This window comes from Klebsiella sp. JN_Kp126 (genome assembly GCF_033843325.1).
Lineage (GTDB): Bacteria > Pseudomonadota > Gammaproteobacteria > Enterobacterales > Enterobacteriaceae > Klebsiella > Klebsiella michiganensis.
On the sequence record NZ_JAWXQV010000083.1, the window covers coordinates 1 to 57671 of the forward strand.

The 57671-nt window shown below is 60.4% G+C and carries 49 protein-coding genes (1 of these 49 running past the window's edge); 23 read left to right on the forward strand and 26 right to left on the reverse strand.

The window, feature by feature from the left end; genetic code table 11:
• Positions 1–61: 61 nt before the first annotated feature.
• The gene (locus tag SIK97_RS20220; RefSeq protein ID WP_032748618.1) at positions 62–826 is read right to left on the reverse strand and encodes an SDR family NAD(P)-dependent oxidoreductase; all 765 of its coding nucleotides are present in this window, start codon (positions 824–826) and stop codon (positions 62–64) included.
• Between the two features lie 182 nt (positions 827–1008).
• Here SIK97_RS20220 and SIK97_RS20225 point away from each other — a divergent pair, with 182 nt between their 5' ends.
• Positions 1009–2346 (forward strand): aspartate aminotransferase family protein, encoded by a 1338-nt coding sequence (locus SIK97_RS20225; protein ID WP_038424195.1) that lies wholly within the window; start codon positions 1009–1011, stop codon positions 2344–2346.
• A 206-nt stretch (positions 2347–2552) separates the two neighbouring features.
• Complete coding sequence (locus SIK97_RS20230) at positions 2553–3248, forward strand: GNAT family N-acetyltransferase (RefSeq protein ID WP_014228336.1); 696 nt, start codon at positions 2553–2555, stop codon at positions 3246–3248.
• 52 nt (positions 3249–3300) lie between these two features.
• Here the strand turns inward: SIK97_RS20230 and betA are convergent, their stop codons facing one another.
• The 3 genes from betA to betI are packed head-to-tail and all read right to left on the reverse strand — an operon-like array spanning position 3301 to position 7056.
• On the reverse strand, positions 3301–4965 hold the full coding sequence (gene betA, locus SIK97_RS20235; RefSeq protein WP_032748624.1) for a choline dehydrogenase: 1665 nt from the start codon (positions 4963–4965) through the stop codon (positions 3301–3303).
• A 14-nt stretch (positions 4966–4979) separates the two neighbouring features.
• Positions 4980–6452: a betaine-aldehyde dehydrogenase gene (gene betB / locus SIK97_RS20240; RefSeq protein ID WP_032748625.1), complete on the reverse strand. Its 1473-nt coding sequence runs from the start codon at positions 6450–6452 to the stop codon at positions 4980–4982.
• Between the two features lie 10 nt (positions 6453–6462).
• The gene (gene betI, locus SIK97_RS20245; RefSeq protein WP_047724266.1) at positions 6463–7056 is read right to left on the reverse strand and encodes a transcriptional regulator BetI; all 594 of its coding nucleotides are present in this window, start codon (positions 7054–7056) and stop codon (positions 6463–6465) included.
• A gap of 128 nt (positions 7057–7184) precedes the next feature.
• Between betI and betT the strand changes: the two genes are divergently transcribed.
• Positions 7185–9218: a choline BCCT transporter BetT gene (betT, locus tag SIK97_RS20250; RefSeq protein ID WP_025107047.1), complete on the forward strand. Its 2034-nt coding sequence runs from the start codon at positions 7185–7187 to the stop codon at positions 9216–9218.
• Between the two features lie 222 nt (positions 9219–9440).
• Complete coding sequence (locus tag SIK97_RS20255) at positions 9441–9593, forward strand: Hok/Gef family protein (protein ID WP_004130292.1); 153 nt, start codon at positions 9441–9443, stop codon at positions 9591–9593.
• A 194-nt stretch (positions 9594–9787) separates the two neighbouring features.
• On the opposite strand, the gene SIK97_RS20260 is transcribed toward SIK97_RS20255, so the two are convergent.
• The 8 genes from SIK97_RS20260 to SIK97_RS20295 form a co-directional block, all read right to left on the reverse strand.
• A complete protein-coding gene (locus SIK97_RS20260) occupies positions 9788–10573 on the reverse strand; it encodes an SDR family oxidoreductase (protein WP_032748627.1) in 786 nt (261 codons plus the stop codon).
• Between the two features lie 187 nt (positions 10574–10760).
• Positions 10761–11558, reverse strand: coding sequence for an SDR family oxidoreductase (locus SIK97_RS20265; protein ID WP_014228342.1), 798 nt, complete (start codon positions 11556–11558; stop codon positions 10761–10763).
• A 60-nt stretch (positions 11559–11618) separates the two neighbouring features.
• Positions 11619–12674 (reverse strand): ABC transporter permease, encoded by a 1056-nt coding sequence (locus SIK97_RS20270; protein ID WP_004848640.1) that lies wholly within the window; start codon positions 12672–12674, stop codon positions 11619–11621.
• A gap of 17 nt (positions 12675–12691) precedes the next feature.
• Positions 12692–14236, reverse strand: a complete 1545-nt coding sequence (locus tag SIK97_RS20275) for a sugar ABC transporter ATP-binding protein (protein ID WP_014228343.1) — start codon at positions 14234–14236, stop codon at positions 12692–12694.
• A gap of 1 nt (position 14237) precedes the next feature.
• Positions 14238–14858 carry a DUF2291 family protein gene (locus SIK97_RS20280; protein ID WP_057173646.1) on the reverse strand — a complete coding sequence of 207 codons (621 nt, stop codon included), beginning with the start codon at positions 14856–14858 and terminating at the stop codon, positions 14238–14240.
• Positions 14859–14901: 43 nt separating this feature from the next.
• Positions 14902–15837 (reverse strand): D-ribose ABC transporter substrate-binding protein, encoded by a 936-nt coding sequence (locus SIK97_RS20285; RefSeq protein WP_004130307.1) that lies wholly within the window; start codon positions 15835–15837, stop codon positions 14902–14904.
• Between the two features lie 280 nt (positions 15838–16117).
• Positions 16118–17638 carry an FGGY family carbohydrate kinase gene (locus SIK97_RS20290; RefSeq protein WP_057173647.1) on the reverse strand — a complete coding sequence of 507 codons (1521 nt, stop codon included), beginning with the start codon at positions 17636–17638 and terminating at the stop codon, positions 16118–16120.
• A gap of 362 nt (positions 17639–18000) precedes the next feature.
• Entirely contained in the window at positions 18001–18951 is a 951-nt protein-coding gene (locus SIK97_RS20295; protein WP_004848649.1) for a sugar-binding transcriptional regulator, read from the reverse strand.
• Positions 18952–19315: 364 nt separating this feature from the next.
• On the opposite strand from SIK97_RS20295, the gene SIK97_RS20300 reads away from it, so the two are divergent.
• Positions 19316–20146 (forward strand): transketolase, encoded by an 831-nt coding sequence (locus SIK97_RS20300; protein ID WP_004848651.1) that lies wholly within the window; start codon positions 19316–19318, stop codon positions 20144–20146.
• On the forward strand, positions 20139–21074 hold the full coding sequence (locus tag SIK97_RS20305) for a transketolase family protein (RefSeq protein WP_025107043.1): 936 nt from the start codon (positions 20139–20141) through the stop codon (positions 21072–21074). The genes SIK97_RS20300 and SIK97_RS20305 overlap by 8 nt, the downstream gene beginning before the upstream one ends.
• A 54-nt stretch (positions 21075–21128) precedes the next feature.
• Here the strand turns inward: SIK97_RS20305 and entD are convergent, their stop codons facing one another.
• Entirely contained in the window at positions 21129–21752 is a 624-nt protein-coding gene (gene entD, locus SIK97_RS20310; RefSeq protein WP_057173650.1) for an enterobactin synthase subunit EntD, read from the reverse strand.
• A 68-nt stretch (positions 21753–21820) separates the two neighbouring features.
• Entirely contained in the window at positions 21821–24070 is a 2250-nt protein-coding gene (locus SIK97_RS20315) for a TonB-dependent siderophore receptor (RefSeq protein WP_057173652.1), read from the reverse strand.
• Positions 24071–24342: 272 nt separating this feature from the next.
• On the opposite strand from SIK97_RS20315, the gene fes reads away from it, so the two are divergent.
• From fes to entF, 3 genes are read left to right on the forward strand one after another with little or no spacing between them, the layout of a single operon-like run.
• Positions 24343–25542, forward strand: coding sequence for an enterochelin esterase (gene fes / locus SIK97_RS20320; protein WP_048263524.1), 1200 nt, complete (start codon positions 24343–24345; stop codon positions 25540–25542).
• 27 nt (positions 25543–25569) lie between these two features.
• Complete coding sequence (locus SIK97_RS20325) at positions 25570–25773, forward strand: MbtH family protein (protein WP_049079991.1); 204 nt, start codon at positions 25570–25572, stop codon at positions 25771–25773.
• A gap of 10 nt (positions 25774–25783) precedes the next feature.
• Complete coding sequence (entF, locus tag SIK97_RS20330; RefSeq protein WP_057173654.1) at positions 25784–29665, forward strand: enterobactin non-ribosomal peptide synthetase EntF; 3882 nt, start codon at positions 25784–25786, stop codon at positions 29663–29665.
• 223 nt (positions 29666–29888) lie between these two features.
• On the opposite strand, the gene fepC is transcribed toward entF, so the two are convergent.
• Genes fepC through fepD form a run of 3 tightly spaced genes read right to left on the reverse strand, consistent with a single transcriptional unit; the run spans position 29889 to position 32676 of the window.
• A complete protein-coding gene (gene fepC / locus SIK97_RS20335) occupies positions 29889–30683 on the reverse strand; it encodes an iron-enterobactin ABC transporter ATP-binding protein (protein WP_014837773.1) in 795 nt (264 codons plus the stop codon).
• Positions 30680–31672 (reverse strand): iron-enterobactin ABC transporter permease, encoded by a 993-nt coding sequence (gene fepG / locus SIK97_RS20340; RefSeq protein ID WP_009653197.1) that lies wholly within the window; start codon positions 31670–31672, stop codon positions 30680–30682. The genes fepC and fepG overlap by 4 nt, the downstream gene beginning before the upstream one ends.
• Positions 31669–32676 carry a Fe(3+)-siderophore ABC transporter permease gene (gene fepD, locus SIK97_RS20345; protein WP_057173656.1) on the reverse strand — a complete coding sequence of 336 codons (1008 nt, stop codon included), beginning with the start codon at positions 32674–32676 and terminating at the stop codon, positions 31669–31671. The genes fepG and fepD overlap by 4 nt, the downstream gene beginning before the upstream one ends.
• 112 nt (positions 32677–32788) lie before the next feature.
• Here fepD and entS point away from each other — a divergent pair, with 112 nt between their 5' ends.
• A complete protein-coding gene (entS, locus tag SIK97_RS20350; RefSeq protein WP_014228354.1) occupies positions 32789–34030 on the forward strand; it encodes an enterobactin transporter EntS in 1242 nt (413 codons plus the stop codon).
• A 122-nt stretch (positions 34031–34152) separates the two neighbouring features.
• Here the strand turns inward: entS and SIK97_RS20355 are convergent, their stop codons facing one another.
• The 3 genes from SIK97_RS20355 to fepB all read right to left on the reverse strand — a co-directional run bounded on the left by SIK97_RS20355 (position 34153) and on the right by fepB (position 37961).
• Positions 34153–34527 carry a hypothetical protein gene (locus SIK97_RS20355; protein WP_158010509.1) on the reverse strand — a complete coding sequence of 125 codons (375 nt, stop codon included), beginning with the start codon at positions 34525–34527 and terminating at the stop codon, positions 34153–34155.
• 127 nt (positions 34528–34654) lie between these two features.
• A complete protein-coding gene (locus SIK97_RS20360) occupies positions 34655–36772 on the reverse strand; it encodes a glycosyl hydrolase family 18 protein (RefSeq protein ID WP_319610959.1) in 2118 nt (705 codons plus the stop codon).
• 229 nt (positions 36773–37001) lie between these two features.
• Complete coding sequence (gene fepB, locus SIK97_RS20365) at positions 37002–37961, reverse strand: Fe2+-enterobactin ABC transporter substrate-binding protein (RefSeq protein ID WP_032748644.1); 960 nt, start codon at positions 37959–37961, stop codon at positions 37002–37004.
• A 187-nt stretch (positions 37962–38148) separates the two neighbouring features.
• Here fepB and entC point away from each other — a divergent pair, with 187 nt between their 5' ends.
• From entC to SIK97_RS20405, 8 genes are all read left to right on the forward strand, one after another.
• Positions 38149–39324, forward strand: a complete 1176-nt coding sequence (entC, locus tag SIK97_RS20370) for an isochorismate synthase EntC (protein ID WP_057174175.1) — start codon at positions 38149–38151, stop codon at positions 39322–39324.
• 9 nt (positions 39325–39333) lie between these two features.
• Positions 39334–40941 carry a (2,3-dihydroxybenzoyl)adenylate synthase EntE gene (gene entE / locus SIK97_RS20375; protein ID WP_057174174.1) on the forward strand — a complete coding sequence of 536 codons (1608 nt, stop codon included), beginning with the start codon at positions 39334–39336 and terminating at the stop codon, positions 40939–40941.
• A gap of 13 nt (positions 40942–40954) precedes the next feature.
• Positions 40955–41806 carry an enterobactin biosynthesis bifunctional isochorismatase/aryl carrier protein EntB gene (entB, locus tag SIK97_RS20380; protein ID WP_025108237.1) on the forward strand — a complete coding sequence of 284 codons (852 nt, stop codon included), beginning with the start codon at positions 40955–40957 and terminating at the stop codon, positions 41804–41806.
• The gene (entA, locus tag SIK97_RS20385; protein ID WP_057174173.1) at positions 41806–42561 is read left to right on the forward strand and encodes a 2,3-dihydro-2,3-dihydroxybenzoate dehydrogenase EntA; all 756 of its coding nucleotides are present in this window, start codon (positions 41806–41808) and stop codon (positions 42559–42561) included. Before entB ends, entA begins: the two co-directional genes overlap by 1 nt.
• A complete protein-coding gene (gene entH / locus SIK97_RS20390; protein WP_004848685.1) occupies positions 42562–42975 on the forward strand; it encodes a proofreading thioesterase EntH in 414 nt (137 codons plus the stop codon).
• Positions 42976–43295: 320 nt separating this feature from the next.
• Positions 43296–43547, forward strand: a complete 252-nt coding sequence (locus tag SIK97_RS20395) for a hypothetical protein (RefSeq protein WP_158010505.1) — start codon at positions 43296–43298, stop codon at positions 43545–43547.
• A 307-nt stretch (positions 43548–43854) separates the two neighbouring features.
• Positions 43855–45960: a pyruvate/proton symporter CstA gene (gene cstA, locus SIK97_RS20400; RefSeq protein WP_057173660.1), complete on the forward strand. Its 2106-nt coding sequence runs from the start codon at positions 43855–43857 to the stop codon at positions 45958–45960.
• 55 nt (positions 45961–46015) lie between these two features.
• Entirely contained in the window at positions 46016–46213 is a 198-nt protein-coding gene (locus SIK97_RS20405; RefSeq protein ID WP_004130340.1) for a YbdD/YjiX family protein, read from the forward strand.
• Here SIK97_RS20405 and SIK97_RS20410 read toward each other — a convergent pair.
• From SIK97_RS20410 to SIK97_RS20420, 3 genes are all read right to left on the reverse strand, one after another.
• Complete coding sequence (locus tag SIK97_RS20410; protein ID WP_004100084.1) at positions 46210–46614, reverse strand: helix-turn-helix domain-containing protein; 405 nt, start codon at positions 46612–46614, stop codon at positions 46210–46212. The genes SIK97_RS20405 and SIK97_RS20410 overlap by 4 nt on opposite strands.
• Complete coding sequence (locus tag SIK97_RS20415) at positions 46595–46888, reverse strand: type II toxin-antitoxin system RelE family toxin (RefSeq protein ID WP_071957385.1); 294 nt, start codon at positions 46886–46888, stop codon at positions 46595–46597. The genes SIK97_RS20410 and SIK97_RS20415 overlap by 20 nt, the downstream gene beginning before the upstream one ends.
• Positions 46889–47074: 186 nt before the next feature.
• A complete protein-coding gene (locus tag SIK97_RS20420; RefSeq protein WP_014228365.1) occupies positions 47075–48163 on the reverse strand; it encodes an oxidoreductase in 1089 nt (362 codons plus the stop codon).
• Between the two features lie 160 nt (positions 48164–48323).
• Here SIK97_RS20420 and SIK97_RS20425 point away from each other — a divergent pair, with 160 nt between their 5' ends.
• The 4 genes from SIK97_RS20425 (at position 48324) to SIK97_RS20440 (ending at position 53268) form a co-directional block, all read left to right on the forward strand.
• The gene (locus tag SIK97_RS20425) at positions 48324–49826 is read left to right on the forward strand and encodes a sugar ABC transporter ATP-binding protein (protein WP_057173662.1); all 1503 of its coding nucleotides are present in this window, start codon (positions 48324–48326) and stop codon (positions 49824–49826) included.
• Positions 49823–50821, forward strand: a complete 999-nt coding sequence (locus SIK97_RS20430; protein WP_057173664.1) for an ABC transporter permease — start codon at positions 49823–49825, stop codon at positions 50819–50821. The genes SIK97_RS20425 and SIK97_RS20430 overlap by 4 nt, the downstream gene beginning before the upstream one ends.
• A gap of 144 nt (positions 50822–50965) precedes the next feature.
• Positions 50966–52030 carry a sugar ABC transporter substrate-binding protein gene (locus tag SIK97_RS20435; RefSeq protein ID WP_014228368.1) on the forward strand — a complete coding sequence of 355 codons (1065 nt, stop codon included), beginning with the start codon at positions 50966–50968 and terminating at the stop codon, positions 52028–52030.
• Positions 52027–53268: an LVIVD repeat-containing protein gene (locus SIK97_RS20440; RefSeq protein WP_057173666.1), complete on the forward strand. Its 1242-nt coding sequence runs from the start codon at positions 52027–52029 to the stop codon at positions 53266–53268. The genes SIK97_RS20435 and SIK97_RS20440 overlap by 4 nt, the downstream gene beginning before the upstream one ends.
• Positions 53269–53384: 116 nt before the next feature.
• Here SIK97_RS20440 and mtnK read toward each other — a convergent pair whose 3' ends face one another.
• Positions 53385–54584 (reverse strand): S-methyl-5-thioribose kinase, encoded by a 1200-nt coding sequence (mtnK, locus tag SIK97_RS20445; RefSeq protein WP_057173668.1) that lies wholly within the window; start codon positions 54582–54584, stop codon positions 53385–53387.
• Between the two features lie 102 nt (positions 54585–54686).
• Here mtnK and mtnA point away from each other — a divergent pair, with 102 nt between their 5' ends.
• A complete protein-coding gene (gene mtnA, locus SIK97_RS20450; protein WP_014837785.1) occupies positions 54687–55715 on the forward strand; it encodes an S-methyl-5-thioribose-1-phosphate isomerase in 1029 nt (342 codons plus the stop codon).
• Between the two features lie 46 nt (positions 55716–55761).
• Here the strand turns inward: mtnA and SIK97_RS20455 are convergent, their stop codons facing one another.
• Both SIK97_RS20455 and SIK97_RS20460 read right to left on the reverse strand, forming a co-directional pair.
• Positions 55762–57030 (reverse strand): histidine-type phosphatase, encoded by a 1269-nt coding sequence (locus SIK97_RS20455; RefSeq protein WP_057173670.1) that lies wholly within the window; start codon positions 57028–57030, stop codon positions 55762–55764.
• Between the two features lie 25 nt (positions 57031–57055).
• On the reverse strand, positions 57056–57671 hold the 3' end of the coding sequence (locus SIK97_RS20460) for an MFS transporter (RefSeq protein WP_004848711.1). It continues 746 nt past the right edge of the window; the window shows 616 of its 1362 coding nt (coding positions 747–1362); its start codon lies off the right edge, out of view; it ends in the stop codon at positions 57056–57058.

The following is a 57671-nucleotide window of genomic DNA, read 5'->3' on the forward strand; positions in this document are numbered from 1 at the left end:
CGCCTGTCCGGGCTACCATTCCCGGAGGCGGCGCTTACGCGCCTCTCCGCTCTACCAAACCTTAATCCCGATCGATGGCGAACGGCTGCCAGGCCTGACGCACCGGCATCACCTCGACCCGGTTGATATTCATATGGTCCGGCAGCGTGGCGATGTAGAACATCTGTTCGGCAATATCCCGCGCGCTCAGCGGCGTGGTACCGCGATACAGGTTGTCCGACGCCGCCTGGTCGCCTTTGGTGCGCACCAGGGTAAATTCCGTTTCGGCAATGCCCGGTGCGAGATCGGTCACGCGCACCCCGGTCCCGAGCAGATCGCAGCGCAGGTTATAGCTGAACTGCTTCACGAAAGCCTTGCTGGCGCCGTAGACGTGGCTGCCGGGGTAGGGCCACTGCCCGGCGATAGAGCCGATATTGATGATGCTCGCGCCCGCGCCGTGGTTAATCAGCGTCGGCAGCAGCGCGTGGGTCACGTTGACCAGCCCGGTGACGTTGGTGTCGATCATCGTTTTCCAGTCGTCCAGATCCACTTTCTGCGCGGGCTGCGGCGACAGCGCCAGCCCGGCGTTGTTAATCAGCGTCGTGATATCGGCGAAGCCCGCGGGCAGCGCCGCCACGGCCGCGGCCACCGCATCGCTATCGCGTACGTCGAGTTCGATAATGTGCACCGGCACCTGCGAGGCGAGCTTATCCTGTAGCGTCTTCAGCCGCTCAAAGCGGCGTCCGCTCAGCACCAGCGACCAGCCCGCATCGGCGAAGACCTGCGCCGCTGCTTCCCCAAATCCCGAGGTCGCCCCGGTAATAAACACCACTTTGCTCGTTGCCATTTCATTCTCCTGTGCAGGTTGTCGCTCCCACTATAAAAACCGCGCGCGTGCGGGCACAGGGCCAGTCGGCGCGCGGCGATGTGACACGGTGTCACATCATTTTCGCCTGACTGGCTCTATCCGTTTCTCCCCCGCACGGCCAATGATGAGGCCAACAACAACGACATGAGAGAGGGCAGGGTATGAAGCTGGCACTACAGAACGAGGTAGCGATAAGCAATGATGAAGTTCGGCAGCTGGATCGCGCTTATGTGTTTCATTCATGGTCGATGCAGGGCAATTTACATCCGCTGGTGATCGCCGGGGCAAAAGGCTGCGAGCTGTGGGATTACGAAGGCAATACTTACCTGGATTTCAGCAGCCAGCTGGTCAACGTCAACATTGGCTATCAGCATCCTCGCGTGCTGGCGGCGATGAAAGCCCAGCTGGAAGAGCTGGTGACCATCGCGCCCGCCACCGCCAACCTCGCCCGCGGCGAAGCGGCGAAGCGGATTGTCGAGCTGGCGCCGGAAGGCTTTAGCAAAGTGTTCTTCACCAACGCCGGCGCCGACGCCAACGAGAACGCCATCCGTATGGCGCGGCTCTATACCGGGCGCGATAAAGTGCTCTCCGCCTATCGCTCCTATCACGGCAATACCGGCAGCGCGATTGCCGCCACCGGCGACTGGCGCCGCGTGCCGAATGAGTATTCACGCGGTCACGTGCACTTCTTTAATCCCTATCTCTACCGCAGCGAATTTAACGCCACGACGGAAGAGGAGGAGTGCCAGCGCGCGCTGGCCCATCTGCGGCGGATGATTGAGTGCGAAGGCCCGAACGCGATAGCCGCGATTCTGCTGGAGTCGATTCCGGGTACCGCCGGGATTCTTGTCCCGCCGGAGGGCTATATGCAGGGCGTGCGGGCGCTGGCCGACGAGTTTGGCATTGTGCTGATCCTCGATGAAGTGATGGCCGGTTTTGGTCGTACCGGGAGCTGGTTCGCCTTCGAGCAGGATGGCGTGGTGCCGGATCTGGTGACTTTCGCCAAAGGGGTTAACGCCGGCTACGTCCCGGCCGGCGGCGTGCTGATTAGCGAGCCAATCGCCCGCTACTTTGATGACCATTTCTTTGCCGGGGGGCTGACCTATTCCGGCCATCCGCTGGCGATGGCGGCGATTGTCGCCACCATTGACGCGATGAAGGAAGAGAAGGTGGTGGAGAACGCGGCGACCATCGGCAACGAAGTGCTGCGTCCGGGGCTGGAAGCGCTGGCGGAGAAGCACGCGATTATCGGCAACGTGCGCGGCCGCGGTCTGTTCCAGGCGCTGGAGCTGGTCAGCAGCCGCGAGCGGAAAACTCCGCTGACCGCTGCCGATATGGCGGCCATTAAAGGCGCGTTAACCGAAGCCGGCCTGCTGGCGTTTGTGGTGGAGAACCGCATTCACGTGGTGCCGCCGTGCACCATCAGCGCCGAACAGGTGGCAAAAGGGCTGGCGATTTTTGATGCGGTATTCGCCCGCTTCGCGAGCCTGGCGAAATAAGGGGATGATTTCCCGGGTCGCGGCGTAAATGCCTTACCCGGGCGACCTTCTCGCAGATGGCGGCGAACCCGTAGCCCCGCTAAGCGTAGCGCGAGCGGAGGCGGGTTTTCATGCCATCTTAGACAGCTGATTTATTCTGCAAGGCATCTTCCGGCCATTCGCCTTTCTTGATATAACAATTTGATAACACTACGGGAGAGATAAGCGTGCCGGAAATTAATGAATTTGGTCAGCAGGTCAACGATCGCGTGCCAGGGTGGCAGGGCGCGGGACTTCTGCGCCGCACGGCGTTAAATGGCCGCTTTTGCCGGCTGGAGCCGCTGGATACCGAGCGGCACGCGGCGGATCTGTTTGCCGCCTATGCCCTCGGCGACGACAGCGACTGGACCTGGCTTGCCAGCACCTGCCCACAGAGCGTGGAGTCAACGGCGAACTGGATCACCGGTAAGGTTATGGACGACGGGCTGGTGCCGTATGCGGTTATCGATTTGCGCGCCGAGCGGGCCGTCGGGCTGGTCAGCTATATGGCGATTGAGCGGGCGATGGGCACGGTGGAGATAGGGCACGTCACCTGGTCGCGGGCGATGAAAAATACGCCGCTCGGCACCGAGGCGGTGTGGCTGCTGCTGCAAAATGGTTTTGCTCACGGCTATCGCCGGCTGGAGTGGAAGTGCGATTCGATGAATCTCGCCTCCCGCCGCGCCGCCGACCGGCTGGGGTTTACCTGGGAGGGGCGTCTTCGTCAGAGGATGGTGCGCAAAGGACGAACCCGCGATAGCGATATGCTGTCGATTATCGATAGCGAATGGCCCGCGCGCGACGCGGCGCTGCGGGCGTGGCTGGCGCCGGAGAACTTTGATGCTGATGGACGGCAGCTAAAGCGGCTGGAAGATTTCCGCTAGTTTTTCCTCACCCTAACCCTCTCCCGGAAGGAGAGGGTTAGGGTGCTTACTCTTACCGGCGAACCGGCGCGCCGTTCGCCACGTAATACGCCGCGCTGCTCTTCGGCAGCGGCTGACGGCCGCGAATGGCGTCAGCCATTTTTTCGCCAATCATGATGGTGGTCGCGTTAAGGTTGCCGGTAATAATCTGCGGCATAATTGAGGCGTCGACCACGCGCAGGCCTTCCAGCCCGTGCACCCGACCTTCGCCATCCACCACCGCCATCTCGTCGTAGCCCATTTTACAGGTGCCGCACGGATGGAAGGCGGTTTCCGCATGATTGCGCACAAACTCATCCAGCTCGGCATCGCTCTGGCACTCCGCCCCCGGACTGATCTCCCGGCCGCGATAGTTATCCAGCGCCGGCTGATGCATGATTTCGCGGGTAATGCGAATCGCGTCGCGGAACTCCTGCCAGTCCTGTTCGCTGGACATATAGTTAAACAGAATCGCCGGATGTTCGTGCGGGTCGCGCGACTTCAGACGCACGTGGCCGCGGCTTGGGGAGCGCATGGAGCCGACGTGGCACTGGAATCCGTGCTCTTTCACCGCGTTTGAGCCGTTGTAGTTAATCGCGACCGGCAGGAAGTGGTACTGAATATTCGGCCACGCAAAGGCTTCCCGGCTGCGAATAAATCCGCCCGCTTCAAACTGGTTGCTGGCGCCGATGCCGGTCCCGCCGAACAGCCATTCGGCGCCGATTTTCGGCTGGTTCCACCACTGCAGCGCCGGGTAGAGCGACACCGGCTCTTTACATTCGTACTGCAGATACATCTCCAGGTGATCCTGCAGGTTCTCGCCGACGCCGGGCAGGGCGTGAACCAGCGGAATATCGAACTGGCGCAACAGTTCCGGGCTGCCGACGCCAGAGCGCTGCAGGATTTGCGGCGAAGCGATGGCGCCCGAGCAGAGCAGCACTTCTTTACTGGCGGTGGCGTTTGACGGCGCCGTGCTGTCGCCCTCCAGCCACTCGACGCCGACGGCGCGTTTGCCGGCAAAAATAATGCGATCGGTCAGCGCATGGGTGCGAATGGTCAGATTGGGACGCGCGCGCGCCTGGTCGAGATAGCCGCGCGCGGTGCTGGCGCGGCGTCCCTGCGGCGTAACGGTACGATCCATGGGGCCAAACCCTTCCTGCTGATAGCCGTTAAGATCGTCGGTGCGCGGGTAGCCGGCCTGTACGCCGGCTTCAATCATCGCGTGGAACAGCGGATTGTTGCCCTGCTTTGGCGTGGTGACGCTGACCGGGCCGTCGCCGCCGTGGTAGTCGTTGGGGCCAATATCGCGGGTTTCCGCTTTGCGGTAGTAGGGCAGGCAGTCGAGGTAGCTCCAGTGCTCAAGCCCCGGCGCCGAGGCCCAGTTATCGAGATCCATAGCGTTGCCGCGGATATAGCACATGCCGTTGATTAACGAGGATCCGCCGAGGCCTTTCCCGCGTCCGCACTCCATGCGGCGATTGTTCATATGCGGTTCAGGCTCGGTCTCGTAGGCCCAGTTATAGCGCCGGCCCTGTAGAGGAAAGGCCAGCGCGGCGGGCATCTGGGTGCGGAAGTCGAAACGGTAATCCGGGCCGCCCGCTTCCAGCAGCAGGACGGTGGTCTGGGGATCTTCCGTCAGTCGTGTAGCCAGTACGTTGCCGGCGGAACCGGCACCAATAATAATGTAGTCAAACTGCAAAAATGACCTCCTGGTTAAAATATGGATTGAAACGGACCCATCTCAACCTGGATGGATTTGACCTGGGTGTAGCTATGCAGCGTCTGCACGCCGTTTTCGCGGCCAATACCGGAGTGCTTGTAGCCGCCAACCGGCATCTCCGCCGGGGATTCGCCCCAGGTGTTGATCCAGCAGATCCCGGCCTCCAGCCGATGAATCAGGCGATGGGCGCGGTTTAAATCCGGCGTGACGACGCCGGCGGCGAGGCCATATTCGGTGGCGTTGGCGCGGCGAACCGCTTCTTCCTCATCGTCGTAGCTCAGAATCGACATCACCGGGCCGAAGATCTCTTCGCGGACGATGGTCATCTGGTCATCGCAGTCGGTAAACACCGTCGGGGCGACCCACGCGCCGCGGTCGAAGCCTTCGCCTTTCAGCACCTCGCCGCCGCAGAGCAGGCGCGCGCCTTCTTGCTTGCCGATCGCGATGTAGCGCAGCACGTTATCGCGGTGCGGGAAGCTCACCAGCGGCCCGAAGTTGGTGCTTTCAGCAAACGGATCGCCGGGACGGATACGCGCCACGCGAGCGAGGATTTTCTCTTCAAACGCTGCCTTCAGGTGCGCCGGAACGAATACCCGGGTGCCGTTGGTGCAGACCTGTCCTGAGCTGTAGAAGTTAGCCATCATCGCGATGTCGGCGGCGAGGTCGAGGTTGGCGTCTTCGCAGACGATCAGCGGCGATTTACCGCCCAGCTCCATGGTGACTTCCTTCAGCGAGGAGGCGGCGGAGTTGGCCATCACTTTTTTGCCGCTGGCGACGCCGCCGGTAAAGGAGATTTTGGCGATGTCCGGGTGCTCGGTGAGATACTGGCCGGTTTCGGCGCCGATGCCCGGCAGCACGTTAAATACTCCCGCCGGCAGTCCCGCCTCGCGGTAAATTTCCGCCAGCTTCAGGGCGGTGAGCGGGGTGACTTCACTCGGCTTAAAGATCATCGCGTTACCGGCCGCCAGCGCCGGGGCTGATTTCCACAAGGCGATCTGGATCGGGTAGTTCCAGGCGCCGATCCCGGCGACGACGCCCAGCGGTTCCCGGCGGGTGTAGACGAATGAACTGTCGCGCAGCGGGATCTGGCTCCCTTCCAGCGCCGGGATCAGGCCCGCGTAGTACTCCAGCACATCGGCGCCGGTGACGATATCGACGGCGGCGGTTTCGCTCAGCGGTTTGCCGGTATCGAGAGTCTCCAGACGCGCCAGTTCATCGTTGCGATCGCGCAGAATATCGACCGCTTTACGCAGAATGCGCGAACGTTCCATGGCGCTCATCGCCGCCCAGATTTTTTGCCCTTTTTGGGCGCTCTTTACCGCCCGGTCGACGTCTTCGCGGCCGGCGGCCTGGACGGTCGCCAGCACTTCCCCGCTGGCGGGGTTAATCGTCTCGAAGGTTTTACCGCTGGTGGCGGAAACATAACCACCGTCGATGTAAAGCTGCTGTTCGGCCATTCGGGACATGGGTCCTCCATTAGTGAGAAGTCGGTGGCAGATATTGGCTGATGAAGTGCTCGGCGAGCGTTTCGGCGCGGGCTTTATCCAGCGGTTTACCGCTCAGCGCCGCGCGTAGCCACAGCCCGTCGATCAGCGCGGCGAGACCGTATCCGGCCTCCTGCGCCTCTTCGCGCGGCAGGGCGCGCTGAAACTCATAGACGATATTCGACAGCAGTCGTCGGCTGCTGACCTGCTGCAGGCGATAGAGCATCGGCTGATGCATGCTGCTGGCCCAAAAGGCGAGCCAGGCCTTCATTGCCGCGCTGCTTATCTGGCTGTCGTCGAAGTTTCCCGCCACGATGGCGCGCAGGCGTTCCTGGGGGCCGGCGCCGGGCAGGGCGTGCAGGCGGCTCAACACCGCCTGGCGCAGCTGGCCGGTGATATCGCGCATCGTCGCTTCCAGCAGGCCGTTCTTATCTTTGAAATAGTGGCTGATGATGCCGGTCGATACGCCAGCCCGTCGGGCGATCTGCGCAACGGTGGCATCGTGCATTCCCACTTCATTGATGGCGGCCAGGGTGGCGTCAATCAACTGCCGCTGCCGTATCGGTTGCATCCCCAGTTTGGGCATTTCTCAGACTCCATTCATCAGCTTTGTTTATCTATTAAAGCGGTTTTTGATTGGACGTTCAATATAAAATGTGTCTTAATTGTTGCCAGTTTTGGTTCTAATAGTTACAAAAACAGTAAGGAGAATGGATGACAGACCTTTCGCCGAGCAGAGAAAAGGACAAAATCAATCCGGTGGTTTTTTACACTTCCGCCGGACTGATTTTGTTGTTTTCCCTGATGACTCTCTTCTTCAGCGATTTTTCCGCGGCCTGGATTGGCCGTACCCTGAACTGGGTTTCCCGCACCTTCGGCTGGTACTATTTGCTCGCCGCGACGCTGTATATCGTGTTTGTCGTGTGCATCGCCTGCTCGCGTTTCGGTTCGGTGAAGCTCGGGCCGGAACATTCGAAGCCGGAATTTAGCGTGCTCAGCTGGGCGGCAATGCTGTTCGCCGCCGGTATCGGTATCGACCTGATGTTCTTCTCCGTCGCCGAACCGGTGACCCAGTATATGCAGCCGCCGGAAGGGGCCGGGCAGACCATGGAGGCGGCGCGCCAGGCGATGGTGTGGACGCTGTTTCACTACGGGCTGACCGGATGGTCGATGTATGCCCTGATGGGGATGGCGCTGGGATACTTTAGCTATCGTTATAATTTACCCCTGACCATCCGCTCCGCGCTCTATCCGATCTTCGGCAAAAAGATTAATGGCCCAATCGGCCACAGCGTGGATATCGCCGCCGTTATCGGTACCATTTTTGGTATTGCCACCACGCTCGGGATTGGCGTTGTGCAGCTAAACTACGGCCTCAACGTGCTGTTTGATATTCCGGACTCGCTGGGTGCGAAAGCGGCGCTGATCGTGCTGTCGGTCATTATCGCCACCATCTCCGTGACCTCCGGGGTGGATAAAGGCATTCGTATTCTTTCCGAGCTTAACGTGGTGCTGGCCCTCGGGCTGATCCTGTTTGTCCTGTTTATGGGCGACACCGAGTTTCTGCTCAACGCGCTGGTGCTCAACGTTGGCGACTATGTGAATCGTTTTATGGGTATGACCCTGAACAGCTTCGCCTTCGATCGTCCGGTAGAGTGGATGAACAACTGGACCCTGTTCTTCTGGGCGTGGTGGGTGGCGTGGTCGCCGTTTGTCGGCCTGTTCCTGGCGCGTATTTCACGTGGACGCACCATTCGTCAGTTTGTGGTGGGAACGCTGATTATCCCGTTCACCTTTACCCTGCTGTGGCTGTCGGTGTTCGGCAATAGCGCGCTGTATGAAATCATCCACGGCAATGCAGCCTTCGCCGCCGAGGCGGTCGCCCACCCGGAGCGCGGCTTCTATAACCTGCTGGCGCAGTATCCGGCGTTTACCTTTAGCGCTTCGGTGGCGACGATTACCGGCCTGCTGTTCTATGTGACCTCCGCGGATTCCGGGGCGCTGGTGCTGGGTAACTTCACCTCGAAGCTGAAGGATATCAACAGCGATGCGCCAAACTGGCTGCGGATCTTCTGGTCGGTGGTTATCGGCCTGCTGACCCTCGGGATGCTGATGACTAACGGCATTTCCGCCCTGCAGAACGCGACGGTGATTATGGGGCTGCCGTTTAGCTTCGTGATCTTCTTCGTGATGGCGGGATTGTACAAGTCGCTGAAGGTCGAGGATTATCGCCGCGAGAGCGCCAACCGCGACACCGCTCCGCGACCGCTCGGCGTGCAGGATCGCCTGAGCTGGAAGAAGCGCCTGTCGCGGCTGATGAACTATCCCGGCACGCGCTATACCCGCCAGATGATGGAGACGGTGTGCTTCCCGGCGATGGAAGAGGTGGCGCAGGAGCTGAAGCTGCGCGGCGCTTACGTCGAGCTGAAAAGCCTGCCGCCGGAAGAGGGAGACAGCCTGGGCCATCTTGACCTGCTGGTGCATATGGGCGACGAGCAGAACTTTGTTTATCAGATCTGGCCGCAGCAGTACTCCATTCCCGGCTTTACCTACCGGGCGCGCAGCGGGAAGTCGACCTACTATCGTCTGGAGACCTTCCTGCTGGAAGGGAGTCAGGGCAACGACCTGATGGACTACAGCAAAGAGCAGGTCATTACCGATATTCTTGACCAGTACGAGCGTCATTTGAACTTTATCCATCTGCATCGCGAAGCGCCGGGCAACAGCGTGACCTTCCCCGGAATGTAGGTCATCTAAACGTTTTCTGAAAAAGGATTGCGGCTGGTTAAATATACAGTGAATTGCGCAGGGAAGCGTATGATGGCGGCGGGTGCCTGAGGCTTTCTGCGTTCAGGCTTAGGTGAGGATTCAGAAAGACGAAGCCCCAGGAGATGTTCCCATCAACCTGAGGCTCACGATCCAACCCTAGCACGTTGGATAGTAGCCTCTTCTTCGCATGGAGGCAACGAGATGCTGACAAAATACGCCCTGGTGGCAATCATCGTGCTGTGTCTGACAGCGCTGGGATTGACGTTAATGGTGCGCGACTCGCTGTGCGAGCTGAGCATCAAAGAACGTAGTATGGAGTTCAAGGCCGTTCTCGCTTACGAAACGAAGAAGTAGCCGGTATGCGGGGAGCTATCCCCGCTTATCCGCAGGCTGGGTAAGGAACCTTAAGGCACCTTTTTTCTGCTTATGGGGGCAGGATGGACGGCGAGAGAACATCGACCGGTTAAAACAATCGCGCCGCCACCCTGCATACTGCTTCGCTGACGTTAATCTCACCCTTACCAGCATTTTTCTACGCTAAATCCGTTCTACCAGCAGACAAAACCACCATCAACCACCAGGTCAACGCCGGTGCAGAACGAGGCGGCATCGCTGGCGAGGAACAGCGCCGGGCCGGCCATCTCCTCAACCTTCGCCATACGCTGGATCGGCGTCTGGCTTTCGAATTCGCGGGTCTGATGAACCATCTCAGGGCGGGTGTTCATCGGCGTGGCGGTATAGCCGGGGCTGATGGAGTTGACCCGAATCCCTTTGCCGATCCACTCCATCGCCAGGCTTTTTGACAGGTGGATAACGCCCGCTTTAGAGCAGTTGTAGTGCGCCTGATCGAGACCGCGGTTAACAATAATGCCGGACATCGAGGCGATATTAATAATCGAACCGCCGCCCGCTTCCTGCATCAGTTCGGCTTCCGCTTTGCAGGAGTTCCACACGCCGGTCAGGTTAATATCGATAACCCGCTGCCACTGCTCGGTTTCCATCTCCAGCGCCGGATTGGCGTTGGCAATCCCGGCGGCGTTGACGGCTATATCGAGGCGGCCAAAGCGGCTTTTCGCTAATGCCACGCCGGCGCGTAGGTCGCTAAGCTGGCGCACATCACCGGTGTAGTAGCAGGCCTCTCCGCCGATGGCTTCAATATTTTTGACGGTTTCGGCGAGGCCGCCGTCTTCGCGGAGATCGAAGCAGACGACCCGAGCCCCCGCGCTGGCGAGCCCGTAAGCAATCATCTGGCCGATGCCGCTGCCCGCGCCGGTGACAAAGGCCACGCGGTCCTGCAGGTTAAACAGCTGTTGGGCAAAATCTTTTGCGATCATAGTCATTTCTCTCTAAAAAATATTCTTTAGCATGCCCGGTGTTGGCGTTCCCGGAGGCGGCGCGTTGCGCCTGTCCGGGCTACGGGGCTTGTGCCGTCGGGTAGTCGGGTAGCCCGGACAGGTGCGCAGCACCGCCTCCGGGACATGATTTGTGTAGCCTGACCTGAAAAATGCCAGGCTGGCGGCATTACGACATAATCAAGCCGCCATCGATATTGATGGTCTGCCCGGTGAGGTAGCGCGCGTCGTCGGAGGCGAGAAACGCCACCAGCCCGGCAACGTCTTCCGGTTTGCCGGCGCGCTTCATCGGAATGCCTTCGACCCACTCCGCCATCAGCTCGCCTTTACCGTAGCGCTTCTGCTCGGTGCTGAGGATTTCGCCCCAGACGCGGTCGTTGTAATCCCACATCTCGCTTTCGATAATGCCCGGACAGAAGGCGTTAACGGTGATATTCCACGGCGCCAGCTCGTGCGCCAGGCTTTGGGTGATGCCGATCACGCCCATTTTGCTGGCGGCATAGTGCGGGGTGTAGATAAAGCCCTGACGACCCTGGCCGGAAGAGGTGTTGATCAGGCTACCGTGGTTCTGCTTGACCATATATTTGGCGGCTTCGCGGCAGCACAGCCAGACGCCGGTGGTGTTAACGGCGAGCACTTTTTCAAAGTCGGCTTTCGGCATGCGATCGTAATAGTCGATGGTGATCACGCCTGCGTTCTGGATAGAGACGTCGATGGTGCCGAAACGCGCTGCCGCCTGCTCGTACAGCGACTGCACCTGCGCTTCGTCGGTCACATCAACCTGTAACGACAGGATGTCGGCCTGGTAGCGCTGGCGGAGGGTTTCCGCCGTTTCGTGGACGCGCTCGGCGTTAGAGACCATCACCAGATTCGCGCCGTCGCGCGCAAAGCGCTCGGCAATACCGGCACCAATTCCGCGGCAGGCGCCGGTGATAACAACCGTTTTGTTGTGGAAATTTCTTTGCATGTTTTTCATCCCTTATTGAAGCCGGACGGCAGTGCGTCCGGCGGGGTAATAAATAGGTGATTAACTGGTGGCGCCTGCCGCCGCCAGCTTCTCCTCATGGCGGCGCATCAGGATGACTTTGTTCTGCAGTTTCTGCTGGAACTGGTCGACGACGACGGCGGTGACGATAACCACGCCTTTAATGACCATTTGCCAGAAATCGCTGACCCCCATCATCACCATGCCGTCGGCGAGGAAGACGATGACGAACGCGCCAATGATTGACCCGGTCACCCGGCCGCGACCGCCCGCCAGCGCGGTTCCGCCGAGCACGGTGGCGCCGATGGCGTCCATTTCGAACATATTGCCGGTCATCGGGTGCGCGGTTTGCAGTTGCGAAGCGACGATGAGGCCAACGAACGCTGAGCACAGGCCGGAGAAGGCGTAAACGAAGATTTTTGCCTTGACGATAGGCACGCCGGCCAGGCGTGCGGCGGATTCGTTACCGCCGATAGCGTAGATATAGCGGCCCAGCGGGGTTTTGGTGGTCAGCCAGTAGCCCAGCAGCAGGAAGCCGATCATCAGCCAGATTGGCAGATAGATGCCCAACAGCGTCCCGGATCCCAGGGTGGAGAAACCGGTGTTGCCCAGCGCTTCCATGCCGTTGAGGTTGGGGTAGGTGCTGCCGTCGTTGAACAGCAGCGCCGAGCCTCTGGCGACATACATCATGCCCAGGGTGCAGATAAAGGGCGCGACGCCGAAGCGGGTGATGACCGCGCCGTTAACGAAGCCAACCAGCACGCCGAAGAGCGCCACGCAGAGGATAACTTCCGGTACGTTGAAGAAGATAACGCTGCCGTTCCATAAGGGCAGGCCGTTGGTTAACAGCGCTCCGGCCACCATGCCGCAGATGCCGGCGACGGCGCCGACGGAGAGGTCGATACCGCCCGTCAGGATAACCAGCGTCATGCCGATGGCCAGCAGGCCGGTGATGGCCACGTGCTGGGTCATAATCAGCAGGTTAGATGTGGTCAGGAAATTCGGTACCATCACGCTGAAGAACGCGATAACCAGCAGCAGAGCGATAAACGTTCTGGCCTTCAGCAGGTACATATAAATCATATATTTCTGGTTCATGATGGGTTCCAGCCTGATTAATCTTGAGGTGTTGAAGCCGCGATTAATTTTTCGCGGGTCACCGCATGACGCGGTAAATCGGCGGTAATCCGACCGTCGGCCATGACCAGGATGCGATCCGCCAGCGCCATCACTTCATCCAGCTCCGATGAAGAGAACATCACTGCCAGACCCTGCTGGGCCATTTTGCCGATCAGATGATAAACGTCGGTTTTCGCGCCGACGTCGATACCGCGAGTGGGCTCATCGAGAAACACCACCTCCGGCTTCGTCATCAACGCCTTGCCGAGCACCACCTTTTGTTGGTTGCCGCCGCTGAGCGAGGTGACAGGCAGATCGGGGTCGCTCACCTTGATTGCCAGTTCGCGAATCATCTCTTTGACGCAGGCGATTTCTTTCTGCGGATTCAGCCATTTCCACGCCCGGCGAAATCCCTGCAGGCTGAAATCGGATAAGGTCATATTCGATTGAATCGACATCATCTGCACCACGCCTTCGCCCTGACGGTCTTCAGGCACCAGAGCCAGCCCTTTTTTCAGCCGCGCCTGGAACGGGGCCTTTTCGATATTTTCGCCGTTGAGATGGACGTTACCGCTCTGGCAGGGCATCAGGCCGACCAGGCCTTTAAACAGCTCCGTGCGTCCGGCGCCGAGCAGGCCGTAGATGCCGATCACTTCTCCCTTACTTAAGGTAAAGGTCACATCGTTGAGCTTATAGCCGCCGCTGGGGTGCAGCGCCGTCAGACCTTCAACGGCAAGGACCGCTTCGCCTTTCGGCGCCGGCCGGTAGTCGAAATGTTTTTTCTTATCGCCGACCATCTGTTCGATAATCCACGGAATACTGGCGTCGCTGACCTCGCGCTCGCTGATAAAGCGCCCGTCGCGGAAAATAGTGATGTGGTCGCCAATTTCCATCAGCTCTTCCAGACGGTGGGAAATATAGATAATGGTGACGCCGCGGCGTTTAAGCTGTTCGATCACGTTAAACAGGATTTTGACTTCCGACTGGCTGAGCGCGGAAGTGGGTTCATCCATAATTAATACCCGGGTGTCCTTAGAAAGCGCGCGCGCAATTTCCACCAGCTGCTGATGACCAATGCCTAATTCGCCAAGCTGGGTGTAGGGATCGACATTCAGCTCCAGTCTTTCCAGTAATGATTTGGCTAACTCATATTGATATTTTTCGTTAATCTTCCCTTTTTGAAAGAATTCGTTAGCCATAAAAATATTATCCATGACGTTCATATTCGGGAATAAATTTAATTCCTGAAAAATGATGCTGATTCCCTGCTTTTCAGCCTGGTGCGTTGAGCTAAGGGTCACCGGGGCGCCATCAAGAATAATTTGACCGGAAGAGGGTGTTTCAACGCCAGCAAGCATTTTCATCATGGTGGATTTACCCGCACCATTTTCACCGATCAGAACGTTTACTTTATTTCGATAGACCCGGTAATTCACGCTATCTAAGGCGACAACGCCCGGATAAACGCGAGATAATTCGCGAGTTTCGATAATAACTTCAGAATCGACTGGTTGGGAATTGACGAGTTCTTGCCGCTGCATGTTATTGCCCTCCCAAACGAACAATTTTGGCTGGCGTAATATCAGGCATGGTCTGCGGAATATCCCAGGCCGAGAACACGCCGTACACCTGTACCGCTTCGCCGGTTTTCACCTGCACCGTCTGGATCATCTTGACCGCATGTTCGTTAATCGCCCGGCTATATTCGCCAAACAGCACCTGATCGTTAAAGTCCTGATAGCTGGCGCCCTGATAGCCGTCGCGTAATAATGTGCCGCGCAGCGTTGGGCCAATTTGCACCACCACGTTGCCGCCGCTGATATCCTCAATCGTCATTTTTCCGCTGCGCGAAGCGGAATCAATTTTACTGATATTGCCTTCGACTTTGACGTAAAACACGCAGGGGTTTTCGTCCTGAGCGCGATAGCCTAAGGTTTTGCAGGCGCTATCGATATCTTTCGCCGCGCGCAGGGCGGTCATCAGCTCGGCAACGGGGCGCGCTTTAGCCACAACCTGGGGAACCAGCTGGTCTTGCCATGTCCGATCGATATCCGCCATATGCGGGTTGGGCGGAGATTTAAGATCGGCCAGCTCCTGCTGAGAGACGATACGACAGCCCCCGAGCGCAAGAATAACCAGCGTCAGCGAGATTTTTTTATACATAATACGCTCCTGTGCGCCCCGGACGGGGCGCAACAACCCGAAATCAGGATTTGATATTGAAGTCCTGCACTTTGTCTGCATTGTCCTGAGTAATCAGAATGCCGCGGAACATCACGCGCTGCTTGGCCGGTTTTTCACCTTTTTGCAGGTAGTTATCGAGGTCGGTCACCCCCTGAGCGGCGATGGCCTGCGCCTGAAGCATTACGGTGGCCTGCAGGGTGCCGGCTTTTACCGCGTCGCGCTCATCGTTGCTGCCATCGATACCGACCACCACCACATCGTTACGATTCGCGGCTTTCAGCGCGGCAATGGCGCCGAGGGCCACAGGACCGTTGCCGCAAATCACGCCTTTCACGTCGGGGTGCGCCTGCAGAATACTGTCCATAATGCGCTTGCCGTCGATTAACGTGCCTTTCGCGTCCTGCTTAGCGACGCTGACCATATCCGGGTACTGGTCAATCACCTGGTGGAAAGATTTAGAGCGGGTCACGCAGTTATTATCCGCAAGGTTACAGGTCAGTTCGGCATATTTGCCTTTCTCCGCCATTTTCTCGACAAATACGTTGGCGACTTCAGAACCGGCCTGGAAGTTATTATGGGTAATTTGCTCCAGCGCGATATCATCGACAGGAATTTCGCGGTTAATTAAAACCACCGGAATACCCGCTTTCTTCGCTTTTTCAATGGCGGCGACGCTGGCGGTGGAGTCGGCGTTATCCAGAATAATGCCCTGAACTTTTTTACCGATGGCGGTATCGATCAGCTCATTCTGTTTTTTGACATCTTCACCATGCGACAAAATGGTGGTCTGGTAGCCCAGTTCTTTAGCTTTCTCGCTGGCGCCCTTGGCTTCAGAGGCGTAATAGGGGTTATCCAGCGAGTTAACCATGATCATGATGGTGCCTTTTTCTGCCGCCTGGGCAGCGAAAGAAAAGGCGGTCAGGGTAGCAGCGGTTAAAAGCGTTAAACGTAATTTCATGACAATTTTCTCTCTTGGTTGTTATTGTCGGGTACGGTGAAACAACGTAAGGCCTGTAAATCGAGTTTATGGGCCGGGGGTCTCCTTTTGTTGATGATTAAGAGCCTATCCATTAGGGCTATTTTACTGGCCATTTTGAACCAGGGCAGTGCTCAAAACCCTCACGTACTACGTGTACGCTCCGGTTCTTCCGCGCTGTCCGTGTTCAAACTGCCTGCGCCAATAACGCCTACTGGGATAGGCTCTAAGGTGCGTCACGCGTTCGATTCCCTGGTGGGCGTCAGGCGGACGTTGCCGGTTTCCATAATGTTCTGTTCACCGCATGGCGCCACTCCTGCCATCTTTTCTGCAGGCGCTGGTGGCGGGCCATATCGGGGATAAATTCGCTGTGTTCGGTTAAAAACGCGTTCAGGTCGGTCACCGATCCGGGATTCAGGGCTTTGCGCGCGAGCAGGGCCGCGCCAATCGCCGACAGCTCGGCAACGTCGCTGCGCATCACCGGACAGCCGAGCAGGTCAGCCTGATACTGCATTAGCCAGTCGTTCCTGGTTGGGCCGCCGTCGACCATCAGCGCCGTTAAGTGGAAGTCGTCCTGCTGGCGCATCGCCACCACCACATCGGCGATTTGATAGGTAATGGATTCCAGCGCGGCGCGAATCAGATGGGCGCGCTTGACGCCGCGGCTCAGGCCGCAAATCACGCCGCGGGCGCTGTCATCCCACCACGGGGCTCCCAGGCCGGTTAACGCTGGCACAAAATAGACGCCCAGCGTGGAGTCCACGGAGGCGGGCAGGGTGTTGAGTTCATGCGCCAGTTCGGCATCGGAAAGTTCGCTCAGGCCGGTGCTGTCCGCCATCCACGCCACGGCATCGCCGGTATGCGGAATATTACCTTCGAGTCCGTAGGTGATGCTGTCGCCGTCGTGCCAGGCGATGGTGGTGGCCAGCGCGTCGATATCGCACTGTGCGGATTTTACCGGCGCCATCACCGATGACCCCGTACCGTAGGTGGCTTTCACGCAGCCGAGTTCACCCAGCGCGTGGCCAAACAGCGCGGCGTGGGAATCCCCGACCATCGCCATTACGGGAATACCGTCAGGGATAGCGTTCAACCCCCGGGTATAGCCAAACAATCCGCTGGAGGGCTTGATCTCCGGCAGCGCGGCGCGCGGGATCTGGAACAGCGCCAGCATGTTGTCATCCCACTGGCCGGTTTGCAGGTTCAGCAGCTGGGTACGCGCGGCATTGGAGTAATCGCAGTAGAACGCCTCGCCCTGGGTTAAGTTCCACAGCAGCCAGCTGTCGATAGTGCCGAGGCAGATTTCTCCGCGCTCAGCCAGCGCGCACCCCTCAGGAAGAGATTCCAGCAGCCAGCGCATTTTCGAGGCCGAAAACAGAGGCGCAATCGGCAGGCCGGTCACAGCCTTTATTTGCTGCTCTTTATCGCTGTGGCGCAGTTCATCGCAAAACGCGGCGCTGCGGCTGCATTGCCAGGTGATCGCGGCGTTGATTGGCTTACCGCTCTGGCGATACCAGCCGATCGCGGTCTCGCGCTGGTTACTGATGGCTAATGCCGCGACGTTTTCTGCGCCAACGTGCGCTACCGCTTGCGCGATAACCGCCAGCGAAGCGTCAACCAGGACTTCTCCCGACTGCTCGACCCAGCCTTCACGCGGCGTCTGGATCGCCAGCGGCTGAGAGAATTTCACCACGACCTGGCCGCGGCTATCGAGTACGACGGCTTTGGCATTGGTGGTGCCTTCGTCCAGCGCAATGATGAACTCTTTACGTGTTGCCTGCATTAGGTAGTCTCCTGAGTCACACTTCGTCCTGGCGCGGAGGGGGAAGTCGGCATTCCTCTTTATCGCATTGCTTCTTAGCAGGCCATGATGTGACAATTCGTTTTCACTTTTTTAATCACTGAATATATATTCGATAGTGATTATTTATTTGTTACCTTAGCCAGAAACTTCCCGTCGGGCTACAGGAAAAGTTATCAATTGTGCTGGCAATCACACTTATCCGTTTGGTGAAGCTTCCGGATGTCGGGGGAAAAGAGCGCGGTTTTCTGGTTATATACGATTGAAATATAAAAATTTATTGGCGAAGCCTTTACGCCTGAAGGAAAGCGTAAAGGCTGTGGGAAAGTGTTTGAGTGAGGAAATTACCCGGCGATAAGCAGCCTGGCTGTTGGATAATCGGTGATCAGAACATCGATATAACCGCCTGAAAGCGCGCCTTTGATAGCCGCTACCTTCTCGCTGCCGCCGGCAAGGGCCACCACGTTAGGGCACTTCTTCACTTTCTCCAGCGCCATGCCGATCACAGGATCTTCATCATCGCGTAACACCGCCTTGCCGTTTTTATCGTAGTAGTGCAGGCAAATGTCACCCACGGCGCCGCGTTCCGCCAGCACCTGCAGCATATCTTCGTGATAGTAGTTACCGGACGTTTTGAGCAGCTGCGAAGGTTCAAGGATGCCAATCCCGACGATGGCGATATCGACTTCGTCGAAGCGCGCAATCACATCGGCGACATCTTTGCTGGCCACGAGGCGATTTTTCTCCTCCGTAGAACCTTCGATGCTCTGGGAAGGGAGCAGCCAGGCTTCACAGTTCAGACGCTGCGCCAGGGTCTGGGTCAGGATGGTCGCCTGCACGTTACCGTTAGGACCCACGCCGCCGAGCAGTTGAATCACGCCGTTGGCCTTCAGGTTTTGCGCGTGAACCTCATCAACCATTGCGCGGATAGTCGAACTCCACGACGAGACGCCAATCAGATCTTTCGGCCGCAATCGCGTTTCCAGATAGTGGGCCGCGGCGGATCCGATGGCGCGCTTGATGGTGTGATCGCTGGCGTCCTCTTCGGTATCCACGACGATGGCCTGTTTAATTCCGTAGCGATCCTCGAGGCCTTTTTCAAGATTGAGGAAAATATTCGATGGCTGAACAACGCTGATTTTGACCACGCCTTCTTTTTGGCAGCGGGCGATCGCTCGGGAGATAAATGACTGAGAAAGCGAGAGAAGTTGAGCGATATCGGACTGCTTTCGTCCTTCAAGATAGTAGAGCGTGGCAATCTTAACTAATAGCCGTTGTTCATCCTGCTTAGCCATATATTTCCCCGAAAATCATTTACGTGCAGCCATTATGTTAGAGCTCATTATCATACGCGAAAAGAAAAGACAGTTAAGTGTGATGGATATCTAACTTTCGCCAATCCTCAAAATCAGCTATGGACAAAAACAGAACAGTAGCCGCATAATTGAATAAAGAGTCGTTAATGAATATATATTCATAGCGATTTCAGGTCAACTGAAAAGTGCCCGGGTGACGTCACGCCCGGTGGTAAGGAGGCAGAATGTTCCTGAGTATGATGCAGCGGCGTAAGCCTTACGATGCGTTGCCTGGGGATGTCTGGTTTTTTTAGTCCCTGACGGAATAAATATTCCAAGTTGAAAATAAATTCAGAGGTATTAAATGAATCCCTATAGCTATGATGTCCAGGCCCTTGAGCGTAAAGCCCGCGCCGTACGTCGCCATATCGTCAGATTGAACGCCAACAGCCCTGCGGGCGGGCACACCGGCGCCGACCTGTCGCAGGTTGAACTGCTCACCGCGCTCTATTTCCGCATTCTGAACGTCGCGCCGGAGCGTCTGGCTGACGACCAGCGCGATATCTACATCCAGTCGAAAGGCCATGCGGTGGGCTGCTACTACTGCGTGCTGGCCGAGGCGGGCTTCTTTCCGGTTGAGTGGCTGGAAACCTATCAGCATGCGAACTCCCATCTTCCGGGTCACCCGGTGCGCCAGAAAACGCCGGGGATTGAGCTCAACACCGGCGCGCTGGGCCACGGTTTGCCTGTTGCGGTGGGGCTGGCGCTGGCTGCGAAAAAAAGCAACAGCTCCCGCCGCATTTTTTTAATTACCGGCGATGGCGAGCTGGCGGAAGGCAGCAACTGGGAAGCGGCGCTGGCCGCGGCGCACTACGGCCTTGATAATCTCATCATTATTAATGACAAGAACAATCTCCAGCTGGCGGGTCCGACGCGCGAAATCATGAATACCGATCCGCTGGCCGACAAATGGAAGGCCTTCGGGATGACGGTCACCGAATGCCAGGGCAACGACATGGCGTCGGTAGTGGCGACCCTGGAAGGGCTGAAGCAGGAAGGTAAACCGAACGTCGTTATCGCCAACACCACGAAAGGTGCCGGTATTTCCTTTATCCAGGGGCGCCCGGAGTGGCACCACCGGGTACCGAAAGGCGAAGAAATTGCACTGGCACTGGAGGAACTGAAAGATGAGTAATGCAGAACACCTGGCGAGCGTGATGGTTCAGGCCTTTATTGATGCGGTCGACCGCGGGGTCGATCTGGTGCCGGTGGTGGCTGACTCCACGTCAACGGCCAAAATCGCGCCGTTTATTAAACAGTTCCCCGGGCGTCTGGTGAACGTGGGCATCGCCGAGCAGAGCATGGTCGGGACGGCGGCGGGTCTGGCGCTGGGGGGCAAAGTGGCGGTCACCTGTAACGCCGCGCCGTTCCTGATTTCCCGCGCCAATGAGCAAATTAAAGTCGACGTTTGCTATAACAACACCAACGTTAAGCTATTTGGCCTTAACGCCGGCGCCAGCTACGGCCCGCTGGCCAGCACCCATCACGCGATTGACGATCTGGCGGTGATGCGCGGCTTCGGTAATATCCAGATTTTCGCTCCGTCTTCGCCGCGCGAATGTCGGCAGATTATCGATTACGCCATCGGCTATCAGGGGCCGGTCTATATTCGCCTCGACGGCAAGGCGCTGCCGGAGCTGCACGATGAAAGCTATCGCTTTGTGCCGGGAGCAGTCGTTACGCTGCGGGAAGGCGAGGATATCGCGCTGGTGGCCACCGGCTCGACGGTGCATGAAATCGTCGATGCCGCGCAGAGGCTGGCCGATGCGGGGATTCAGGCCAAAGTGGTGAGCGTGCCGTCCATTCGCCCTTGCGATACCGCCGCGCTGCTGGCGGCCCTGAAGCCGTGCAAAGCGGTGATAACGGTGGAGGAGCATAACGTCAACGGCGGCTTGGGGAGCCTGGTGGCGGAAGTGCTGGCCGAAGCCGGCGCGGGAATCCCGCTCAAACGTCTGGGGATCCCGGATGGCGAGTATGCGGCGGCGGCGGACCGCGGCTGGTTGCGCAAACACCACGGTTTCGATGCCGCTTCCGTCGCCGGGCTGGCGCAGAAAATGCGCTGACTTTACGCCGGCTTAAACCGATAACCCGCGCGGTCTGCCGCGCGGGTTTTGTTTTTACGTCGCGCAGAGCGTGATGACGTAGTCACCGGCCTTAATCCATTGCAGCCGATACTCCCCGGCGGAGAGCCGAAGAAGCAGATTTCCTTCCTTTATATACGTCACCTCAAAATCGCTGAAACCCACGCCGTTCTGTATTTCGGGCGGGCTGGCCTTAAATGCGCTCTCTTTTGCCGAAAACGCCAGCGTCAGCGCCAGCGCCGACGGCAGGCCGCTGGCGTCCAGCAGGCTTTTTTCCGCGCTATTGACGATGCTGCTTTCCAGCTCGGCCGCGAGGGCGGGAGACAGGATGCGCTCAATATCAACGCCGACCGGCCCGGCGGAGACAACCGCCAGCGCGCTGCGTTCGCAGTGGCTGATGCTGCCGTACCACGGCGCGGGCCACAGGGGCTGGCGTTGGTCGCCAATGGCAGGGATCTCTGTCTCACCGACCTCCCGCAGCGCATAAACCGCGGCGATACGCCCGGCAAGATGTTCGCTCTGCCGCTTGCGGGCGCAGCCGCTTAGCCGGGCATGATGAGGCAGCCAGAGGAGATCTTCAGGCCGAAAGGTCAATGGGTCGAAATCGACACGCTGCAGCGAGCGATCGGCAAGCTGAATGATAGAACGTTGGGTTTGCATAGGGGGGATGTTAACAGATTCTCCCCGCCGCCCTCTATGGCAAGAGGGCGGGGGGAACGGCCAGACAATCAGAAGTGGGTATTGACGCCCAGATACCAGGTGCGGCCTGATTCGTTATAGGTATTGGCGCCCGCGCCAGCCATATAAGAAACATCGGTCAGGCTACCGGTGGTTTGCGCATTCCCCGCGCGCCAGTGGCGCTTGTCGAAGACGTTATCCACGCCGCCGGTCAGGCTGACGTTTTTGGTCACATCCCAGGTGGCGCTCAGGCCAACGATGCTGTATGGGCTGACTTCATCCGTTTCAGAACCCACCGCGGGCTCACCTTTGTAGTTATATTTCTTCGGCTGCTGCTTGCCGTACCAGGTGAAGGTCGACTGTACGGAAATATCCTGCTGAATCTGCCAGCTCAGGGTGGAGTTCAGGGTATATTCCGGAATAATCGACAGACGATCGCCGGTTTCCTTGTTTTTACTTTGCAGCATATAAGTGATGTTATTGGTCCAGTTCACCGTTTCGCTGACCGGCACGTTCAGGGTGCCTTCCAGACCTTCAACCACCGCTTTAGGCACGTTTTCCCACTGATAGATATCGGTATTGACGTTACCTTTCGAAGTGTGTGCAATCGGCGCGTAGCCGGCTTCGATTTTATCGCGGTAGTCGTTGCGGAACCAGGTCACCCCTGCCAGCCAGCCGTCGCGTTTAAACTCAAGGCCAATCTCTTTGTTGATGCTGGTTTCGGCTTTCAGGTCATCGTTACCCATCATGTAGCAACCGGTACCGGTGCCGCTGGCGTAGCAGCCCTGGCCTTTGCTATAGAGAATATAGTTCGGGTTGGTTTGGTACAGGCTCGGCGCTTTATAGGCGCGGGCGATGCCCATTTTCAACGTGAAGTCATCCCCCAGCCCCTGAGACAGGTTGAGCGACGGGCTCCAGTTGTTGCCGACGATCGTGTGATGATCGAAACGCAGCGCCGGCGTCAGCATGGTGGTGTCGGTCAGCTCCACGTTGTCTTCGGCAAACAGGGAGAAGATCTCGGCCTTCGAGTATGGGCTACGGCCGGTGCTGTCATAGCCGTCGATATCGCCGCCCATAAAGGTTTGGGTATTTGACGCCCGATCCTTCATCCGCTGCTGGTTCCATTCGGTGCCCAGCGTCAGGTTCTGGTTAAACACCAGATCCAGCGGGATGTTAACTTCGCTGTGCAGCATCACGTCGGCCAGGTCGATATCGCTGAACTGGTTGCTGTTGAAGATACCTTCCGTACCGCCCGCCAGACCTTCGCCTTTACGCGAGTTGCGGGTACGTTCGTACTGGGCCCAGTTGCTGGTGGTCACGCCGTTATCCCAGCCGCCGTTCCAGGTGACGGAGTAAGTCTGGCGATAGAGGCGGTTCGTTTCTTTTCCGTAGTTCTCTTTTACCAGATCGTTGGTATTGGTGTTCTGCGTATCGCCCGCGTAGAGGTTGCCCTGACGGCTGTAGCCGGATTCAAACTCCAGCGACTGCATCGGGGCGAAATCCCAGCGCACGACGCCGTTAATGTTCTTATTTTTAACCCCTTCACGCCCGGCAGGCATGGTATTAGCGTACGCGCCGGTACGCTCTGACTGATGCCCGTCGTTGATATCCCAGGCATCGGCCTGCGTTTTATCGAGGTTGCCCAGTAGACGGAAGCTGAAATCGCCGCCCAGCGGGCCGCTGAGGCTAAAGTTGGTGCGTTTGGTCGAGCCTTCTTCTTTATGCTCCGGGGCGTTCATGTAGGTGTTCCATGAACCATGCCATTCGCCGTCGCTTTTCTTGGTAATGATATTGACCACGCCGCCCGCCGCGCCGTTGCCGTAGCGCGCGGCCGCCGGGCCGCGAATGACTTCAATACGTTCGATCAGCTCCGGCGGTACCCATGAAGTATCGCCGCGGGTATCGCGCTCGCCGCGCCAGCCCAGACGCACGGAGTTGCGGCTGGTCACGGGCTTGCCGTCAATCAGGATCAGGGTGTTTTCCGGGCCCATGCCGCGAATATCAATCTGGCGATTGTTGCCGCGCTGGCCGCTGGTGGAGTTGCCGGTCAGGTTAACGCCGGGCATGGTACGGATAATTTCCGACACGTCACGCGCAGGCGGGCGTTTACGAATTTCATCTGCGGTAATGGTTGAAACGCCGGGCGCCTGCAGGTTCTGCTCGGCGGCGGTGACGACCATGGTTTCATCAGCGGTTGCGGTTTTGCTATCGGAGGCGGTTTCCGCCGCGCTCAGCGGAAACGCAGCCCCGTAGATTCCCAGATTGACCAGCAAGGCCAGGGATTTGATCCTGTTATTCATTGTAATTCCTGCTTTTTGTCGCCACCTTCTCCAAAAGACCCTTCCCAGCGGGAGGAGAGGCGGTACCAATGTTGCCAGTCGAGGGCAAAGGGCGCTCCGTCGCGGACTAAATGAGCCCTCTCAGACATGTTTAATTTTGAAAGACGCGCTTCCCACAGCGCGCTAATACGCTATTGCAAATGAAAATAGTTATCAATAATATTATCAATAAATATTGCGTTTATTAATGCGTTTGTTGATAAATGTCACGATAAACATAGGGTTGAAAAGGAATGCATAAGACAGGAAGTGACGACTGGTGGCAGCATATCTCCGGCCCGCAAATCGAAGCCGTTGACGGCGCGTATCGGGTAACCTTCTGGTGGCGCGATCCGGCGGGCAACGAAACGTCTTCGGCCATCCAGCGGGTATGGATTTATATCACCGGCGTGACTGACCATCATAAAAATGCCGTACCGCAAACCCTGCGGCGCATTCCCGGTACCGATGCCTGGTACTGGCAAACCACGCTTTCTCCGACTTGGCGCGGCAGCTATTGCTTTATCCCTTCCGCCCGCGACGACGACTTTTCCCCCCAGCTTTTTAACGGTGACGGCCCGGACCGCGCGCTGCTGCGCGAAGGCTGGCGCAGGCTGCTGCCGCAGGCGATTGCCGACCCGCTCAATCCGCAAAGCTGGAAGGGAGGGCGCGGCCACGCGGTCTCCGCGCTGGAGCTGCCTGCAGCCCCGGAGCAGCCGGGCTGGGCGATGCGCGATGAACCTTATCCACCTCCGCTCTGCATCGAATGGCAGAGCCAGCGACTCGGCAACCGCCGACGGATATGGGTTTACGCCACCGGCGACGCGCAGCCGCAGGCGCGCCCGCTGGCGATCCTGCTGGATGGCCAGTTCTGGGCAGAAAGCATGCCGGTATGGGCGCCGCTGGCGGGCTTAACCCGCGAAAAACGGCTGCCGCCGGCGGTTTATCTACTGATTGACGCGATTGATAATCCGCACCGGGCCGCGGAGCTTCCCTGCAATGAGGCGTTCTGGCTGGCGGTTCAGGAAGAACTGCTGCCAATGGTTCACCGGCTGGCGCCTTTCAGCGATCGCGCCGACCGCACGGTGGTGGCGGGTCAGAGCTTTGGCGGCCTGGCCTCGATGTTCGCCGCGCTCTACTGGCCCCAGCGCTTTGGCTGCGTGCTCAGCCAGTCCGGCTCTTACTGGTGGCCGCATCGCGGCGGCGCGCAGACGGGTCTGCTGATTGACCGCCTGAGCCGCGGCGAATTACATCCGCAAGGGCTACGTATCTGGCTGGAAGCCGGTATTCGCGAGCCGATCATTTTTCGCGCCAACCAGGCGCTACTGGCGCATCTGGAACAGCAGACGATTTTCTGGCGTCAGGTTGACGGCGGGCATGATGCGCTGTGCTGGCGCGGCGGGCTGACCGCCGGGCTTATCCAGCTGTGGCAGCCTTTATGCCGTGATGAGTAACAACGCGCGCTTTACGAGGAATTAGACATGCAATTCAGTAACCCCTTCGACAATCCGCAAGGGCAGTTTTACATCCTGCGCAATGGCCAGCAGCAGTTCAGCCTGTGGCCACACTCCTGCGCGCTGCCGGAAGGCTGGGCGGTGGAGTGCCCGCCGCAGTCGTTAGCGGCGTGCAATGCCTGGCTGGCGGCAAACTGGTCTACCTTGACCCCCGCCCACCATGCATCCTGAGGAGCCCACGATGACCACACGTTTACCGCTGGTTGCGGCGCAGCCGGGGATCTGGATGGCGGAGCGCCTCTCGACGCTGCCCGGCGCCTGGAGCGTCGCCCACTATGTCGAGTTGCGCGGTGATATCGACCCGATACTGCTCGGCCGGGCCATTGTCACCGGGCTGTCGCAGGCCGACACCCTCAGCATGCGTTTTTGCGAAGATAACGGCGAAGCCTGGCAGTGGGTCGATGAACATCGCGCGTTTGCCGAACCGGATTACCGGGATCTGCGTGCCGCGAGCGACCCGCACGCGGCCGCGCTGGCGCTGATGCAGGCCGACCTCGGGCAAAACCTGCGGGTGGACGGCGGCAATCCGCTGGTCTGCCATCAGCTGCTGCGGGTGGGCGATAACCGCTGGTACTGGTATCAGCGTTACCACCATTTGCTGGTCGATGGCTTCAGCTTCCCGGCGATTACCCGCCAGATCGCCGCGATCTACCGCGCCTGGCAGCGCGGCGAAGCGACGCCTGATTCCCCGTTTACGCCGTTTGCCGAGGTGGTGGAAGAGTATCAGCGCTACTACGGCAGCGACGCCTGGCAGCGCGACAAACAGTTCTGGCAGGCGCAGCATCAGGCGCTGCCGGCACCGGCCTCGCTGTCGGACGCGCCGCTGGCGGGAAGGGCGACCAGCAGCGATATCTGGCGCATGAAGCTGGAGGTGGATGCCGGAGTCTTTAGCCGGCTGGCGGCAGGGGCGCCGCAGTGCCAGCGCGCCGATCTGGCGCTGGCGCTGACCGCCCTGTGGCTGGGACGGCTGTGCAGCCGAACGGACTACGCCGCGGGCTTTATTTTTATGCGCCGCATGGGCTCTGCGGCGCTCACCGCTACCGGCCCGGTGCTCAACGTTCTGCCGCTGGCGGTCACTATTGACGCCGGGGAAACGCTGCCGGAGCTGGCCACGCGTCTTGCCGGGCAGCTGAAGAAAATGCGCCGCCATCAGCGCTATGACGCCGAACAGATTGTGCGCGACAGCGGCAGAGCGGCGGGCGATGAACCGCTGTTTGGCCCGGTGCTCAATATTAAAGTCTTCGACTATCAGCTGGATATCGACGGCGTGGAGGCCATTACCCACACCTTGGCCACCGGCCCGGTCAATGACCTGGAGCTGGCGCTCTTCCCGGATGAAGCCGGGGGGCTGTCGCTGGAGGTGCTGGCAAATAAGCAGCGATACGAGGAACGGACGCTGCGTAACCATATCTCCCGACTCTCCGCGCTGCTGGCCCAGTTTGCCGATAATCCGACCCTGCGCTGCGGCGAGGCGAATATGCTGTCGGCGGCGGAAACGGAACAGCTGCGGCAGGTCAACGCGACCGCCGTCGACCTGCCGCTCACCACCCTGAGCGCGCTGGTAGCGGAGCAGGCGGCGAAAACCCCGAATGCCCCGGCGCTGGCGGACGGCCGCTGGCAGTTTAGCTACCGCGAGATGCGCCAGCAGGTGGTGGCGCTGGCTGAACAGCTTCGCGCGCGGGGCGTCAAGCCGGGCGATAGCGTCGCGGTCGCGCTGCCGCGTTCGGTATTCCTGACGCTGGCGCTGCACGGTATTGTTGAGGCCGGCGCCGCGTGGCTGCCGCTGGATACCGGCTATCCCGACGATCGTCTGCGGATGATGCTGGAAGACGCCCGGCCGTCGCTGCTGATTACCTCTGAAGATCAGCGGGCGCGCTTTAGCGATATTCCCGGCCTGGAAAGCCTGTGCTACCAGCAGCCGCTGGCGGCGTCGGATGCCGCGCCGCTGGCGCTCTCACGGCCGGAGCATACTGCCTATATCATCTTTACCTCCGGCTCTACCGGGCGACCGAAAGGGGTGATGGTCGGGCAAACCGCCATCGTCAACCGCCTGCTGTGGATGCAGGACCACTATCCGCTCTGCGCTGACGACGTCGTGGCGCAGAAAACGCCGTGCAGCTTTGATGTGTCGGTCTGGGAGTTCTGGTGGCCATTTATCGCCGGCGCGCAGCTGGTGATGGCCGAGCCGGAAGCCCATCGCGATCCGCTGGCGATGCAGCGGTTCTTTGCCCGCTATGGCGTCACCACCACCCACTTTGTGCCGTCGATGCTGGCGGCGTTCGTCGCCTCGCTGGAGGCGGAGAACGTCGGCGCCTGCCAAACCCTGCGCCGGGTATTTTGCAGCGGCGAAGCGCTGCCGACGGCGCTGTGTCGGGAATGGGAGCAACTGACCGGCGCGCCGCTGCATAACCTGTATGGCCCGACGGAAGCGGCGGTGGACGTTAGCTGGTATCCGGCCTGTGGGCCCGAACTGGCGGCGGTAAGCGGCACCAGCGTGCCGATTGGCTGGCCGGTGTGGAATACCGGGCTGCGCATTCTTGATGCCGCCATGTGCCCGGTGCCGCCGGGCGTGGCGGGGGATCTCTACCTGACCGGCATTCAGCTGGCGCAGGGCTATCTGGGGCGCCCCGATTTGACAGCCAGCCGCTTTATTGCCGACCCTTACGCGCCGGGCGAGCGCATGTACCGCACCGGGGACGTTGCCCGCTGGCTGGATAACGGCGCCGTCGAGTATCTCGGGCGCAGCGACGACCAGCTAAAAATTCGCGGTCAGCGGATTGAGCTGGGCGAGATTGACCGCGCGATGTCCGCGCTGCCGGACGTTGCGCAGGCGGTGGCTCACGCCTGCGTCTTCAATCAGGCGGCGGCAACCGGCGGCGATGCCCGTCAGCTGGTGGGCTACCTGGTTTCTGACTCCGGTCTGCCGCTGGACGCCGCCGCGCTCAAAGCGCGGCTTGGCGAACAGCTGCCGCCGCATATGGTGCCGGTGGTGCTGATTCAGCTGCCGGCGCTGCCGCTAAGCGCCAACGGCAAGCTGGATCGTAAAGCGCTGCCGTTACCCACGTTGAGCAGTGAGCGCAGTGGCCGTCCGCCGGAGCCTGGCGTGGAAACCACCGTCGCCACGGCCTTTAGCCAGCTGCTCGGCTGCGAGGTGAACGATATCGACGCCGATTTCTTCGCCCTCGGCGGCCATTCGCTGCTGGCGATGCGCCTGGCGGCGACGCTCGGCCGCGAGCTGGAGCGGCAGGTGACGCCGGGGCAGGTGATGGTCGCGTCTACCGTCGGCAAGCTTAGCGCGCTGCTGGCATCGGACCTCAGCGATGAGCAGGCGCAACGGCTGGGCTTCGACGCTCTCCTGCCGCTGCGCGAGAGCGACGGCCCGACGCTATTTTGCTTCCATCCTGCTTCCGGTTTTGCCTGGCAGTTCAGCGTGCTGGCGCGTTATTTAAGCCCGCGCTGGTCGATCGTCGGCATTCAGTCGCCGCGACCGCAGGGACCGATGGCCACGGCGGCGGATCTGGATGCGGTGTGTGAACATCATCTCCACACCCTGCTGACGCAGCAGCCCCACGGCCCCTATTATCTGCTGGGCTATTCGCTCGGCGGTACCCTGGCGCAGAGGATTGCCGCCCGGTTACGCCAGCGCGGCGAAGCGGTGGCCTTCCTCGGTCTGCTGGATACCTGGCCGCCGGAGACGCAGAACTGGGCGGAGAAAGAGGCGAACGGCCTGGATCCTGAGGTGCTGGCGGAGATCGCCCGTGAACGCGAGGCGTTTCTGGCCGCCCAGCAGGGGCAGGCTTCCGGCGAGCTGTTCAGCGTTATCGAAGGCAACTATGCCGATGCGGTGCGCCTGCTGACCACCGCGCACAGCGCGAAGTTTGACGGTAAGGCGACGCTGTTCGTGGCGGAGAAAACCCGTCAGCCGGGGATGGACCCGCAGGTGGTGTGGGGGCCGTGGGTCGGCGAGCTGGAGGTGTTCAGCCAGGATTGCGCACACGTGGATATTATCTCTCCGCAGGCCTTTGAAGCGATCGGCCCGGTGCTCAGGGAGATATTGGATTAGGGGCAGATGAACTCCCGGGTTGCGGCTAACGCCTTACCCGGGCTACCGTTTGTGCCAGATTGGGTAGCCCGGCTAAGCGCAGCGCGAGCCGGGAAGCATTAGCGCCAATGTATCAGCCCGGCTCATTTACCGGAGGCGGCACCTGACACGGCTGTCCGGGCTACCGGACCGCAGATGGCGGTGAACCTGTAGCCCGGCTAAGCGCAGCGCGAGCCGGGAATCTCTACTTGCGGCCCAGCGGCACCACCAGCGGCGTATGCGCCACCGGATCGTCAATGATCGTACAGCGCAGGCCGTAAATTTCCTCGATCAGCGCCGCATTGACAATCTCCTTCGGCGCGCCCTCGGCGACGATTTTGCCGTCGCGCAGGGCGATCAAGTGGGTCGCGTAGCGGCAGGCCTGGTTCAGATCGTGCAGCACCGCCGCCAGGGTATAGCCCTTCTCCTGATTCAGCTCGCTTAGCAGCTCAAGCAGGTCGATCTGATGGCTGATATCCAGCCAGGTGGTGGGCTCATCGAGCAGCATAATCGCCGTCTCCTGGGCCAGCACCATGGCGATCCACGCCCGCTGGCGCTGGCCGCCGGAGAGCGTATCGACGCTTTGCAGCGCCAGGTCGGTAATGCCGGTGGCCTTCATCGCCCTGCTGACCGCCTCTTCATCCTCTTTGCGCCAGCGGGTAAACAGCGGCTGGTGCGGATAGCGCCCGCGGGCCACCAGCTCCTGAACCGTAATATCTCCCGGCGTAGTGGCGTTCTGCGCCAGCAGGCCGATCCGCTTCGCCACCTCTTTACTGGCGTAACGCTGGATCTGCTCGCCGTCGAGATACACATGACCGGATGTCGGGGTCATCAGGCGGCTCAGGGTACGCAGCAGCGTCGATTTACCGCAGCCGTTAGGGCCAATAATGGCGGTGAAGTGGCCGTCGGGAATGGTGACGCTCAGCGATTCGGCGATGGTTTTTTTGCCGTACGCCAGGGTCAGCTGGTCGCCGCGCAAACGGGAGGTTACAGCGGTCATTTTTTGCGGGACTCCTGAATTAACAACCCGATAAGGTAGATGCCGCCAAGGCTGACGGTCACCACGCCCACCGGTAACTGATAGGGCATAAACAGACGCTGCGCGCAGTAATCAGACAGCGCCAGCAGCAGGGCGCCGCACAGCGCCGCCTGGGCCAGCCCCCAGCGCGCGGTGCCGCTGAGGCGGCGCGCGATATGCGGCGCCACCAGGGCGATAAATGAAATCGGCCCGGCGAGCGCGGTAGCGGCGGCGGTCAGCACCACCCCGACCAGCATCAGCAGCAGCCGCGAGCGCTCAACCCGCACGCCCAGGGCGCAGGCGGTATCGTCACCCATCTCCAGCAGCCGCATGCGCCGCGCCAGCAGCGCCCCGCAGACCAGCATCAGCAGAATCAGCGGCGCCGAGGGCCAGGTTTTTCCCCAGGTCAAACCGTTAAGCGAACCGGCATACCACAGCCCGGCGGAGAGGGCGGTTTCCAGCGAAGCGCGCAGCAGCAGCCAGGTATTGAATGCCACCAGCATAGCGCGCACGCCGATGCCGATAATAATCAGGCGAAAGGTTTCAATCCCGTTGCGCCACGCCAGCAGCCAGACCGCCAGCGCGGTAAGGATCCCGCCAGCCATGGCCGCCATGGCGATGGCCGCCAGGTTCTGGCCAAACATCACCATCGCTACCAGCACGCCGCTCCAGGCCCCGGTGTTAAACCCCATCACGTCCGGGCTCCCCAGCGGGTTGCGGGTCAGCGACTGGAAAATCGCGCCGCTGACGCCGAGGGCGGCGCCAATCAGCAGCGCCATCAGCACGCGGGGCAGGCGCCACTCGGTCACCACCATGGCGACGTTGCGCGGCGCATCTCCGAGCAGCGCCGAGATAACCTGCTCAACGCTCAATGGCACCAGGCCGGTGCCCAGCCCCCACAGGGAGACCAGCGCGCTGGCGACCAGCAGCAGCAGGCAGCTAAAAATCAGGCGACGAGAAGGCGCAATCACATGCCACCTCCGCGCGGCTGGCGGCGTACCAGCCAGATCAGCACCGGTGCGCCGATAAAGGCGCTGACCACCGAAACCCGCAGTTCGCCGGGCACCAGCAGGCGCCCCATCACGTCGGCAAACAGCAGCAGGGCAGGGGTAGCCAGCAGGGTCACCGGCAGCGACCAGCGATGATCCGCGCCCACCAGCCAGCGGGCCATATGCGGCATCATCAGGCCGATAAAGGCGATGGGCCCGACCACCGCCGTGGCGCTGCCGCACAGGACGGTAATCGCCAGCAGACCAATAAGCTGAGTACGCGCGACCCGGCTGCCGAGCGCGGTGGCCGTATCGTTGCCGAGGCTCAGGCTGTTTAAGGCCCGGCTCAGCAGCAGCGTCACCAGGCCGGCAATGAGTACCGGGATCAGCACGATTTTCAATGTTTGCAGGGTGCGCACATCCAGCGAGCCCGCCTGCCAGAAGCGCAGCTGGTCGTAGACGTCAGGGTTAAGCAGGGCGATACCGCTGGAAAGCCCTTCCAGCACCGCCGCCAGGGCGACCCCCGCGAGGGTCAGGCGAACCGGGCTCAGCTGGCCGCCGCCCTGGCTGCCGGTAAAGGCTACCAGCAGCGAGGCGCCGAACGCGCCGCAAAAGGCCATCAGCAGCTGCTCCTGCGGCGAGGAGAGACCAAACAGCGCCGCGCCCAGCACGATAGCGAAGCTGGCGCCGGAGTTGACGCCGAGGATCCCCGGGTCCGCCAGCGGGTTGCGGGTCAGCGTTTGCATCAGCGCCCCGGCCAGACCCAGCGCGGCGCCGGCCAGCAGCCCGGCGAGGGTTCGCGGCAGTCGTGCATCAAGGATGATGGTGCAATCGGCGCTCTGGCAGGTGCCGGTGAAGGCATCAATGACGACGCTAAACGGCAGGGGTTTGGCGCCGACCAGCAGGCTGAGCGCAACGGCGATGATTAAAACGATTAAAAGACCCGGCACGGCAAAGGCGCGCGCCGCGGTCGTGGAAGACGACATGGCTTACATCCCTGACATGATAATGATAGTAATTATCGTTATCGATTCTATCCGGTTATGTTAGCATGTGCACCCATAAAAATGGTATGGAAAATAATAACAAGGCGCTGTCATGAACCGACAATCCTGGCTGCTGAATCTCAGCTTGCTGAAAACCCACCCGGCCTTTCGCGCCGTCTTTATCGCCCGCTTTATCTCGATCCTGTCGCTTGGCCTGCTGGGCGTGGCGATCCCGGTACAAATCCAGCTGATGACCCATTCCACCTGGCAAGTGGGGCTGTCGGTGACCTTAACCGGCGGGTCGATGTTTGTCGGTCTGATGATCGGCGGCGTGCTTGCCGACCGCTATGAGCGTAAACGTCTGATCCTGCTGGCGCGCGGCACCTGCGGGATTGGCTTCGTCGGCCTGTGTCTCAACGCCATGCTGCCGGAGCCGTCGCTCATCGCCATCTATCTGTTGGGCATCTGGGACGGCCTGTTTGCCTCAATCGGCGTGACCGCGCTGCTGGCGGCGACTCCGGCGCTGGTTGGCCGGGAAAACCTGATGCAGGCCGGGGCGATCACCATGCTGACGGTGCGGCTGGGCTCGGTGATTTCGCCGATGATCGGCGGCCTGCTGCTGGCAACCGGCGGCGTAGCCTGGAACTACGGCCTGGCGGCGGCAGGTACCTTTATTACGACGCTGACGCTGCTGCGTTTGCCGCGGCTGGCGCCGCCGCCGCAGCCGCGCGAGCATCCGCTAAAATCGCTGTACGCGGGACTGAAGTTTCTGTTTAACAGCCCGCTTATCGGCGGCATTGCGTTGCTTGGCGGCCTGCTGACCATGGCCAGCGCGGTGCGCGTGCTCTATCCGGCGCTGGCCGGGAGCTGGCAGATGTCGACGTCGCAGATTGGCCTGCTGTACGCCGCGATCCCTCTGGGCGCGGCGTTCGGGGCGTTGACCAGCGGACAGCTGGCGCAGACGGCGAGGCCCGGCGTGCTGATGCTGGCGACCACCGTTGGCTCCTTTGTGGCGATTGCGCTGTTCAGCCTGATGCCGGTGTGGGCGCTGGGCGCCCTGTGCCTGGCGCTGTTTGGCTGGCTGAGCGCGATAAGCTCGCTGCTGCAATATACGCTGATTCAGACGCAAACCCCGGAAAATATGCTCGGGCGTATCAACGGGCTGTGGACCGCGCAGAACGTGACCGGCGATGCGATAGGCGCGGCGCTGCTCGGCGGCCTGGGCGCGATTCTGACGCCGGCCGCTTCGGCGAGCGCCAGCGGCTGGGCGCTGGTCATTGTGGGCGTGGTGCTGGTGGGGCTGCTACGCGAGCTGCGCCGCTTTCAGCGCCCGGAGACGGCGAGCGAAAATTAATTCAGCCGGGGTTTCCCGGAGGCGGCGCGCTGCGCCTGTCCGGGCTACCGGCCCGCAGACGGCGGCGGACTCGTAGTCCGGGTAAGCGCAGCGCAGCCGGGGAAGAAGCCGCACCGATGTATTTATCCCCGTACATTCCCGGGTTGCGGCGTAAACGCCTGACCCGGGCTACCGGCCCGCAGACGGCAGTGGACCCGTAGCCCGGGTAAGCGCAGCGCGACCCGGGAAGAAGCCGCATCGATGTATTTATCCCCGTACATTCCCGGTTGCGGCGTAAACGCCTGACCCGGGCTACTGGCCCGCAGACGGCGGTGGACCCGTAGCCCGGGTAAGCGCAGCGCAGCCGGGGAAGAAGCCGCACCGATGTATTTATCCCGACGCATTCCCGGGTTGCGGCGTAAACGCCTGACCCGGGCTACCGGCCCGCAGACGGCGGTGGACCCGTAGCCCGGGTAAGCGCAGCGCAACCCGGGAAGAAGCCGCACCGATGCATTCATCCCGGAGCAACCCAGGCTACCGACCTGCAGTTGCCCGGTAGCGCCACCGGGAAAACCGAAAAGAGCGATAATAAAAAGCCCCGGATTGCTCCGGGGCTGGCTATCACTCGTCAGTGACGATTTACCCTTAGTACGCGCCGAGATCGCTCCAGACCTGGAACTGACCGCAGTTCAGATCCGGCTGGTTGCCCTGAGACCACCATTTCACCTGGTAGTTATGGCCTTTCCAGCTCACGATTTCAAAGCTGCCCCAGTTGCTGCCATAGACGGTGCTGGCATTCCACAGCGGGTAAGGCGTGGTTTCGTCAGAAGGAACAGCATCATCATCTGCCGGTTGAGGCGTATCATCGGTGCGATCCTGGTCGTCAGCCGGCTCGTCCTCGATATCATCAGTCTGAGTCGCGGCGACGACGGAGAGCACAAAGCGCTGCTGCGTTGACGGTTCACCCCAGGTATCGCGCACGAACAGGGTGAAGGTGTACTCGGTATCCTCAGCCACTTTCGGCACATCGAACTCAATGACCGCCGCGGTTTTATCGGCGACGTTGATCGCCGCGGGCACGCCCCAGCTAAAGGTCAACTCGTCGTTATCTTCATCAGAAGATTTTTCGCCGGAAAGGCGCACGCGGGAGCCGCCTACCACCATCAGTTCGATAGCGGCTTTCGGCGCATGGTTTACCGACGGTTCAGGCTGGACGGTATCCTCCTCCTCTTCCTCCGGTTCAGCCGGTTCATCCGCCGGGTCGACGTTGATGCCTTCGAAATAGAACGGCTCCATATCGATAATTTCAGACGCCATTTCATAGCCCAGACCCTCACGGGCGGCGTTAACCAGCACGCCGTTGTCCTGGTCGATTGTCCAGGTGAACAGCGCGCCCAGGCCGAGGCTGGCGGCGTATTCGCCCTTGGCTTTCACCGTGCGCGGCGTATCCAGGGACATGAACAGTTTGCTGTCAGGGTTGTAGAGGTAGTCCGCGTCGGCAACCTTGTCGGTGTAGACGTTGAAGCCGTTACGGCCTTTCTGGTTTTCCAGATCCAGGTAGTTATAAATGATGTCGTACCATTCGGTGGTGCCCGATTCGAAGGAGCCTACGGTGGTGCCGGTGCCCGGGTTATAGGTACCCTTCAGCGGAGAAAGGGATTCCAGCTCCGCGTTGCGCCCGTTACGGGTGTAGGCAGCGTAACCAATATTGATTCGCTCTGCCGGGAAGCCTTCGGACAGCAGATGGCCGACAACGGTATCCACCCCCCAGCCGCCTTCTTCCAGCGCCTTCAGGTTGGTGTGGTGGGTCACGCTTTCCGCCCACGGGGTACCGAAGAAGTCATAGGTCATGACGTTGATACCGTACAGGCCCGCTTTCAGCAGCGCATTGACGTTGGAGTAGCCGAGCGTCTTGACCACCGCCGAGCTGGCAATGGAGATTTTGACGTTGCTCAGGCCTGCGGCGTCCAGCTGCTTACGCAGTTCGCCAATCAGCAGGGCGTAGTTCTCGCCGTCTTCCGGGCCGTACGGGTTGCCCGCGCCTTCGGCGTTCGGATATTCCCAGTCGATATCCACTTCGCTGAACATCGGGAACTGTTTGAACAGTTTTACCACGCCTTTGGCAAAGACCTTACGCGCGGCGTCAGACGCGGCGGTTTCATGGAAACCGTTGCTCATGCTCCAGCCGCCGATGCTCATGGACAGCACCAGGTCGTGGCCCTGCTGCTTCGCTTTGGCCTGCAGATCGCGCAGGCCGCCGAGCAGGCCTTTAGTATTACTCTGGGTCACGGTCTTCGGATCGACATCCCAGCCGCTGACGGTATGACCAACGTTAACGTAAGACTGGAAGTCGCCCCACGGGTCGAGGAAGGTGGGCTCGTACTTCACTTTCCCGCACTGATCGGCACCTTCGGCAACCACGTCGCGCCACAGGTTGTCTACTTTGTGGAAGCCGGTCACGCCGACGAAACCGACGATGATTTTGTCGTAGGCGGTAGGAGAAACGTTGGTCAGGTCGTAGCCGCGACCGCGGTTATCTTTTGAATTATCGCCCTGCAGACGACCATCATACTGTGACCAGTCGGTGTAGTAGCCGAAGACTTTGGGTTTGGTGGTGGAGGCTTTGTATTTGTTATAGACCGGTTTAGCGACGCGAGCGGAGGTATAGCTGTATGCGCTCACTTCTGTTGCCGGGTTAAAGCCGTCTGCGGCGTTGCTGGTTTCGGTCAGCGTATCGCCCTTAATCAATTTGCTCGTTGCCACGTTAATTTCCTTCTGTGTTGAATGACCACCTCAAGCGGTGTGGGGCAGATAATCGGGCAACGCGGCGGCCGGGGCTAATCACAAAATAACACCTGAAACGATGATATTTCGGCTGATGGGCGATGAGGGTGATAGGGCGTTAAACGGTGAAAAAGCCTGTTATAACAACGCGATGATATATGAAATGAGGCGCGATGAGATCCCGGCGACCGGCGCCGGGAAGCGTGGCTTACGCAAAGAGGGCCGCTAAGCGCTGCAGCACCAGTACGGCGCTGTAGTAATCCAGGCGGAAGGTTTCCGTCCCCAGCGGATAAACGCGTTTGCCTTCAACGGCGGGCAGATGCGCCAGCAGCGGGTTGGCGTTAATCGCGTCGGCGTCCTTTTGGTCGCCGGCAAACAGGAACAGGCTCTGGCCGTTAAGTCCGGCGGCTAAGTTTTCCCCGCCCAGCTGCACGATATCATGCCGTTTTCCCTGGCTCTGGCTGGCATGCAGCCCGCCGGGCAGGTCGGCAAGGGTAAAGCCCAGCTGCTCGAGCAGCTGTCCCTGAGCGGATTCTTTGGTCCAGATATTGGCGCTATGGGCCGCGGCGGTGTAGACCAGCGCGGTGACCGGCTGCGGCGGCAGCTTCATTTTCTCTTTCAGCGCCGCCAGCTTTTTATCAAACTCCGCGATTCTCTCCGCCGCCTGTTTTTCGTGGCCGGTAATCTCCCCCAGTTGGGTCAGCAGGGCCTGCCAGCTTTTATCATCGTAGTTAATGATAAGCGTCGGGGCGATGGTGGAAAGCTGGTCGTAGAGCATCATCGCCGAATCGCCGCCGGTGGCGCTAATCAGAATGAGATCCGGCATTTGCGCCGCGACGGCCTCAGCGCTCGGTTCGCCAATATAGAGGCGCGACAGCTTGCGCGCTTTCGCCACATCGCTCCACTGGCGTAAAAATCCCTGACCGTCGGCGACGCGGTTATTGGGCGTCGTGGCCCCGCTGGCCACCACCGGCGCGTCAATCGCCAGCAGCGAGCCGGTCAGCGTCACGCTGGTGGAAACAATACGCAGCGGCTGGCTTTCCAGCGTATGGGGTCCCCGGCTGTCGGTTATCTGACGCGGCCAGTCTGCCGCCAGCGCTGAGCTAATTCCGAAAATCGCCAGGCCGCTGGCGAGGAGGGTACGGCGGCAAAAGGTGGAGAAATTCACGTATTCGCATCCTGGTTAAGTAGTGATAAATGCTTCTCATTTTCAGCTGTGAGCGGCGTCGATGCAAGCTTAAGTCGCACAACATGCTACCTGTACGGTTGACATAGCGCGCAATACCTTTTAGGTTACCCAACCAAAATATAAATGATAATTATTCGTAATATCTTTATCGTTTTTGGAGGATGATATGGAAACGTCTTTGGCTGAGGAAGTACGGGAGAAAAAAATGACTCTGCCGCCGGAAAGCTTCTTCTTTATGTCGCCGTACCGCAGCTTCACCACCGCTGGCTGCTTTAGCCGATTCTCTCATCCGGCCGCCGACGGCGATAATCCGGACGGGGAGTTTCAGCAAAAAATAGCGGCCTCGTTTAAAGCGGCGCGGGCTGCCGGGATCGCAAAGCCTGTGATGGTCGGCGCCATTCCGTTCGATACCAGTGAGCCTTCCGAGCTGTTTATCCCCGCGAGCTGGACAGCGTTCTCCCGCACTGAAAAGCAGCACTCCGCGCGCTATGCGTCCGGGCAACAGCCGATGGACGTGGTGCAGCGCCGGGAGATCCCCGAACAGGACACCTTCATGGCGATGGTGGCGCGCGCGGCGGCCCTCACCGCGACGCCGGAAGTGGACAAAGTGGTCCTCTCGCGCCTGATTGATATCACCACCCGCGAACGGGTTGATAGCGGGGCGCTGCTCGAGCGCCTGATCGCCCAGAACCCGGCCAGCTATAACTTCCACGTGCCGCTCTCGGACGGCGGCGTGCTGCTGGGCGCCAGCCCGGAGCTGCTGCTGCGTAAAGAAGGCGCGCATTTCAGCTCTCTGCCGCTGGCCGGTTCGGCCCGTCGCCAGCCGGACGATGTGCTGGACCGCGAAGCGGGGCACAGGCTGCTGGCATCGGAAAAAGACCGCCACGAACATGAGCTGGTGACCCAGGCGATGAAGGCCGTATTAGCGCCGCGCAGCAGCGAACTCTCCCTGCCGGACTCTCCGCAGCTGATCACCACGCCGACCCTGTGGCATCTGGCGACGCAGATTCAGGGCACCGCGCTGGCAAATGAGAACGCCATGTCGCTGGCCTGCCTGCTGCACCCGACGCCGGCGCTGAGCGGCTTCCCGCATCAGGTGGCGAAACGCCTGATTAACGAACTGGAGCCGTTCGACCGTCAGCTGTTCGGCGGCATCGTCGGCTGGTGCGATGATGAAGGCAACGGCGAGTGGGTGGTGACCATCCGCTGCGCGCGCCTGCAGCAGCGCACCCTGCGGCTATTTGCTGGCGCAGGTATCGTCCCGGCCTCTTCGCCGCTAGGCGAGTGGCGCGAAACCGGCGTCAAACTGACCACCATGCTGAACGTATTCGGCTTGCAATAAGGGACTATGATGATCGAATTTACCCGCTGGCCGGAAGAGTTTGCGGCCCGCTATCGGCAAAAAGGTTACTGGCAGGATCTGCCGCTAACCCATCTGATTACCCGTCATGCGGAAAACGACGCTCCCGCGATTATCGACGGCGACAAAAGCTACAGCTACCGTGAATTCAACCGCCTGGTGGATAACCTCGCCTCCTCGCTGCAGCGTCAGGGCCTGAAGCGCGGCGAAACGGCGCTGGTGCAGCTGGGCAACGTTGCGGAATTTTATATCACCTTCTTCGCGCTGCTGCGTATCGGCGTTGCGCCGGTCAACGCGCTGTTCAGCCACCAGCGTAGCGAGCTGAACGCCTACGCCGCGCAGATTGAACCCGCTTTGCTGATTGCCGACCGCGAACACGCGCTGTTTGCCGATGATGATTTTCTTAACGCTTTTGTCGCCCAGCATGCGTCGGTACGCGTGGCCCTGCTGCTGAACGACGGCGGCGAACGCAGCCTGGCGGCGGCCATCGCGCGGCCTGACGATAATTTCGTCGCTCATCCGACGCCCGCTGACGAAGTGGCCTTTTTCCAGCTCTCCGGCGGCAGCACCGGTACGCCGAAGCTCATTCCGCGTACTCATAACGACTACGAATACAGCATTCGCCGCAGCAACCAGCTGTGCGGCGTAAGCGCCGAAACGCGCTATCTGAACGCGCTTCCCGCCGCCCACAACTACGCGATGAGCTCGCCGGGTTCACTCGGCGTCTTCCTCGCCGGCGGCGTGGTGGTGCTGGCGCACGACCCGAGCGCCACCCTCTGCTTCCCGCTGATCGAAAAGCACCAGATTAACCTGACCTCGCTGGTTCCGCCGGCGGTAAGCCTGTGGTTACAGGAGATCCATGAGTCCGGCAGCAATGTCCGTCTGCAGTCGCTGCGGCTGCTGCAGGTAGGTGGGGCGCGCCTGTCCGCGACCCTCGCCGCGCGTATTCCGGCGGAAATCGGCTGTCAGCTCCAGCAGGTCTTCGGCATGGCGGAGGGGCTGGTGAACTATACCCGCCTCAACGACAGCCCCGAGCGCATTATCAATACCCAGGGCTGCCCGATGTGTCCTGATGACGAAGTGTGGGTGGCCGATGCGCAGGGTAATCCGCTGCCGCGCGGCGAAGTCGGGCGCCTGATGACCCGTGGCCCTTATACCTTCCGCGGGTACTACAAGAGCCCGCAGCATAATGCCGAGGCCTTTGATGCCGATGGTTTCTACTGCTCTGGCGATCTGATCTCGATCGATGAAGATGGCTATATCACCGTGCAGGGGCGGGAAAAAGATCAGATCAACCGCGGCGGCGAGAAGATCGCGGCGGAAGAGATCGAAAACCTGCTGCTGCGCCATCCGGCGGTGATCCACGTCGCGCTGGTCAGCATGGAAGATAGCCTGCTGGGGGAAAAGAGCTGCGCATATCTGGTGGTAAAAGAGCCTCTGCGCGCGGTGGCGGTACGCCGCTTCCTGCGGGAACAAGGGGTCGCAGAATTTAAACTGCCGGACCGCGTGGAGTGCGTTGATGCGCTGCCGCTGACGCCGGTGGGCAAAGTCGATAAAAAACAATTACGTCAGTGGCTGGCTGAACGCAAGCTGGGCTGAAGGAGAAGACAGAATGGCAATCCCAAAATTACAGGCTTACGCGCTGCCGGAAGCCAGCGATATCCCGGCGAACAAAGTGAACTGGGCATTTGAGCCGTCCCGTGCCGCGCTGTTGATCCACGATATGCAGGAGTATTTCCTTAACTTCTGGGGCGAAAACAGCGCGATGATGGAGAAAGTGGTGGCCAACATCGCCGCCCTGCGCGAGTTCTGCAAACAGAACCATATTCCGGTTTTTTACACCGCCCAGCCGAAAGAGCAGAGCGATGAAGACCGCGCGCTGCTGAACGACATGTGGGGGCCGGGCCTGACCCGTTCGCCGGAACAGCAGCAGGTGATTGCCGCGCTTGCGCCGGACGACAACGACACCGTGCTGGTGAAGTGGCGCTACAGCGCGTTTCATCGCTCGCCGCTGGAGGAGATGCTGAAAGAGGCGGGGCGCGATCAGCTAATCATCACCGGCGTATATGCCCATATCGGCTGCATGACCACCGCGACCGATGCGTTTATGCGCGATATTAAGCCGTTCTTCGTTGCCGACGCGCTGGCCGATTTCAGCCGCGAGGAGCACCTGATGGCGCTCAACTACGTGGCGGGTCGCTCCGGTCGAGTGGTGATGACCGAAGAGCTGCTGCCGCTGCCGGCATCGAAAGCGGCGCTGCGGGCGCTGGTGCTGCCGCTGCTGGATGAATCCGACGAACCGATGGATGACGAAAACCTGATCGACTACGGCCTGGATTCGGTACGCATGATGGCGCTCGCCGCCCGCTGGCGTAAAGTGCACGGCGATATCGACTTCGTGGTGCTGGCGAAAAATCCGACCATTGATGCCTGGTGGGCGCTGCTTTCCCGCGAGGTGAAATAATGAACGGGCTCGATTTTCACGGCCGGACCGTGTGGATCACCGGCGCGGGCAAGGGGATCGGCTACGCCACCGCCCTGGCGTTCGTTGAGGCCGGCGCGCAGGTAACCGGGTTTGATTTGGCGTTCGACGGCGAAAGCTACCCGTTCGCCACCGAGACGCTGGACGTTGCCGACGCGCAGCAGGTGGCGCAGACGTGCGGCCGCCTGCTGGCAGGGATCGCGCGGCTGGATGTGCTGGTCAATGCCGCCGGTATTTTGCGGATGGGGGCGACCGATGCGCTGAGCCAGGAAGACTGGCAGCAGACCTTTGCCGTTAACGTTGGCGGGGCGTTTAACCTGTTCCAGCAGACGATGGGGCAGTTCCGCCGCCAAAAAAGCGGGGCGATTGTGACCGTGGCGTCCGACGCTGCGCATACGCCGCGCATTGGCATGAGCGCCTACGGAGCATCAAAGGCGGCGCTGAAGAGCCTGGCGCTGACCGTCGGGCTGGAGCTGGCGGGCAGCGGCGTACGCTGTAATCTGGTTTCTCCTGGCTCTACCGATACCGATATGCAGCGGACGCTGTGGGTGAGCGATGACGCTGAGCAGCAGCGCATTCGCGGCTTCGGCGAGCAGTTTAAGCTGGGCATTCCGCTGGGCAAAATCGCCAGCCCGCAGGAGATTGCCAATACCATTCTGTTCCTCGCCTCCGACCACGCCAGCCATATCACGCTGCAGGATATCGTGGTGGACGGCGGCTCGACGCTGGGGGCATAAATGGCCTGGAAACGTCAGCTGACGCTGGATGAACTTAACGCGACCAGCGTCAATACGATGGTCGCGCATCTGGGCATCGTTTATACCCGGCTTGAGGAGGGCGTGCTGGAAGCGGAAATGCCGGTCGACGCGCGAACCCATCAGCCGTTCGGGCTGCTGCACGGCGGCGCCTCCGCGGCGCTGGCGGAAACCCTGGGCTCGATGGCCGGGTGGCTGATGACCGAAGAGGGGCAGTGCGTAGTGGGGACCGAGCTCAACGCCACCCATCACCGGGCGGTCTCCAGCGGCAAAGTCCGCGGCGAATGCCGGGCGCTGCACCTGGGGCGTCAGGGCCAGAGCTGGGAAATTGCGGTGTTCGACGAGCGGGGACGACGCTGCTGCACCTGCCGTCTGGGTACGGCGGTCCTCGGCTGAGGCATAGCCTGTTCCCGGGTCGCGCTGCGCTTACCCGGGCTACGGGTAACGCGCCGTCTGTGGTTCCGGACAACTCACCGTCGTCTGCGGTGTGCTTCCCCGGTGGCGCTGCGCTGACCGGGCTACGGGTTCATCATCGTCTGCGGACCGGTAGCCCGGGTAAGGCGTTTACGCCGCAACCCGGGGATACGCCGGGATGAATGCATCGGTGCGGCTTCTTCCCGGGTCGCGCTGCGCTTACCCGGGCTACGGGTTCATCATCGTCTGCGGGCCGGTAGCCCGGGTAAGGCGTTTACGCCGCAACCCGGGGATACGCCGGGATGAATGCATCGGTGCGGCTTCTTCCCGGGTCGCGCTGCGCTTACCCGGGCTACGGGTTCACCGTCGTCTGCGGACCGGTAGCCCGGGTAAGGCGTTTACGCCGCAACCCGGGGATACGCCGGGATGAATGCATCGGTGCGGCTTCTTCCCGGGTGGCGCTGCGCTTACCCGGGCTACGGGTTCACCATCGTCTGCGGACCGGTAGCCCGGGTAAGGCGTTTACGCCGCAACCCGGGGATACGCCGGGATGAATGCATCGGTGCGGCTTCTTCCCGGGTCGCGCTGCGCTTACCCGGGCTACGGGTTCATCATCGTCTGCGGACCTGTAGCCCGGACAGGCGCGTCAAGCGCCGCCTCCGGGGAAGCAGGATGCGATGCAGTGACAGATTATCCCTCCCCGTTTTCATCCATTTTCCTGCCAGAAGTGATCTCGCTTGCAATGTGAGATAAATCCTTGCCGTCAGGCGACATCTGCAACGTTTCAAAGTTGTTAAAACTTCCATTGTGTTCTAGAAACAACTTGTAACATCCTGATTACCCTACCTGTGGAACACAATGATGAATAATTCAGGGAAATACCTCATCTGGACACTGCTCTCCGTTATCGGAGCCTTTGCCCTGGGCTATATCGCGCTAAACCGGGGTGAACAGATTAACGCGCTGTGGATTGTCGTCGCGGCAGTCTGCGTCTATCTGATCGCCTATCGCTTTTACGGCCTGTATATCGCTAAAAACGTGCTGGCGGTCGACCCGACGCGCATGACTCCGGCGGTGCGTCACAACGACGGCCTCGACTACGTTCCAACCGATAAGAAAGTGCTGTTCGGTCACCATTTTGCGGCCATTGCCGGCGCGGGGCCGCTGGTTGGTCCGGTGCTGGCGGCGCAGATGGGCTATCTGCCGGGAATGATCTGGATCCTCGCGGGCGTGGTGCTGGCCGGAGCGGTACAGGACTTTATGGTGCTGTTCGTCTCCACCCGTCGCGACGGACGTTCGCTCGGCGAGCTGGTGAAAGAGGAGATGGGCCCGACCGCCGGCGTACTGGCGCTGGTAGCCTGCTTTATGATCATGGTGATTATCCTCGCGGTACTGGCGATGATCGTGGTGAAAGCGCTGACCCACAGCCCGTGGGGGACTTACACCGTGGCCTTTACCATCCCGCTGGCGATTTTCATGGGGATCTATATTCGCTATCTGCGCCCCGGGCGCATTGGCGAGGTGTCGGTGATTGGTCTGGTGATGCTGGTGTTCGCCATCATTTCCGGCGGCTGGGTGGCGGAAAGCCCGACCTGGGCGCCGTGGTTTGACTACACCGGCGTACAGCTCACCTGGATTCTGGTGGGCTACGGGTTTATCGCCGCGGTGCTGCCGGTCTGGCTGCTGCTGGCGCCTCGCGACTACCTCTCCACCTTCCTGAAAATCGGCACTATTGTCGGTCTGGCGATTGGTATTCTGATTATGCGCCCGACGCTGACGATGCCGGCGCTGACCAAATTTATCGATGGCACCGGCCCGGTATGGAGCGGCAGCCTGTTCCCGTTCCTGTTTATCACCATCGCCTGCGGCGCGGTTTCCGGCTTCCATGCCCTGATTTCCTCCGGCACGACGCCGAAGATGCTGGCTAATGAAGGCCAGGCCTGCTTTATCGGCTACGGCGGCATGCTGATGGAGTCCTTCGTGGCGATTATGGCGCTGGTGGCGGCCTGTATTATCGACCCGGGCGTCTACTTCGCGATGAACAGCCCAATGGCGGTGCTGGCTCCGGCGGGCGTGACCGATGTGGTAGCGTCGGCGGCGCAGGTGGTGAGCAGCTGGGGCTTTACCGTAACCCCGGATACGCTTAACCAGATTGCGACCGAAGTGGGGGAACAGTCGATTATCTCCCGTGCGGGCGGCGCGCCGACGCTGGCGGTGGGCATGGCCTATATTCTGCACGGTTCGCTGGGCGGCCTGATGGACGTCTCCTTCTGGTATCACTTCGCGATTCTGTTCGAGGCGCTGTTTATCCTGACCGCGGTGGATGCCGGCACGCGCGCGGCGCGCTTTATGCTGCAGGATCTGCTCGGGGTGATTAACCCGAGCCTGAAGCAAACCAGCTCGCTGCCGGCGAACCTTCTCGCCACGGCGCTGTGCGTGCTGGCGTGGGGCTACTTCCTGCATCAGGGCGTGGTTGACCCGCTTGGCGGCATCAACACGCTGTGGCCGCTGTTTGGTATTGCCAACCAGATGCTGGCGGGGATGGCGCTGATGCTCTGCGCGGTGGTACTGTTTAAGATGAAGCGCCAGCGCTATGCCTGGGTCGCGCTGCTGCCGACCTCCTGGCTGCTGATCTGTACCCTGACCGCGGGCTGGCAGAAGTCGTTCAGCACCGATACCAAAGTGGGCTTCCTGGCGATTGCCAACAAGTTCCAGGCGATGATTGACAGCGGCAATATTCCGCCGCAGTACACCGAGTCGCAGCTGGCGCAGCTGGTGTTTAACAACCGTCTGGATGCCGGGCTGACCATCTTCTTTATGGTGGTGGTGGTCGTGCTGGCGCTGTTCTCGATTAAGACCGCGCTGGCGGCGCTGAAAGAGGACAAACCGACGGCGAAAGAGACCCCTTACCAGGCGATGCCTGCTGATGCTGATAGCCTGGTGACCCAGGCGAAACGCGCCCACTAAGCCATGACGTTATCGCCCTCCTTTGCGAGAAGGGGGGCGATGATGGGAGTTGAAAATGTTTGATACCCTTTCGAAAGCCGGAAAATATTTAGGCCAGGCGGCGAAAATGATGATCGGCGTCCCGGATTACGACAACTACGTGGAGCACATCCGCGCGACCCATCCGGAACAAACGCCGATGACCTATGAAGAGTTTTTTCGCGAGCGTCAGGACGCGCGCTACGGCGGTAAAGGCGGCGCGAAGTGCTGTTAACCCTCTTTCGGCAGATACAGGCTGATCTGCTCCTGGGTGCAGCCGTATATTGCCGCCAGCTTTTCGCGGGTGCGCTTTTGCGGGCGGGAGTCGATAGCTTCTAGCTGGGATACCGCCGACTGGCTAATCCCGAGCTTATTGGCCACCTCCTGCTGCGACAGGCCGCGCAAAATGCGCCAGGCCGCCTGCAGGCTGACTTTCTCTTTATCCATGATGTCGCAGACGTCACCCGGCAGCATCACGTTGTCGTAGATATCGTGTTCTACCGGAATATCTTCAAGATCGGCTTCCGTTTCATCATCCAGCTCGGCTAGCTGCAAACACATCTGGAAGTATTCGTCGTAGGGGATCACCGCGTACTGCGCTTTCCCTTCATCATCCTTAATTATCTGAACAGCCATATGGCATATTCTCCTCATGCAAATAGGTTGTTGAGGTTCTGCGCTTAACGGACACGATAAACAGGTCGCTCAGCGTCAGCCCCTGACGTGTGAAAATGACCCGATAATCCCCTACCCGAAGACGGTAATGATTCTCTGGTTTAGATAACTTTCTGACATCGGGCCGAGGAGCCGTACGGTCACCTAAATCAGCTAGCCTGCTTTTGATTCTCTGCTGATAGCGATAATCGATATTTGCCAGTGCCTTTTTTGCCACTTTTGACCAGATGAGCATGCTATGTACCTCCACTGTACACCTCAGTTGAACATAAGAAAATAATAAGTTTATAAGATAAGTTTGTTATTTTCTTATGAGGGTACCCTAACGCAGAATCGTCTTCTGGCGAAGGCAGAAACATCGGCTTTGCGAAGCGGCTCGAAAGCGCCTCCGCCGGGCGGCAGAGGCGAATAAAACGGGGGATTAACCGGCGAAACGTTCGACCTTCTCAAACGCCGCGCGCAGGGTTTCGGCGTTCAGTTCAACCGGCAGAAAATGGATGGACTCCACCGGGCGCAGGGTATGGGCAATCACCTTATCCAGCTGTTCGCGGTTGTTGATGTCCACCTCCAGCGCCGCCAGCGTAGTCGGCAGATTAAAGCGCCGATACGCCTGCACCAGCTGCGCCAGCACGTCGTCCTGGCCGAGCAGGGCGCTCTGGACCAGAATGCCGTAGGCGACTTTGGTCCCGTGAAGATACTTCTCGGTCTGCGGCAGTACCGTCAGCCCGTTGTGCACCGCGTGGGCGGCGGCGACGCGGGTATAGCGCTCGCCCAGCCCGCCGACCATACCGCCGCCGGCGATAACCGCATCCACCACGTCGCGAAACGCCTGGGTCAGCTCGCCGCGCTGCTGGTCGGCCAGCGCGGTTTCGCTGCTTTCCAGCAGAACATCGCGGATCGCCAGCGCGCCGTTGATACCCAGGCGCACGGTGAGCGGCAGCGTCTCCGGCTGCGGAGCCAGCACCACCGCTTCATACCATTTCGCCAGCGTATCGCCGATGCCCGCCAGCAGATATTCCGCCGGCGCGTTAAGAATAATGTGCGGCTCCACCAGCACCAGAAAGTTGGCGTCGTCGAAGATTTCAAACTGCAGCGCCTGACCGGCATCGTTATACCACACCGACAGCGGCGTCCACGCCGCGCAGGTGGCGGCGATGGTGGGGATGGCCACCACCGGCAGGCCGAGGCGACGGGCCAGCGCCTTCGCGGTATCGAGCAGCGCGCCGCCGCCCACGCCAATCACCACCGACCGATCGTCGCCGGATGCGCGGGCCAGCTCGCTGACGTCGCTTTCGCTGCAGTGGCCTTTAAATAATATTTTTTTGGCGCCAGGCGCGTTAAACGCTGCCGGCAGGAAAGCCTGCGCGCCCGCGATAGCCCGCTCGCCGTAAACCCACACCGCGCGTGAAAGCTGTTCTTCGCTGTAAAAATCCTGCAGCCGGGCAAGGCTGCCGGGATGGGAATAGTAGTTGGCGGGGCCGGGGACCACGCGGATATCGCTGTGACTCATCAATGCTGTCCTTGTGCTGTTTCGCTAACCCGATGTTATGTCTGGACATCCGGATGGCTAATATTATTTCGCTTTATCTTATGCCTTTTATGCATTTGTCAGTCAAGGAGAGCTATGAAAAATTCGTTAAATCAGAACATTAATCGACAGGGTGCAGGGGATGACCGGCAATCGCCTTGAGATGCAAAATATTAGCCTGGCCTTTTCCGGCTTTCGGGCGCTCAGCAACGTGGCTTTCACCCTGACGGGGGGATCGGTGCATGCGCTGACCGGCGCCAACGGCGCGGGTAAGTCCACGCTCATGGCGGTGCTGTGCGGCACGCACGCCCACTACGAAGGCGAGGTGGTGATTAACAACCAGTCGGTAAGCATCCGCTCGCCGCGCGATGCCAAACAGCTGGGGATCCATCTGGTGCAGCAGGAGGTTGACGTGGCGCTGGTCCCGGGCCTGAGCATCGCGGAAAACATCATGCTCGACAGGCTGGCGGAGCCGGGGATCGCCTTCCGCTGGGGGCGGCTGCGCCAGCTGGCGCGCGAGGCGCTGGCTCAGCTTGACGTCAGCCTCGATGTACGCCGCTCCATCGACAGCTGTACGCTGGCGGAAAAACAGCAAATCCTGCTGGCCCGCGCGCTGTCGCATCACTGCCGCTTTCTTATCCTCGATGAACCGACCGCGCCGCTGGACCAAAACGAAAGCGAGCGCCTGTTTGCGGTGGTTCGCCGCCTGCAGCGGCAGGGCATTGGTATCGTGTTTATCTCGCACCGTATTCATGAATTAAAAGCGGTCTGCGACACCCTGACGGTGCTGCGCGACGGCCGGCTGATTGAGAGCGGGCCGATGGCCGACCTGAGCGGCGAGCAGATCGTCGAGAAGATGCTCGGGCACGAGCTGAGCGATATCTTTCCGCCGAAGCGGCCGCCGCATAGCGATGAGGTGCTGCTACAGGTTGAAGGGCTGCACGACGAAGGGCTGCTGCAGGATATCTCGTTGCGTCTGCGCAAGGGGGAGATTCTGGGGATCGCCGGACTGGCGGGCGCCGGGAAAACCGAGCTGTGTAAGGCGCTGTTTGGCGCCAGCAAAAGCCGTTTGACCCGCGGCGAACTGAACAGCCAGCCGTGGCGACCGCGCGACCCGGCGGACTCGGTGGCGCGCGGTCTGGCGCTGGTGCCGGAAGAGCGGCGCAAAGAGGGCATTTTTATCGAAGAAACGGTGGCGATGAACCTGGCGGTCAGCGCCGATAGCAGCTTCTCCCGCTGGAGCCTGTTTGGCCATCGTCAGGCCTGGCGCTGGGCGGAAGAGGTGATCGCCCGGGTGGGCATTCGGACATCGGGTCCGGCGCAAACCCTGCGCCGTCTCTCCGGCGGCAATCAGCAAAAAGTGGCGATAGGCAAATGGCTGCGCGGCAACGCCAACGTCCTGATTTTCGATGAGCCGACCAAAGGGGTCGACGTCAAAGCCAAAACGGATTTATTCAATGTGATCGACGGCCTGGCGCGGGAAGGCAAAGGGGTGATTTACGCCTCGGGCGAATTCGCCGAGCTGGTCGGCCTGTGCGATCGCATCTGCGTGCTGTGGGACGGGCGCATCGTGGCGGAAATTGCGGGCGCGGAGGCCCGGGAAGAGAACATTCTTTATTACTCCACCGGAGGAGCAGCAGCGTGAGTAAGGCCCTGGCAGTTAACGCGACGGTATCGGGCCGTCAGCGATTTTTCGATTTTCTCTACAAATGGGGCATGTTGCTGACCGTCGTCCTGCTGATCGCCGTTTTTGGCCTGGCGTCGGACAACTTCCTCGACCCGTTTAACATCATCAACATCCTGCGTTCCATCGCCATCGTGACGGTGATCGCCATCGGCGTATCGATATCCCTGACCATCGGCGGTTTCGATTTGTCCGTGGGCTCCACCGCCTCGCTGGCCAATGCGCTGGTGATTTCGCTGTTTGTCTGGCACGGCTTCGGCACCACCGAGGCGATCCTTATCACCCTGGCGCTCTGTACCTTAGTGGGGCTATTTAACGCGTTTCTGATCGTGATCCTGCGTATTCCCGACATGCTGGCGACGCTTGCCAGCCTGTTCGTGATTCAGGGCGTGGCGATGACCTACAGCTACGGCGGGTCGATCACCGAAAACATGGTGCTGCCGAGCGGCGATATGGCGGAAGGCGCGATTCCGGGGGCGTTCGGTTCGCTGGGGCAGGTGCCAACGATAGTGATCATTATGCTGGTGGTGACCGTTATCGCTCAGCTGGCGCTCTCTTTTACCACCCACGGACGGCGGATGTACGCCATCGGCGGCAACCCGGAAGCGGCGCGCCTCTCCGGCCTGCGCATCACCCGTTACAAAGTGGCGGCGTACGTCATCGCCTCTCTGCTGGCGGGGCTCGGCGGCATTCTGCTGGCGTCGCGCATCGGCTCATCGCAGGTGAACGCCGGCGGCGGCTACCTGATGGATGCGGTGGCGGCGGCGTGGATTGGCTTCTCGCTGGCCGGTTCCGGTAAGCCGAACGCGCTCGGTACGCTGGTGGGGGCGGTCATTTTAGGCGTGCTTTCCAACGGCCTGGTGATGCTCTCGGTGCCCTATTACGCGATGGACATTATTAAAGGGCTGGTGCTGGCTGGCGCGCTCGCACTGACTTATTTTCAGCGCCGCATCTAAAATTTTACCCGTCATTCTTCAAATTGCAGGTGTGTTGGCTGCGTTCACTCACCCGAATAACTTACTTATGTAAGCTCATCGGGATTCGTTTACTTGCCGCCGTCCTGCAATTCGAATTATTTAGGGTAACAAAAAGGAAACACTATGAAAAAGATAACATTTTCACTCATCGCGCTGGGGTTGTTCAACGCTGCAGCGGCCTTTGCTGAAACCCCGACGCCGCTTCCGGCTGCCATTGCTGAACACAGCGGGCCGATTCGCATTGCGGTGATCCGCAACCTGGGCTCCGACGATAACACCACTCAGTTTGTCTCCGGAGCGATCCAGGAGGGGAAAAAGCTCGGCTTTAAAATCAGTACCTTCCTCAGCAACGGTGATGACGCCAAATTCCAGGACTTCGTTAACCAGGCGATTAGCCAGAAATACGACGGCATTATCCTTTCTCAGGGGCGCGATCCCTACGCCACCGCGCTGGTGAAAAAAGCGGTGGACGCCGGGATCAAAGTCTCGGTCTTCGATACCGCGGTAAACGGCCAGATCCCGGGCGTCACCGTCACCCAGCAGGATGATGCTTCGCTGACCGAGCTCTCCTTTGGCCAGCTGGTGAAAGATTTCAACGGCAAAGCCAATATCGTCAAACTGTGGGTCGCGGGTTTCCCGCCGATGGAGCGCCGCCAGGCGGCCTACCAGACGCTGCTTAAACAAAACCCCGGCATCAAAGAGCTGGAATCCATCGGCGCGGTCTCTTCCGACGTGCAGGGCGATACCGCCAACAAGGTCGGCGCGATCCTGGCGAAATACCCGAAAGGTAAAATTGATGCCATCTGGGGAACCTGGGACGCCTTCAGCCAGGGCGCCTATAAAGCGCTGAAAGAGAACGGCCGCACCGAGATCAAACTCTACAGCATCGACATTTCCAACCAGGATCTGCAGCTGATGCGCGAATCCGGCAGCCCGTGGAAGGTGAGCGTAGCGGTGGATCCGAAGCTTATCGGCGCCACCAACGTGCGCTTGATCGCCAATAAGATTGCCGGGGAACCGACGCCTGCGACCTACGACTTTAAGGCGGCGGCGATCCCGCAGGCGCTGCTGGCGGCGCAGCCGGGGGCGGTTAACGTCGCCTCGCTGGGTAAAATTATCCCGGGCTGGGGCCAGACCGAAGACTTTATCGCCCCGTGGTTCGCTACCCTGGAAGCGAAAAACAAATGAGTGTTTTGCCAACACCAGAATACAGCCGCAATATGCGGCTGATCGGGCATAGCGATCAGGGGGGACGCCCGGACGGCGTTCAGCTGATGGTCCATCGTGGTTTTGCCTATATCGGCCATATGGTCTCGCAGGGCTTTTCCGTGGTGGATGTGCGCGACCCTAAACATCCGCAAACGGTCAACTACATCGCCGCGCCGCCCGGTACCTGGAACGTCCATTTACAGGCGCACGATGATCTGCTGCTGGTGATCAACGCCCGGGATCTGTTCGCCGATGCCCGCTTCGCCGACGAGAAGGTGTACTACACCCGTTCGGTGGGCGAGACGGTCAGCGACGTACGGGATAGGGGCTGGAGCGCCGGGCTGCGGATTTTTGATATTTCCACTCCGGATAAACCGCGAGAGATCGCCTTTCTGTCGCTTAACGGCATCGGTATCCACCGAATCTGGTACGTCGGCGGACGCTGGGCCTACGTTTCCGCGCTGATTGACGGCTTTAGCGACTACATTTTCCTGACTATCGACCTGGCCGACCCGCGCAAGCCGGAGGTCGCCGGGCGCTGGTGGCTGCCGGGGATGAACCAGGCGGCGGGGGAGACCGCGCAGTGGCCGGAAGGTAAGCGCTATGCCCTGCATCACGCGATTATCGCCGGCGACACCGCCTACGGCAGCTGGCGCGACGGCGGCCTGACCCTGCTCGATGTGCAGGACCGCACTCAGCCGAAGCTGATTAGCCACCGTAACTGGAGCCCGCCGTTTGGCGGCGGCACCCACACCGCGCTGCCGCTCCCGGATCGGGATCTGCTGGTGGTGCTTGATGAGGCGGTGCTGGATAACCAGCAGGATGGCGAGAAGCTGATCTGGCTGTTCGACATTCGCGACCCGACGAATCCGGTGAGTATCGCCACTTTCCCGCAGCCGGACGAAGCTGACTACGTGGCGAAAGGGGCGCACTTTGGCCCGCATAACCTGCATGAGAATCGTCCCGGCAGCTTTGTCAGCTCAACGCTGATTTTCGCCACTTATCAGAACGCGGGCGTTCGCGCTTACGATATTTCCAACTCTTATCGGCCGGTGGAAACCGGGGCGCTGGTGCCCGCCGCGCCGGCGAAAATGATGGATACCCGCCCCGGTCGCCCGCGGGTGATCCAGTCCTGCGACGTGTTCGTCGACGCGCAGGGAATTATTTACAGCACCGACTATAACGGCGGGCTGTCGGTGATTGAGTATCTGGGGTAGGGGATTGTGGGTTGTTGCCTTCCCGGGTTGCGGCGTAAACGCCTTACCCGGGCTACCGGATCGCAGCCCGTAGCCCGGCTAAGCGTAGCGCGAGCCGGGAAAGGCTGGACGGAGATTCAACCGTACTGGCGAATTCGCGCAATCAGCTCATCCACGCTGTCGATACGCCCGGCAATCACAATCAGCGCTTTACCCAGCGTGATGGCGTGGCGCAGGCATTCATGGCGCATGGCTTCGTCCTGGATAGTATCGATATCCGCCACGTGCGACAGCCCGACGCTGCGGCGAATCAGTTCGGTGCCGCAGAAGCCCACCGCGTCGGCCCACACTTTCTTCAGGAACGCGGAGGCATAGCCGGGCCAGGCCAGCGCGGCGTCGCGGGATCTCTCCGCCGCCAGCGCCTGAAAACGCTCGGCAAAGGTGGTCCAGAACTGCTGGATATCGCTGAGGCGCTGTTCGCGAGCGGCGGCGGCATCGCGAATGCCCAGATGCCCCGGCAGACCGCAGTAGTTGAGCAGCAGGTTGCCGATGGCGGTGCCGATATCGAAGCCAATCGGGCCGAAAAAGCCGAACTCGGCGTCGATGGCCTTAAAGCTGCCTTCGGCGACGAAAATCGAGCCGCTGTGGATATCGCCGTGCAGCAGCGCTTCGGCATGGGAAAAGAAGCGATGCTTGAGCGCGGCCACCGCCAGCTTCAGCTGGGCATCGTCGCGCAGGGCGGCGACATCGGCTTCCAGCGCGGCTGGATAGCTGTTGCGCTCGTGAACCTGATACGGGTCGTTAAAGAACAGATCCTCGGTGATTTCGCACATCTCGGGATTAATAAATTGCGCCACCTGGGCCTTTTTCTCGTGAGGAGGCAGATAAAAGTCGCTGGTGTGGAACAGCGTCTGGGCCAGGTATTCCCCCAGCTGGCTGGCGGCCTGGGGGTAGTAAACGTTGTTGATCAGCTCCCCGCGCCAGATGCGGTGATCGGAGAGATCTTCCATCACCATCACCGCCAGCTCGGGATCGAAATGCACAATCCGCACCGTGTGTTGCGGGCAGTGCTGATAGTGAGCCACCAGGGTTTGTGCTTCAAGGCGCGCGCGGTCAAGGGTCAGCGGCCAGGATTCTCCCACGCAGCGCACGTAGGGCAGCGCCTGCTTAACGATAATCCGGCTCACGCCCCTGATATCGAAAATTTTAAACACCAGGTTGAGGTTGCCGTCGCCCACTTCCTGCGCGGACACCAGTTCTGACGGATTGTCGATACCGCCAAATTGTTGGGCGTAAGCCACCGCATCGCTGGCCGTGAAAGTATGGTATTGCGACATTGCCTCGATCCTCAAAATTCTGATTAAGCCGTTCAGACGTCTATACTTCTGGATTTCATCCTGACACAATGTGATACAACAACGCAACAGGGATTTAACTAAATGCAGACACTACAGACCACCAGCCTGCGGGTAAGCGAAAATCAGCTCTTTATTCTTGACCAGCAGGCTTTACCGCAGGAAAAACGCTGGCTGGCGGCGGATAACGTGGCGCTGCTGGTGGACCATATTCACGCCCTGCGGGTACGCGGCGCGCCGCTGATTGGCCTGTCGGCCAGCCTGCTGCTGGCGCTGCTGGCGCAGCGCGGCCTGACCCGCGAGGCGCTATCTGAGGCGCTGGAGACGCTGCGCGCCGCGCGTCCGACGGCGGTAAACCTGATGAATAATCTGGATCGCATGAAGCTGGCGCTGGCGGAGGAGCGCTTTCCACAGGCTCTGGAAGCGGAAGCGCTGCGCCTGATCGAAGAGGATAAACAGCTTTGCGCCAGCATCGCCGAGGCGGGCAGCGCGCTGGTGACGCCGGGCAGCCGCCTGTTGACCCACTGCAATACCGGCGGCCTGGCGACGGCGGGCGTCGGCACCGCGCTGGGGGTGATTGCGCTGGCGCATCAGCAGGGAAAGGTGGCGAACGTCTGGGTGGATGAAACGCGCCCGCTGTTACAGGGCGGACGTTTGACCGCCTGGGAGCTGGGTGAACTGGGCGTGCCGTATCGGCTGATTACCGATTCGATGGCCGCCAGCCTGATGGCGCAGGGCCAGGTCGACGCGGTTTGGGTGGGCGCTGACCGTATTGCCGCCAACGGCGACGTGGCGAATAAAATCGGCACCTATTCGCTGGCGGTGCTGGCGAAGTATCATCAGATTCCCTTTTACGTGGCCGCGCCGCAGACTACCCTGGACCGCCATTGCCCGAACGGCGCGGCAATCCCGATTGAGCAGCGGGCGGCTGCCGAAGTCACCGGCGTCGCCGGCAGCTTTGGCGCGGTGCAGTGGGCGCCAAAAGAGGCTGCGGTTTACAATCCGGCGTTCGACGTCACGCCCGCGGCGTTAGTGAGCGGCTGGGTGCTGGACAGCGGCGTGGTGACCCCGGAGCAGGTCGCCGCCGGGGCGTTTGCGCCAGAAAAGGCCTGAACCTGAGCGAAAAAGGCGAAGCGACCTCCCTCGCTTCGCCTTCAACTTATGGCAGCACCATCTCTACCGCCGGAGCGGACTGCGGGTCGATATTACGGCCAAGCGCCGTCAGCGCCGCCTGGTACGGGCACAGCGTCCCGACGGCGGTGGTCCGGCAGCCCGCCTGATGCCACTCCTGGCGCAGCAGCGGATGCTGGCTATCCGGCGTTTGCAGGCGGCGTAAATCGTCCAGACTTTGCGCCTGGAAGTAAACGCGCAGGTAGCGTTTTCCGCTATGGGTGTCGCGCCAGCGTTCCAGTACCAGGCTGCTGCCCGGCGGGATATTGCCGCGGCTGTACCCCGGCAGCTGCCAGCTAAAGTCCATTAATGTACGCACCATGGCGATATTGGTATCGTGCGCCACCAGCAGCAGCCAGCGTACGTTCGGCGCGGCGCCCTCTTTTACCCCTTCGAGCATGGCGTTGAGCAGAATCGAGCCGCGTTTTTGCGCGGTATAAAACACATCGTTGCTCAGATCGTAGTTCTCCGTCAGCAGCGGCAGCAGGGCGGTGACCTGGCTGGCGCGGGTAATATTGCCCCACGCCAGCTGGCTGAGAGGCAGGTTCTCGCTCCAGCCCAGACGCAGCGTCTCAACCATATTGGCCATCACGCTCAGCCCGCTAATCGACGTTTTGCCGCTTTTGCTCTGCTCCACCTGCCACGGCAGGTCAAATACCGGGCAGCGCTTATCGGGCGCGCAGACGGCGTTTTTCAGCAGCTGAATCACCGGAGCCAGCGCCTGCCGACGCTGCGCCAGATCGCCGGCCGTCTTCTTCACTTCCGCCAGCTGGCGGGCGGGATCGGTTTGCGTGGCGGCAAATTTATCGGTCTGAAACAGCGGGTCGGCGTCGCCGCTGACGTGATGAATCATCACCCCGCAGCCGGGAAAGGCGCCGTCCACCAGCGCCTGGGCGGTGGCCCGCGTGCGCTGCAGGGGGCTGGCGCGCACGTAAATTTCTCCGCTCGCCGGACAGCCCACCGCCAGCAGTCCGAGCTGACGATAGCGTGCGCCTTCATCGCGAGCTTTATTGACGACGGCGGCGTAGCCGTGGCCGGTCAGCTCGCCGTCGTGGGTGGTCCACTGCGTCCACGGACGCTGGGTCGCGGCTTCGATGGCCTCCCGGTTGCCCTCCGTCGGCGGACGAATGCCGTGGCGGCTGAGCTCAACCACTTTTTCCAGCGTAAACTGCGCGGCGGCGTGGCCCGGCGCGGCCAGCAGCGGCAGGGCGCAGGCGAGCAGCAGGCGTAGCAAAACCTGATGTCGTACAGGCATCATAAAATATTCCTTATAAGTTAAAAGGTTATGACGAGAATGAGGTCTGACGCTCTATCGCGTGTCGCCTGGCAACAATCGCAGCGGTGGTAAAACAGAATAGCGCGGACATCAGGCCGGTGCCTACCCAAAACAGCGATAACGTACTGAAGTCATACAGCGTTTTGCCATTTTCGATTATCGATGTTTTATCGATGATGATGCCGGTCAGAAACTCGCCGAGTCCCGCCCCCGCGTAGCTGGCAATACCGATGGTGCCGAGCGCGGCGCCCGCGGCTTTACGGGACGAAATATCGACGGCGATCAGTCCGCCAAGGAAGCAGGTCAACGCCCCGATGGTAGCGCCGAAGATAATCATCGCCAGAATATCGGTGTAGTAGCCGTGCGGCGACCAGAGCATCAGCGCGAAGCCGGCGGTGTTGAGCAGGCTGATAAAACCGGCCATCACGCTGCGGTTGCGCGGGAAGAAGCGGTCGGAGAGCATCCCGGCGATAATCGTTCCGGCAATACCCGCGATAGCGTTGACCCCGATAATCCCGGACGCTTCGAGGGTAGAGTAGGCTTTATCCTGCTCCAGGAAGAAGATCCCCCATGAGTTCACCGCGTAGCGGTCGATATACATAAACGCCGAGGCCAGCGCCAGC

Coding starts and splice junctions, on each gene's coding strand:
- SIK97_RS20425 (WP_057173662.1), top strand. CDS start 48,324: ATGACCGGCAATCGCCTTGAGATGCAAAATATTAGCCTGGCCTTTTCC.
- betI (WP_047724266.1), bottom strand. CDS start 7,056: ATGCCCAAACTGGGGATGCAACCGATACGGCAGCGGCAGTTGATTGAC.
- entA (WP_057174173.1), top strand. CDS start 41,806: ATGAACGGGCTCGATTTTCACGGCCGGACCGTGTGGATCACCGGCGCG.
- entH (WP_004848685.1), top strand. CDS start 42,562: ATGGCCTGGAAACGTCAGCTGACGCTGGATGAACTTAACGCGACCAGC.
- SIK97_RS20295 (WP_004848649.1), bottom strand. CDS start 18,951: ATGGCTAAGCAGGATGAACAACGGCTATTAGTTAAGATTGCCACGCTC.
- mtnA (WP_014837785.1), top strand. CDS start 54,687: ATGCAGACACTACAGACCACCAGCCTGCGGGTAAGCGAAAATCAGCTC.
- SIK97_RS20285 (WP_004130307.1), bottom strand. CDS start 15,837: ATGAAATTACGTTTAACGCTTTTAACCGCTGCTACCCTGACCGCCTTT.
- SIK97_RS20440 (WP_057173666.1), top strand. CDS start 52,027: ATGAGTGTTTTGCCAACACCAGAATACAGCCGCAATATGCGGCTGATC.
- SIK97_RS20415 (WP_071957385.1), bottom strand. CDS start 46,888: ATGCTCATCTGGTCAAAAGTGGCAAAAAAGGCACTGGCAAATATCGAT.
- SIK97_RS20355 (WP_158010509.1), bottom strand. CDS start 34,527: ATGAATGCATCGGTGCGGCTTCTTCCCGGGTTGCGCTGCGCTTACCCG.
- fepD (WP_057173656.1), bottom strand. CDS start 32,676: ATGTCGTCTTCCACGACCGCGGCGCGCGCCTTTGCCGTGCCGGGTCTT.
- entE (WP_057174174.1), top strand. CDS start 39,334: ATGATCGAATTTACCCGCTGGCCGGAAGAGTTTGCGGCCCGCTATCGG.
- SIK97_RS20270 (WP_004848640.1), bottom strand. CDS start 12,674: ATGAACCAGAAATATATGATTTATATGTACCTGCTGAAGGCCAGAACG.
- SIK97_RS20260 (WP_032748627.1), bottom strand. CDS start 10,573: ATGATCGCAAAAGATTTTGCCCAACAGCTGTTTAACCTGCAGGACCGC.
- SIK97_RS20265 (WP_014228342.1), bottom strand. CDS start 11,558: ATGCAAAGAAATTTCCACAACAAAACGGTTGTTATCACCGGCGCCTGC.
- SIK97_RS20255 (WP_004130292.1), top strand. CDS start 9,441: ATGCTGACAAAATACGCCCTGGTGGCAATCATCGTGCTGTGTCTGACA.
- SIK97_RS20275 (WP_014228343.1), bottom strand. CDS start 14,236: ATGCAGCGGCAAGAACTCGTCAATTCCCAACCAGTCGATTCTGAAGTT.
- SIK97_RS20290 (WP_057173647.1), bottom strand. CDS start 17,638: ATGCAGGCAACACGTAAAGAGTTCATCATTGCGCTGGACGAAGGCACC.
- betB (WP_032748625.1), bottom strand. CDS start 6,452: ATGTCCCGAATGGCCGAACAGCAGCTTTACATCGACGGTGGTTATGTT.
- mtnK (WP_057173668.1), bottom strand. CDS start 54,584: ATGTCGCAATACCATACTTTCACGGCCAGCGATGCGGTGGCTTACGCC.
- fepC (WP_014837773.1), bottom strand. CDS start 30,683: ATGACCGCTGTAACCTCCCGTTTGCGCGGCGACCAGCTGACCCTGGCG.
- entF (WP_057173654.1), top strand. CDS start 25,784: ATGACCACACGTTTACCGCTGGTTGCGGCGCAGCCGGGGATCTGGATG.
- entC (WP_057174175.1), top strand. CDS start 38,149: ATGGAAACGTCTTTGGCTGAGGAAGTACGGGAGAAAAAAATGACTCTG.
- SIK97_RS20305 (WP_025107043.1), top strand. CDS start 20,139: ATGAGTAATGCAGAACACCTGGCGAGCGTGATGGTTCAGGCCTTTATT.
- betT (WP_025107047.1), top strand. CDS start 7,185: ATGACAGACCTTTCGCCGAGCAGAGAAAAGGACAAAATCAATCCGGTG.
- SIK97_RS20395 (WP_158010505.1), top strand. CDS start 43,296: ATGAATGCATCGGTGCGGCTTCTTCCCGGGTCGCGCTGCGCTTACCCG.
- entS (WP_014228354.1), top strand. CDS start 32,789: ATGAACCGACAATCCTGGCTGCTGAATCTCAGCTTGCTGAAAACCCAC.
- SIK97_RS20435 (WP_014228368.1), top strand. CDS start 50,966: ATGAAAAAGATAACATTTTCACTCATCGCGCTGGGGTTGTTCAACGCT.
- SIK97_RS20325 (WP_049079991.1), top strand. CDS start 25,570: ATGCAATTCAGTAACCCCTTCGACAATCCGCAAGGGCAGTTTTACATC.
- SIK97_RS20420 (WP_014228365.1), bottom strand. CDS start 48,163: ATGAGTCACAGCGATATCCGCGTGGTCCCCGGCCCCGCCAACTACTAT.
- entB (WP_025108237.1), top strand. CDS start 40,955: ATGGCAATCCCAAAATTACAGGCTTACGCGCTGCCGGAAGCCAGCGAT.
- SIK97_RS20405 (WP_004130340.1), top strand. CDS start 46,016: ATGTTTGATACCCTTTCGAAAGCCGGAAAATATTTAGGCCAGGCGGCG.
- SIK97_RS20220 (WP_032748618.1), bottom strand. CDS start 826: ATGGCAACGAGCAAAGTGGTGTTTATTACCGGGGCGACCTCGGGATTT.
- SIK97_RS20410 (WP_004100084.1), bottom strand. CDS start 46,614: ATGGCTGTTCAGATAATTAAGGATGATGAAGGGAAAGCGCAGTACGCG.
- fes (WP_048263524.1), top strand. CDS start 24,343: ATGCATAAGACAGGAAGTGACGACTGGTGGCAGCATATCTCCGGCCCG.
- cstA (WP_057173660.1), top strand. CDS start 43,855: ATGAATAATTCAGGGAAATACCTCATCTGGACACTGCTCTCCGTTATC.
- SIK97_RS20280 (WP_057173646.1), bottom strand. CDS start 14,858: ATGTATAAAAAAATCTCGCTGACGCTGGTTATTCTTGCGCTCGGGGGC.
- SIK97_RS20225 (WP_038424195.1), top strand. CDS start 1,009: ATGAAGCTGGCACTACAGAACGAGGTAGCGATAAGCAATGATGAAGTT.
- entD (WP_057173650.1), bottom strand. CDS start 21,752: ATGCAAACCCAACGTTCTATCATTCAGCTTGCCGATCGCTCGCTGCAG.
- SIK97_RS20300 (WP_004848651.1), top strand. CDS start 19,316: ATGAATCCCTATAGCTATGATGTCCAGGCCCTTGAGCGTAAAGCCCGC.
- SIK97_RS20315 (WP_057173652.1), bottom strand. CDS start 24,070: ATGAATAACAGGATCAAATCCCTGGCCTTGCTGGTCAATCTGGGAATC.
- SIK97_RS20455 (WP_057173670.1), bottom strand. CDS start 57,030: ATGATGCCTGTACGACATCAGGTTTTGCTACGCCTGCTGCTCGCCTGC.